The organism is Motilimonas sp. 1_MG-2023 (assembly GCF_030547455.1).
Taxonomy (GTDB): domain Bacteria; phylum Pseudomonadota; class Gammaproteobacteria; order Enterobacterales; family CBDFNC01; genus Motilimonas.
On sequence record NZ_JAUOPX010000034.1, the window covers coordinates 1 to 48,740 of the forward strand.

36 protein-coding genes and 2 pseudogenes are annotated in these 48,740 nt (G+C 42.5%); 18 read left to right on the forward strand and 20 right to left on the reverse strand.

The window, feature by feature from the left end; all coding sequences use genetic code 11:
- Positions 1–188: 188 nt before the first annotated feature.
- From Q4519_RS15940 to Q4519_RS15970, 7 genes are all read right to left on the reverse strand, one after another.
- Positions 189–2,177: a hypothetical protein gene (locus tag Q4519_RS15940; RefSeq protein ID WP_303513944.1), complete on the reverse strand. Its 1,989-nt coding sequence runs from the start codon at positions 2,175–2,177 to the stop codon at positions 189–191.
- A complete protein-coding gene (locus Q4519_RS15945) occupies positions 2,177–2,686 on the reverse strand; it encodes an ABC-three component system middle component 4 (RefSeq protein WP_303513946.1) in 510 nt (169 codons plus the stop codon). Before Q4519_RS15945 ends, Q4519_RS15940 begins: the two co-directional genes overlap by 1 nt.
- Positions 2,679–3,911, reverse strand: coding sequence for an ABC-three component system protein (locus Q4519_RS15950; protein WP_303513948.1), 1,233 nt, complete (start codon positions 3,909–3,911; stop codon positions 2,679–2,681). Before Q4519_RS15950 ends, Q4519_RS15945 begins: the two co-directional genes overlap by 8 nt.
- Positions 3,912–4,487: 576 nt before the next feature.
- Positions 4,488–4,943 (reverse strand): EVE domain-containing protein, encoded by a 456-nt coding sequence (locus Q4519_RS15955; RefSeq protein ID WP_303513949.1) that lies wholly within the window; start codon positions 4,941–4,943, stop codon positions 4,488–4,490.
- Positions 4,944–5,005: 62 nt separating this feature from the next.
- Positions 5,006–5,815, reverse strand: coding sequence for an exodeoxyribonuclease III (gene xthA, locus Q4519_RS15960; RefSeq protein ID WP_232801989.1), 810 nt, complete (start codon positions 5,813–5,815; stop codon positions 5,006–5,008).
- 157 nt (positions 5,816–5,972) lie between these two features.
- Complete coding sequence (locus tag Q4519_RS15965; protein WP_232801990.1) at positions 5,973–6,866, reverse strand: DMT family transporter; 894 nt, start codon at positions 6,864–6,866, stop codon at positions 5,973–5,975.
- A 91-nt stretch (positions 6,867–6,957) separates the two neighbouring features.
- Positions 6,958–7,965 carry an ion channel gene (locus Q4519_RS15970; RefSeq protein WP_232801991.1) on the reverse strand — a complete coding sequence of 336 codons (1,008 nt, stop codon included), beginning with the start codon at positions 7,963–7,965 and terminating at the stop codon, positions 6,958–6,960.
- A 187-nt stretch (positions 7,966–8,152) separates the two neighbouring features.
- Here Q4519_RS15970 and Q4519_RS15975 point away from each other — a divergent pair, with 187 nt between their 5' ends.
- The gene (locus Q4519_RS15975) at positions 8,153–9,115 is read left to right on the forward strand and encodes a glutathione S-transferase family protein (protein WP_303513953.1); all 963 of its coding nucleotides are present in this window, start codon (positions 8,153–8,155) and stop codon (positions 9,113–9,115) included.
- 66 nt (positions 9,116–9,181) lie between these two features.
- Here the strand turns inward: Q4519_RS15975 and Q4519_RS15980 are convergent, their stop codons facing one another.
- Positions 9,182–10,837, reverse strand: a complete 1,656-nt coding sequence (locus Q4519_RS15980; protein WP_232801992.1) for a response regulator — start codon at positions 10,835–10,837, stop codon at positions 9,182–9,184.
- Between the two features lie 165 nt (positions 10,838–11,002).
- Here Q4519_RS15980 and Q4519_RS15985 point away from each other — a divergent pair, with 165 nt between their 5' ends.
- Positions 11,003–11,542: a VC2046/SO_2500 family protein gene (locus tag Q4519_RS15985; RefSeq protein ID WP_303513957.1), complete on the forward strand. Its 540-nt coding sequence runs from the start codon at positions 11,003–11,005 to the stop codon at positions 11,540–11,542.
- 39 nt (positions 11,543–11,581) lie between these two features.
- Here Q4519_RS15985 and purU read toward each other — a convergent pair whose 3' ends face one another.
- The 5 genes from purU to Q4519_RS16010 form a co-directional block, all read right to left on the reverse strand.
- Positions 11,582–12,418 carry a formyltetrahydrofolate deformylase gene (purU, locus tag Q4519_RS15990; RefSeq protein WP_232801994.1) on the reverse strand — a complete coding sequence of 279 codons (837 nt, stop codon included), beginning with the start codon at positions 12,416–12,418 and terminating at the stop codon, positions 11,582–11,584.
- A 32-nt stretch (positions 12,419–12,450) separates the two neighbouring features.
- Positions 12,451–12,924 carry a YchJ family protein gene (locus Q4519_RS15995; RefSeq protein ID WP_303513960.1) on the reverse strand — a complete coding sequence of 158 codons (474 nt, stop codon included), beginning with the start codon at positions 12,922–12,924 and terminating at the stop codon, positions 12,451–12,453.
- Between the two features lie 181 nt (positions 12,925–13,105).
- Positions 13,106–14,548, reverse strand: coding sequence for a leucyl aminopeptidase (locus Q4519_RS16000; RefSeq protein WP_303513963.1), 1,443 nt, complete (start codon positions 14,546–14,548; stop codon positions 13,106–13,108).
- 78 nt (positions 14,549–14,626) lie between these two features.
- Positions 14,627–16,624 carry a prolyl oligopeptidase family protein gene (locus tag Q4519_RS16005; RefSeq protein WP_303513966.1) on the reverse strand — a complete coding sequence of 666 codons (1,998 nt, stop codon included), beginning with the start codon at positions 16,622–16,624 and terminating at the stop codon, positions 14,627–14,629.
- 333 nt (positions 16,625–16,957) lie between these two features.
- The gene (locus Q4519_RS16010) at positions 16,958–17,149 is read right to left on the reverse strand and encodes a hypothetical protein (RefSeq protein WP_303513968.1); all 192 of its coding nucleotides are present in this window, start codon (positions 17,147–17,149) and stop codon (positions 16,958–16,960) included.
- A 33-nt stretch (positions 17,150–17,182) separates the two neighbouring features.
- Between Q4519_RS16010 and Q4519_RS16015 the strand changes: the two genes are divergently transcribed.
- The 7 genes from Q4519_RS16015 to Q4519_RS16045 all read left to right on the forward strand — a co-directional run bounded on the left by Q4519_RS16015 (position 17,183) and on the right by Q4519_RS16045 (position 24,247).
- The gene (locus tag Q4519_RS16015; protein ID WP_303513970.1) at positions 17,183–18,199 is read left to right on the forward strand and encodes an ABC transporter permease subunit; all 1,017 of its coding nucleotides are present in this window, start codon (positions 17,183–17,185) and stop codon (positions 18,197–18,199) included.
- A gap of 5 nt (positions 18,200–18,204) precedes the next feature.
- On the forward strand, positions 18,205–19,248 hold the full coding sequence (locus tag Q4519_RS16020; protein ID WP_303513973.1) for an ABC transporter permease: 1,044 nt from the start codon (positions 18,205–18,207) through the stop codon (positions 19,246–19,248).
- A 106-nt stretch (positions 19,249–19,354) separates the two neighbouring features.
- Positions 19,355–21,163, forward strand: a complete 1,809-nt coding sequence (locus tag Q4519_RS16025; RefSeq protein WP_303513975.1) for an extracellular solute-binding protein — start codon at positions 19,355–19,357, stop codon at positions 21,161–21,163.
- A complete protein-coding gene (locus Q4519_RS16030) occupies positions 21,144–22,187 on the forward strand; it encodes an ABC transporter ATP-binding protein (RefSeq protein WP_232802001.1) in 1,044 nt (347 codons plus the stop codon). Before Q4519_RS16025 ends, Q4519_RS16030 begins: the two co-directional genes overlap by 20 nt.
- Positions 22,187–23,161 carry an ABC transporter ATP-binding protein gene (locus Q4519_RS16035; RefSeq protein ID WP_303513978.1) on the forward strand — a complete coding sequence of 325 codons (975 nt, stop codon included), beginning with the start codon at positions 22,187–22,189 and terminating at the stop codon, positions 23,159–23,161. Before Q4519_RS16030 ends, Q4519_RS16035 begins: the two co-directional genes overlap by 1 nt.
- Positions 23,162–23,244: 83 nt before the next feature.
- Complete coding sequence (gene pcp / locus Q4519_RS16040; RefSeq protein ID WP_303513980.1) at positions 23,245–23,886, forward strand: pyroglutamyl-peptidase I; 642 nt, start codon at positions 23,245–23,247, stop codon at positions 23,884–23,886.
- Positions 23,887–23,956: 70 nt separating this feature from the next.
- On the forward strand, positions 23,957–24,247 hold the full coding sequence (locus Q4519_RS16045; protein ID WP_232802004.1) for a YkgJ family cysteine cluster protein: 291 nt from the start codon (positions 23,957–23,959) through the stop codon (positions 24,245–24,247).
- 86 nt (positions 24,248–24,333) lie between these two features.
- On the opposite strand, the gene Q4519_RS16050 is transcribed toward Q4519_RS16045, so the two are convergent.
- The 3 genes from Q4519_RS16050 to Q4519_RS16060 form a co-directional block, all read right to left on the reverse strand.
- Positions 24,334–25,938 carry an ABC-F family ATPase gene (locus Q4519_RS16050; protein ID WP_232802005.1) on the reverse strand — a complete coding sequence of 535 codons (1,605 nt, stop codon included), beginning with the start codon at positions 25,936–25,938 and terminating at the stop codon, positions 24,334–24,336.
- A gap of 562 nt (positions 25,939–26,500) precedes the next feature.
- Positions 26,501–30,262 carry a zinc-dependent metalloprotease gene (locus Q4519_RS16055; RefSeq protein WP_303513984.1) on the reverse strand — a complete coding sequence of 1,254 codons (3,762 nt, stop codon included), beginning with the start codon at positions 30,260–30,262 and terminating at the stop codon, positions 26,501–26,503.
- A gap of 45 nt (positions 30,263–30,307) precedes the next feature.
- Complete coding sequence (locus tag Q4519_RS16060) at positions 30,308–31,138, reverse strand: hypothetical protein (protein ID WP_303513986.1); 831 nt, start codon at positions 31,136–31,138, stop codon at positions 30,308–30,310.
- Between the two features lie 672 nt (positions 31,139–31,810).
- On the opposite strand from Q4519_RS16060, the gene Q4519_RS16065 reads away from it, so the two are divergent.
- The gene (locus Q4519_RS16065; RefSeq protein WP_232802008.1) at positions 31,811–32,626 is read left to right on the forward strand and encodes a helix-turn-helix transcriptional regulator; all 816 of its coding nucleotides are present in this window, start codon (positions 31,811–31,813) and stop codon (positions 32,624–32,626) included.
- Between the two features lie 10 nt (positions 32,627–32,636).
- Here the strand turns inward: Q4519_RS16065 and Q4519_RS16070 are convergent, their stop codons facing one another.
- Positions 32,637–33,908, reverse strand: a complete 1,272-nt coding sequence (locus Q4519_RS16070) for a DUF3391 domain-containing protein (protein ID WP_303513991.1) — start codon at positions 33,906–33,908, stop codon at positions 32,637–32,639.
- A 112-nt stretch (positions 33,909–34,020) separates the two neighbouring features.
- Entirely contained in the window at positions 34,021–36,690 is a 2,670-nt protein-coding gene (adhE, locus tag Q4519_RS16075) for a bifunctional acetaldehyde-CoA/alcohol dehydrogenase (RefSeq protein WP_232802010.1), read from the reverse strand.
- A gap of 539 nt (positions 36,691–37,229) precedes the next feature.
- Between adhE and Q4519_RS16080 the strand changes: the two genes are divergently transcribed.
- Entirely contained in the window at positions 37,230–37,850 is a 621-nt protein-coding gene (locus tag Q4519_RS16080) for a TetR/AcrR family transcriptional regulator (protein ID WP_303513994.1), read from the forward strand.
- Here the strand turns inward: Q4519_RS16080 and Q4519_RS16085 are convergent.
- On the reverse strand, positions 37,840–38,613 hold the full coding sequence (locus tag Q4519_RS16085; protein WP_303513997.1) for an alpha/beta fold hydrolase: 774 nt from the start codon (positions 38,611–38,613) through the stop codon (positions 37,840–37,842). The genes Q4519_RS16080 and Q4519_RS16085 overlap by 11 nt on opposite strands.
- A gap of 96 nt (positions 38,614–38,709) precedes the next feature.
- The gene (locus Q4519_RS16090; RefSeq protein WP_232802013.1) at positions 38,710–39,720 is read right to left on the reverse strand and encodes a M14 family zinc carboxypeptidase; all 1,011 of its coding nucleotides are present in this window, start codon (positions 39,718–39,720) and stop codon (positions 38,710–38,712) included.
- Positions 39,721–40,049: 329 nt separating this feature from the next.
- Here Q4519_RS16090 and Q4519_RS16095 point away from each other — a divergent pair, with 329 nt between their 5' ends.
- From Q4519_RS16095 to Q4519_RS16125, 7 genes and pseudogenes are all read left to right on the forward strand, one after another.
- On the forward strand, positions 40,050–40,337 hold the full coding sequence (locus tag Q4519_RS16095) for a DUF406 family protein (protein ID WP_232802014.1): 288 nt from the start codon (positions 40,050–40,052) through the stop codon (positions 40,335–40,337).
- Between the two features lie 60 nt (positions 40,338–40,397).
- Positions 40,398–40,871, forward strand: a complete 474-nt coding sequence (locus tag Q4519_RS16100) for an NlpC/P60 family protein (protein ID WP_303514001.1) — start codon at positions 40,398–40,400, stop codon at positions 40,869–40,871.
- A gap of 428 nt (positions 40,872–41,299) precedes the next feature.
- Entirely contained in the window at positions 41,300–43,162 is a 1,863-nt protein-coding gene (locus Q4519_RS16105; protein WP_303514004.1) for a formylglycine-generating enzyme family protein, read from the forward strand.
- Between the two features lie 254 nt (positions 43,163–43,416).
- Complete coding sequence (gene nhaD, locus Q4519_RS16110; RefSeq protein WP_232802017.1) at positions 43,417–44,859, forward strand: sodium:proton antiporter NhaD; 1,443 nt, start codon at positions 43,417–43,419, stop codon at positions 44,857–44,859.
- Between the two features lie 578 nt (positions 44,860–45,437).
- A pseudogene (locus Q4519_RS16115) lies at positions 45,438–46,096 on the forward strand (transposase); the annotation flags it as partial.
- 667 nt (positions 46,097–46,763) lie between these two features.
- On the forward strand, positions 46,764–47,834 hold the full coding sequence (locus Q4519_RS16120) for a glycosyltransferase family 4 protein (RefSeq protein ID WP_232800327.1): 1,071 nt from the start codon (positions 46,764–46,766) through the stop codon (positions 47,832–47,834).
- 447 nt (positions 47,835–48,281) lie between these two features.
- Positions 48,282–48,633: pseudogene (locus Q4519_RS16125) on the forward strand (DUF4277 domain-containing protein); the annotation flags it as partial.
- Between the last annotated feature and the right edge of the window lie 107 nt (positions 48,634–48,740).

A 48,740-nucleotide genomic window follows, 5' to 3' on the forward strand; every position in this document is an offset into this window, starting at 1 on the left:
AGGCTCATATCATTTCCTTAATCTATTGACGTTATTGTCTCAAAATTAAGTGTCCGATGGGATTAGACCAGAACACCTCTATGACTTTCCACTTTTTCGCTAATCGATGCTCAAACATAATTTACGTATAACGCCTCAAACACCGGCGCAGCTTTGCTGTGTCCGAGTGCTTTGGCTTGTTACATTTCTCATTTCTTAGGGGCCGAATCCCAGTCATCGATTAGACCTATTGGAAGCCCATTGATACCGTTAGATCTGTAGTGGGCTATTTCAAAACCTTTGTTTTCGTACGCAACATCCCGAGGCATGTCATTATCTACCAATATAATCTGACAGAGCTTGCCTTTGTTATCGAACTCTTCAGCAATCGCTACCAATGCATTGAATAGATTTCTGTATTTCTCTGGATCTGCCACACCGTCAACATCATTTTCGCTGTCAATTTGACTGTCATCAGAATCTTCGGGAGTTTTCCCCAGAAATTTTCCTACTGTGTCGATCATTAATAATCCTGGAATATTTGTCTCTTTACGTAACTTCTGCAGTAAAATTGACGCCAAGTATCCGATAGAGACAATTGTTCTAAGACCACCTGAATTAATTTTTCTGTATTCAATATTTCTGACTTTTGGAAAAAATGTCTTTTCGTCTATTCCTACCCCGTGGTGGTTTTTAATCTTTACCTGCTGAATAAATTTGTTGATATCTGTTCCTAGATCCTTCAAAACATTATCAAGTGACGGGGCGTCGTTTTTGAGCTCATCTAACTTAATCTTTAGCTTCTCGATCGTCCCTTCTAGGCGGCCTATTTGGTCAGCGAGTGCAGCTTGCTTGTTTCTTACTCTCAGAGAGTGAACTGCTTTTTCTCGACGTTCGTCAAGCTGCGCTAATTCTTTGACTATTGCGTCTCGCTCGGCTAGATACGGGGAAATAGAGTTTGAAAGCTCTTCATCCATTATTTCTCTGGCTTTACTTTTCTCCAGATATAATTCTGCAAGGAGGGAGTTGGCGGTTTCTAAATCTGATCTATTATCAGATATCAACTGTTTAAGATCTTTTAACCTCCTCTTGATCGATGTCAGCTCACTTTTTAAACGAGTTTCGCTTGGGATATCAAATTTGTCGGAAATATCACCAACATCGATTATAGTTTCGCAAATAGGGCAGCTTGTTTTCTCTTGGACATCTCTACCTATAATCTCTTTGGCTGATAGGCTGGATTCAATTCTATCAATGTCATTTTGGTAATCGTTGAGGAGCCGGCTAAATCTTTCAATGCTTCGAATAGCGTTACTCTTTGCTTCTTCTTGCTGCTCAATATTCAAATTGATTGTGTTTAGGGCATCCTTGAGACCTTCATATAGTTCATTGTCGCTCGTCATTCGTTTATTTAAATCTGAAAGCTGATCTTTCACTTCAACTTTCATGTTGTCTATGTTGCTTATTTCATCATCTAAATCTTCAGCGCTTTTAAATTCAGTTTGAGACAAAAAGTGACTTATAGCGGAGTACTGGTTTGCAATCTGCGTCTTCTCTTGTGTTTTGCTTGCAATATCTACTTCTATCTCGGATATTCCAGAATCGAGAACATTAAATATGTACTTAAAGACTTCCCTATTTTTTGTTTCAAGTACATGATTCCCAATGTTTAGCATGTGAGCGCTGCCCACATCGTCTTGATCCAAGTAAATAAACTTGAACAAGTCTAGGAAACTAAGCCTGGCTGTTTCTGATGAATCCTTGGTTGGGGCCTGCTTTAATCGAACAGCGGGAAGTTCTAGCGCCTCAAGAATGAATTCGGAAAGACTTTTATTTTGATCGTCTCCCTTGGTAATACTGGATTTGTACTTTTCGGGAAAAGAGTTTGATATTTCAGAGTACTTACAAGAATATACGTCAATATCTCTGGCGGGATTGAAAATATCCCTGCTGATGCAGTAGGGTGTTCCATTTACGCTTATTTCAAGTACTGCATACTTTACTGATGAAGAAATTTCTTCGTCTATCTTGATTTGCTTTCCACCAAGAAGATAGTAAACAAGCCTGAGTATGCTTGACTTTCCTGTGTCAGCATCACCATAAATTATGTTAATTCCTGGGTGAAATTTAACTCGATAATCTTTTCGATGCCCGTGCAGTATTAAATTTTTTAAAAGTAATCCTTGAGAGAGATCCATTATATACCCTGTTTTAACACTGTGTTTATATACCCATTGAGTTTGCTAGGGCTCTGCGATTGAAGCGATGAAAGTTGTTCAGTAAACAATTTTATCTTTCGGAAGTACCCACTCTCTAGGTTGCTTAAGATAGACTTTCCGGTATCCGTCAGGTCAAATAAAAATCCTTCTGAGCTAGAATATTCAGACGACAAATATTTTTTAGATGAAAGTATTTTTATCATGATCAATAGCCGCTCTCGATCAAAGAGCTCGTCAACATTTACAGAAAGTGTGTCCACGGTGTAATAGTCGACATCATCGATGGCGATTTGGCGCTTGTTAGCCAACATTAGCACTTTGTTCAAGAAAGCTGGCTTAGTGACTAGGAAGTAGAACGATTGAATTTTGTCAATAGTTAGTACTTTCTTGTTTCTGGACGTTTGCGCAAGGCTCCCGAGTATCAAGAGAAGTATGCCTAAGTTATAGTGCAGCTCCCGTTCTGGCTGGATAAATGGAAGTTTATTCACCTGCACCCTCCGCCAAGAGGTCTCTAAGTGATTCTGCTGCCCCGTCTTTTACCCACCAAATATTTTCATCTTTTGAGTTCGCTAGTTGGTGGAGCATTCCTTGTTTGTGGATGGCGTTAATAAACAGAATAAACGTGTCTAAAAAATTCTTATCTTCTTTAATGATTGTTTCGTGTACATCCGCTAACAATAATCCAGAATTTGGGATGCCGTCATGAATATATTTTGTGTAGCTATTCTGATAAACCTTGCGTATTTTTGCATATAATTCAGCTAGTCGCTTTTGATCCGAAGCGCTACTAAATATTTTCCTTATATACTCTGCATTCAGGAAGGCTTCCTTGGCTTCTCTTATTGTGGTGTTATGTATATCAGCAGAGATTAATTTTAAGACAAATAGTTCATCGTCAAAGTGTGTTTCATCTTCAAGCTGTTTTAGTTCGAGCGTTGATATCCCAGGATCATTCTTTTCAAAATCTAATATTATTTGTTTGACGGCCATGACGATCGTGCTGGCGGGATTCTCGGGTTTCGTAATGCTGGTGTGATCTTCATCTACAGATATTGCATCCGATTTTTCTTTATCTATCGGAACAGCGCTTGTCTTTTTGACAACCGAATCATGCAAACCGTAGAAATACTTTGTGGCTGGCCTTAAGCTAGTTTTTAGCCATTCATCATTTATCTTATGAATAAAATCATTGAGTGGTGAAAGTCCTTCTATCTGAAGGTTTTCACTTATTAATTTTCCAAAAGTTGCTGCCTCTGCTCCTTGGTGGGGTACAGCCAATGAGATAAATAGCTTGATTTTTGATGGTGTCTTTTCTTCAATATCTTTTGTGATAGCACTTTTAGTTACCAATCCGCCCATGCTATGAGCAACAACGATAATATTGTCATATGCTTGTAGCTTGAATCGGATTTCAGTTCTAAGTAAGTTTCCGATTTCCTCAATGCTTATGTTGTTAGCCAGTTTTCCATGTGAAGTTCCAAACATACGCTTCACAAGCGTATAAACTTTACCCGCCTTGGCAAAAAGGTTTAGTAACTTGGTGAAGTATGAAAAGTGGGCTATGTCATAATTTTCTGAAATTTCTAAATCATCAGAGAATAATTCGGGGAAGGAGCGTGCCTCGCCATTCCTCCAAGTCGCTTCTCCTCCGCAAAATCCATGAACAAATAGGATTAGGTTCTTTTTATTTTGCTGAGAAATGAATTCAATCATTTGACTTTTCCTTTTTATGAACCACTAACATCTTTTTCCTACTCCCTTTGACGACTCTGCCTAAACCTGGCGTAAAATGTAACAGTGTTTTATACGGAATTCCGTATAGATCCCGCACGCTACCGCACGAAAATCGTCATTCCGTAAAAAATAAATTAATAATATTCAGCAAGTTAAATGCTCTTTTGTTAACCGTAACAAGCAACACAGGGGAAAACAAAGCGAGCCTAGTATTTACCGAGACCAAATTTGGCCCCCATAAAGGATTTAGCTGATTCATTTTGTGATTATATATCAAAGCATTAGAAATGAGGTGTGAACAAAGCGAGACTTTTACAATTTATTTACCGCGCTAAAACTTGGTAAAACTAGCCAAACGCCATTATACCTGTACAAATAAATAGTATGTAAAGCAGGCGATAGGCCATGGCTAAATCACCATTCATCGAATCGATTAGAGCAGATTTGCGGGCTCGCCGTTATAGCTTACAAACCGAAAAAACGTATCCATTTTGGCTTCCCAATGGAGAGAGTGACAGCGCTTGTAACGCGTTACCTTAAGAGCTGCCGCAAAAGTTAAACCATAGCCTCAATTTGTTGCCATTCTTGCTCGGTAACGGGCTGCACAGAGAGTCGCCCTTGTTTAACCAATATCATATTAGCCAATTCTGGCTGCGCTTTAATTCGTCCTAGGCTGATCACGCGTGGGTAGGTCAATTTGTGCTTAATATCCACACAAAACCAGCGGGGGGTATCAAAGGTGGATTTAGCATCAAAATATTTGCTGTTTTCATCGTATTGTGCGGGATCAGGGTAGGCGGCGCGAACAATTTCGGCCACGCCAACTATACCAATTTGCTTACATTGGCTGTGGTACATAAATACTAAGTCGCCCTCGGCCACTTTATCTCTTAAAAAGTTACGCGCTTGATAGTTTCGAATGCCATCCCATTTTGCGGTTTGGTTTGGCGCGAGTTGTAGATCGCGGATACTGTATTCGTCGGGTTCGGTTTTAAACAGCCAATAATTCATTATTTTGTTTCACTGGTAAGGCAGATGAGCGAACGGATACTCGCTCATCCGTTTGAGATAAATTAGTTACTAAAACTGGTCCAAATGGGGGCATGATCAGAGGGCTTTTCAATGCCGCGGAGTTCATAATCAATACCAGATTCGGTGGCTTTCTCAGCTAAGGATGCCGTAGCAAGGATCACATCAATACGTAGGCCGCGATTATCATCAAAACCTTTTGAGCGGTAATCAAACCAGCTGTATTGATCACTAACCGTTGGATTTAATTGACGGAAGGTATCAACTAAACCCCAGTTGGTTAAGCGCGCGAGCCATTCTCGCTCTTCAGGCTGAAAGCTACATTTACCGGTTTTTAGCCAGCGCTTCGCATTGATGTCGCCGATCCCGATATCAAGATCAGTTGGCGAAATATTGATATCTCCCATCACAATCAGCTGTTCGCCAGCCTGGTGCTGGGTTTCTAAATACTGCTGTAAGTCGAGGTAGAATTGGCGTTTGTAAGGATACTTGGTTTCATGGTTAATATTGTCACCTTGTGGGAAGTAGCCATTCAAAATACGCACCGGTTCGCCGTTTGCGTCTGCGACCGTGACCATGATCATGCGACGTTGGGCATCTTCAGAATCGGTCGCAAAGCCTTTTTGTACCGCAAGGGGCTTTTGCTTACACAGCATAGCTACGCCGTAATGGGCTTTTTGACCATGAAAATAAACGTGGTAACCCATGGCTTCAACGTCTGCGAGTGGAAAAGCATCATCGTGAACTTTAATTTCTTGCAGGCCAATGACGTCAGGCTGGTGCTTTTCTATTAACGCTTGCAGCTGATGTAGGCGTGCGCGCAGGCCATTGATGTTAAAAGAGACAATTTTCATGATAAAAATCCAATTCAGAATGTGGCCACATACTAGTGCAGCTATAAATAAGATTCAATCTGGATCCTATACCCAATCAACCTGGAGAAGCTTGAAACATGCATCTTCAAGTTGATTGGGTATATACCCAAGTATCTCTGGGCTGATTGGGCATATGTTAGCTTTGGCCAATTGGTTTCTCTGCCGTAGGGGCCGTTTTTTTATGCTGCTGACTAATGTAAACGCCGATAAAGATACAGGCAATGGCCAGCCCTTGTAATAGTGAAATAGTTTCACCCAGTAATAAAACGGCGAGTAGTAACGCAAAAACAGGGATCAGGTTTGAAAATGCCGCCACTTTTAAAACGCTCACTTTGGCGATGGCGTAATTATAGAGTCCGTAAGCACCAATCGTAACAAAAGCCCCAAGATAAACAATGCAGAACAAACTCATTAAGTCTTGCTCTGCAGGGAACGGGATAACAAACGCTTGGGGAGCAAAAAATAAGCTGCCACTGATCCCTTGTAAGGCAATCAAGCTAAGCGGCGAGTAACGCGTGGATAGTTTTTTCACACACAGGGTATAAACCGCGGCAAAAAACATGGCACCCATTTCCAGCGCGTTACCCAAAAGTGGGTTTGGTGCGTGCTCGGAGGTATTTGATACCACAGACAGTAAAATACTGCCGCCAATGCAAAATAAAAAGCCCACCGCAATGGCACTTGAGCATCGCTCTTTTAGGAAAAACCATGCCAAAACTGCGACAAAAATGGGTAGGCAAGACACTAATACGCCCGCTTGCGCGGCAGAAGTATAAAGTAACGCTTGGCCTTCAAACCAAAAAAATAAGCAAGGCTCAGCTGCGCTCATTAACAGTAGTAGTTTCCAGTCGCCTGACTGATAGTTAAATTGACGTACCCAGCGCCATAAGCAAGCGCAGCAAATCAAAGTAATAGACATGCGTAAAAACATGACCCATTCAGGGGGATAAAACTGAATGGCATGTTTGAGTGCGATGTATGAGCTGCCCCAAATGATCATGGCAATGGTTAGGCTGAGGTTAGCAGGCATGGCAATTAGTCCGTTAATATACTGCAGGTGATTAAATTAGCAGCTAATTTACCTGTAATAGTCGGGCTTATCCAGCATAAATGAAAAGACTTTAACGAGTCATTTTTTTTACAAATACCACCACGAATAAGGCAATAGTAAAGCTACCAGTGAAGGCTTCTATTGCCGCCATGCCGCGTGATAGGCCTATCGGGGTAAAGTCACCATAGCCTAGGGTGGTAAAGGTGACTACGCTGTAATAGAGACATTCGAGCAACGAGATAAAATTTTCCATTATGCTGTGATTAACATTGAAGGAAACAATTTCACCAGCAAAGCTAATACCAAAAATAAAGTAAAAAATAGCACTGACAATAATCAGTAAAATCGAAAACAACACCACGCGCAGTGGGTCTTCACCATAACCGCAGAATAAATCGACTGTTTTAGAAAATAACCGTGCAAATGACCATTTTGGCATTTGATAACGCCGCATTTTTAGCTCTTGCTGTAAGAAGGGGCCTGCGAGTGTAAATAATCCTTGTTGTTCACTGGCTTTACGTAAATCACGATAAATTTCTTCTGCCTGCTCGTAGTTATCCCAAGCGGAGTTCAGATCATTTTCTTTTAAGGCTTGTTCGGCGCGTTGTTCTTGCAGTAGTTTTTTACCAATTTTTACATTATCTATTTTCGCTTTAATCAGCTTAACGCCAAGTAAATTGCATTCCTCTAAGTGTACGCAATGAATATTCGCTCCTGTTAAATCGGCCTTCATTAGGCTGCCTTTGCAAATCGAGGCGTTAAATAAGTGGGCGCCGCGCAGGTTGGCACGGTAGAAGTCACAGGCGGTTAAATCATAACCGGTTTTAGAATGACGCTTTACTAGATTGACGCCCTCTAAATTAGCGTGTTGTAGCGCTAAGCCGTGAAGCATTCCGCCTTGAGCGGCATATTGTTCTAAGCGGCTGGCTATATCCTCACCTGACTTATCGGTATTGGGATCGTGCCAAAAACACAGTCCTGACGAGCCTGCTGCTGCTTCACATTGCGCACCTAAGTGATCAACATACTGGCAATGATGTTGGCATTCACTTAATGGTTCTTTAATGCGTTCAGACATAACCCTTTCCCTACTAATGCCTTAGCTGAGTATAGGCGAAAGAATCTGGCTTGCTACAGGAGATAGGGAGAGGGCAAAGTGATAATGTTGGTAAAAAGTTCTAATTAATTGAATGGTTTTGGCGAATTATCTAGCTTGTTATCGAATTTTTATTAATTACACTTAATAAATTAACAAGGGAGGAATGATGGGATTATTAGTAAAGGGTCAGTGGCAAGACCAGTGGTATGATACCGAAAAAAGCCAAGGTGAATTCAAGCGAGAGCAAAGTCAGTTTCGCTTTCAAATCACACCCGATAGTGAAGCCGGCTTTTTCGCGGAGTCTGGGCGCTATCATCTATATGTTTCCTTAGCTTGTCCTTGGGCGCACCGCGCCTTGATCTTTCGTCAGCTAAAAGGTTTAACCGAACATATTAGTGTTTCTGTGGTCAGTCCTGATATGCTTGAAAACGGCTGGGAGTTTGATCAACAAGCTGGGCTGGTGGATGATCTTTATCAAAATGACTATCTCTATCAGGTTTATCAAAAAGCCGATCCGCAATACACTGGGCGCGTGACTGTGCCTATTTTATGGGACAAGCACACCCAGTCTATCGTTAATAATGAATCGGCCGAGATCATTCGTATCCTCAACTCTGCATTTAACGAGCTAACAGGTAATGACCAAGATTACTACCCGTTAGCGTTACGACCAGAAATAGAAGCCATTAATCAAAGAGTATATGAACGAGTAAACAATGGTGTGTATCGATGTGGTTTTGCTACCACTCAACAAGCGTATGAACAAGCCTTTACGGAATTGTTTAATGAGCTTGACCATCTAAATGGCTTACTTGGCAAGCAACGCTATTTGGTTGGTGATACGTTGACTGAAGCAGATTGGCGTTTATTCACGACATTAGTACGGTTTGATGCAGTATATGTGGGTCATTTTAAGTGTAATCATAAGCGCATTGCTGATTACCCTCACTTGCAGGGCTATTTAAAAGAGTTATATCAAATGCAAGGTATCGCTGGCACGGTTAATATGGAACACATCAAGCGCCATTATTATTTTAGTCATACTATGATTAATCCGACTCAGGTTATTCCTGTCGGCCCTCAACTTGACTTTGATTCCCCTCATCTGCGTGACGAGCAAAGTAGTTAGCATTGAGAAGTCGTTAGCCAAAACCATGCAGCAGGCAATCAAAAATATTGCCTGCTGCATGTCGCGCTATTTTTTCCCAGGCATTCGAGCTGCTTGATGAAAATCTGCTTTTAAGGCTAGGAATCGTTCTCTGTGCGCGCCGGATAAAGGCACGCCTTCTAAGGTGCTAATACAGCTTTCACATTCTTCAATGAATTTACGTGCCTGCTTTTTATCCGCTAATAGCAATTTAATACTGGCCTGAAGTTTATTAATTGCAGCACCTGAGTTCATTGGCGCTTTTTTCAAGGCGCGATCAAAATAGCCTCGAGCGGCTTCAAAATCACCATGCTCGTATGCTTGCTTACCCATTTTATTAAGATCTTTGAATGCGGCGAGGGTTTCTTTCATTTCACCTTGAGCCACTTTTTCCAATGTTTTACTGGTGACATCATCAAGCACATCACGTGTGGCTAAGGTATCGGCCATTGCCTCGGCATATTCATATTCACCAATGCCGGCTAAGGCTAGCATAGACTCCGCTAATATAGCGGTCGACGCATCATCATGCTGCTCTAAAATCGGTTCAATGGCGTGTAATAAGGTGCGCTTTGCTTTTAGCATTTCCCCTTTGGCTTCATGCACGCGGGCATGACAAATATGCTCGTACATATCAAAATCAAAGTCTTCTTGGCGGCCTTCTTCATGACGACCTTTGAACAGAGCTGAATGTACATCTTGCAGGATCCGGTTTCTACGGTGAGGATCTTCGGTGTGTTTTGCTGCGTCTAAAATACTGCGTACGTAGTTGGCTAAATGCTCCACAGCGGGGTAAAACGAATTACGCGATAGTTGTAAAATGGCGCCAAAGCTGTCTTTGGCCATGTCAAACTCTTGGGCGTCGGTAGCAAGACGCGCCAGCAGTTTATGCCTATCAATGCTGTGGTAGGCTAACTCTGCCGCCCGAGTGACAATACTCAGAGCCTTCTCTGGATGGCCTTTTGCTTCATAAGCCCGGCCAAGCCATTCATAGGCATCAATGAGTAAGGCATTTGATTTGATGACTTTCTCGAGAGTGGTGATTGACTTGTCGTATTTTCCTTGCAGAAAATATACTTTACCTAAGGTAATACAGGCCCAAGTAAACTCACGCTGTTCAACAATTTTTTCTAGTAAGACTTGCGCCGAGTCGTAGCGCTCGGTGCGGATCAGCATCTCTGCCATTAAGTTACGGCAGTAATTTTTGTACCGGGTATCTTCTTTGAGTTTACGTCGGCAGTAAGCGGCTGTTTTATCGTATTCTTTTTCGCGTAGCGCGGTATAAATATCCACTAAATCGGATTTTTTTCGGTAACAGCGTTGCACCCGAGTATCTAATTGATGGCCCGAAAAAGGCTTCATTAAATAATCATCAGGCTCAAGTTCAAGGGCAGTAAGCACCATTGAACGAGAATTATCGCCCGTCACTATAAATAACATAGCGTCAACACTGACTAGGTTGTGGTTACGTAAGTATTCAAGTAACTGGCGGCCATTTTTACCTGAACCTAGGTTGTAGTCCACTAACAATAAGTCAAAGGAGGTTTCACGGCAGAGTTTTACCGCCGCTTCAGCAGTGTCGGCAAAAGAAACAGAGCCACAGCCTAAGTTAGTGAGCATGGCTTTTAACATGACTTGGAAAGCACGTTGATCGTCAACGATCAGCACTTTCTTGTTGTGGTAACTATAAGCTTTTGGTTCCAATGAGGTTTCCTAGTGTTTATTCAGTACTTTAAGCAATTTAAGCCAGCCACAAAAGTGTAGTCAAAAATGTATCGGGCTTGCATTATAAAGTGAAGATAAATATTTATTCATGTTTTCTTCTATTGTGCCGATATCAATCTTAACCTTGCTAACTTGTGTGATGAGATGATATCAGGACAAATTCGCCAACATTTGCTTACCGATGAACTGCAGTTAGGGCAAAGCCTTAATCAGGCTATTCATCAAGGACAGCGAGCGCAGTTCTCGTTGTTGTTAAGCATGCTTTGTGCTGATGTTCCTGAACTACCTCAATTTGGTTTAGCCGATAAGCCTATGATGAAAAAGCCAGAGGCTGATTTACGGGCTGAATTTGGTTTAGGTCAACCTCTGCCTATTCGTGGGCCTGGTATTTCGGCAGACAGAGCAAAATCGTTCAGTGAGTTAACGGCCCAAGGCCTTAATGCAAGTGTTCGCTTACAACAGTTATTGCAACCTACGCCTTTATGTCAAAATGATCCCACTGGCGGTTTAGGCCAAGAAGTTTTGGATAATGTCAGTCTAAAAACGCGCTTGCAGTGGATGGAAAAAATGAACAAAACGGTTCCCGAGCCCGTTAAATACGACGAGATTAGCATGAATCAGATCATTGAAGGCTTTGACTACGATAAAGAGCTAAAACTACATAAGCTTGATATGGTGGCGTAAATTAAGGCCTGCTTAACAGGCCTTATTGTGTCGAAGCGACTATCTGAATACGACGGTTTTGTTACCGTAAACAAACACTTTTTCATCTAACACCAGCGACAATGCACGCGTTAATACTAATTTTTCAACGTCTTTACCCGCTTTCGCCATGTCTTGTGCACTAAAGCTGTGATCAACGTGGATAACATCTTGGGTAATGATAGGCCCTTCATCTAAATCATTATTAACAAAGTGCGAGGTTGCGCCAATGATTTTAACGCCGCGATCGAACGCTTGCTTATATGGGCTGGCACCGATAAAAGCAGGTAAGAAACTGTGGTGGATGTTAATGATTTTATTCGGGTAATTAGCTACAAATTCCGGCGTTAATATACGCATGTATTTTGCTAGTACCACATAGTTTGGATCATATTGATTAATCAATTCAACAATTTTGGCTTCGTGCTCAGGACGAGACAAACCCTCGTGGCTCACAGTGTGGTAAGGAATATCAAATTTAGTTACTAAGTCTTCCAATGCATCGTAGTTACCAATCACCGCAGCAATTTCAACATCCATGCCACCGTAAGCTTGCTTCATTAAGATATCACCAAGGGCATGTGCTTCTTTGGTTACCATAATAACAATACGTTTACGCCCAGCTTGTACTAAATTGCGATTAGCACCTTTGGGCAGTGCTGAATCAATATCGGCTAAGAACGTCGCATCATTAAAGTGGCCTTCTAATTCGGTACGCATAAAGAAGCGGCCAAAGTCATTATCAACAAACTCATTATTCTTAATGATATTTAGCTGGTGCTTGTAACAAATGTTGGTAATTTGCGCGATTAGGCCTTTTTGATCTTGGCAATCGGTTAACAGTATTTTACGTTCCATCTTAGTGCTCAACTCAAATTATTTTTAATTAATTATTTGCCACAACAGGCTTTAAATTTCTTTTGACTCATACAGGGGCAAGGATCATTGCGCCCCGGTAGTCGTGATTTTTTATTCGGATTAAATGCCCCGTCGGTGTAAACCCATGCGCCTTCAACACGGCTAAACTGCGATATTTCGTGATGATAATGCAGTTCGTTATTGACCATAAACCAAGCGCAAAATTCAACCGAGCCTTGGCTATCATTCGGCCCACCTTGGCTGGCTAAAATTTGCAAGCTGCGCCAATCGGTTTCTTTGCCTGATTGGGCTAAGGTTTCAGGTGTTAGGTCGGCACGATAATCGGGGTGCCAAGTGTTAAATAAATATTCCCCTAATTGCTCAATATAAGCACTAAAACGTGAGCGCATGAGAGCTTCACAAGTGGGGGCCGCGAATTCACCTAAATGTAAAGGTTGGCAGCATTTTTCATAGGGTAAATCATTACCACAGTGGCAGCGCGTCATTTTATTCTCCTTAACGGCGCTATTATGCACAGGTTGGGCAGGATAATGAAGTAACGAGAGGGAAGAAAAAAGGACTAGGTTAGCGCAATAGACCAAGAAGCAGTTAACCGAGCGGCTAACTGCTTTGTTATTTCAGCTAGTTAAGCTATCTTTGCCATATTTTAAGCAATACAGATAGCGCTTACTTTGCTTGCTTTGCAAGTAGGTATTGCGTCAGCATTGGCACCGGGCGGCCCGTTGCACCTTTACTGCCTTGCCATGCTGTACCTGCAATGTCTAAATGTGCCCAAGTGTATTTTTCAGCAAAGGCTTTCAGGAACATGGCGGCAGTAATTGAGCCTCCCGCGCGTGCAATTGAGCCGGTATTACGCAAATCAGCAAATGGAGAGGTAATTTCAGCTGCGTAATCGTCCCATAAAGGCATTGGCCAGCCGCGATCCCATGACTCATTCCCTGCTGCTAATAGTTCGCTGCTTAAGTTATCATCATTGGCATAAACCGCAGTAGGGTGCACCCCTAAGCCAACGATCACTGCGCCAGTTAATGTCGCAATATCTACCACGCTGGCTGGGTTAAAACGCTCTGCATAGGTCAGAGCATCAGCTAATACTAGTCGGCCTTCGGCGTCAGTATTGATAATTTCAATGGTCTTACCACTCATGCTAGTGACCACGTCACCCGGCTTAGAAGCGCGTGCCGAAGGCATGTTCTCAGCTGCAGCAATGATAGCAATGACGTTTAACGCAGGCTTCAGTTCAGATAAGACATGCATGGTACCTAACACGGCAGCGGCCCCGCCCATGTCGTACTTCATTTCTTCCATGCCAGCACCTGGCTTTAGGCTGATACCGCCACTGTCAAAAGTTAACCCTTTACCCACGAGTACGTGTGGGGCTTGATTGGCTTCGCCGCCTTGGTATTGCAGCACAATCAGCTTAGCCGCTTCATCGCTGCCTTTTGATACTGACAAAAATGAGCCCATGCCCAAGGCTTCCATATCTGTTTCTTCAAGTACTTCTATTTCAAACTCGCTGTGTTGCTCAGCCAGCTTAGCGGCAAATTTGGCGAGGTAGGTTGGTGTACAAATATTTGACGGCAAATCGCCCAGCTGTTTGGTGACATTCATACCATTGGCGATGGCTTGACCTAACGTCACCGCGGCATCATTGGTATTTTCAGTAATAAAAACCAGTAGCTCGGTTTTAGTGACTGGTGCTTTTTCTGACTTAGTGATGTCGTAGCTGTACAGGCTGCTGAGCCACTGCTGAGTGATTTGCGTTAGGGTCCAGCTAATGTCACGCTTTTCAGGAACGAGTACGTCAACTAAGAGGCTAAGTTGAGCTTGGCTTTCTTTTAGGGTGACAGCTAAGTTTTGTACTAATTTGAGTAGTTCATTTTCACTGAATTTTTCACGTTTGCCGGCGCCAACAAGTATCAGTGGTTGCTCTGCGTTGAAGAACGGGGTGACAACACCCGCTTTAGTGCTGATCTGCTCTTGTTCGATCAAGGTTTTAATTTGCGCTTCAGCTGATAAACCCGAAAGGGCGCAGAGGTCATCTTTGAATACAGGAACCACAAGGGTGCCCGTTATTGCTTGTTCTGGTGTTGCAAAAATAAAGTTCATATTACCACTCAGTTTATTTCGTTGTATTACATGGTGAAGTTAAATGAGCTTCACCTTCGTGATTCAAATTCGCGCGCTTTATTTATGGCCTAGGCGATGCCAGAAGTAGGCAAAATCCATGGCTTTGGTATAAGCGCTTTGTTTTAAATCAGCCGCGCCAGCATGACCTCCTTCGATGTTTTCATAGTAGAAAAATGGGTGGCCAAATTCTGCCATTTTAGCGGCTAGTTTGCGGGCGTGGGCAGGATGAACACGATCATCCTTGGTTGATGTTCTCAGCAACACTTTAGGGTAGTTGCGATTTTCGACTAAATTTTGATAAGGCGAGTAAGTTTTGATAACGGCCCAGTCTTCTGCAATATCGGGATTTCCATACTCTGCCATCCAACTGGCACCGGCTAAAAGTAGATGAAAGCGTTTCATGTCCAGTAAGGGTACCAGAATATTAATTGCATTAAACAGTTCAGGGCGTTGAGTTAAGCATACGCCCATCAACAAGCCGCCATTTGAGCCGCCCATTGCGCCAAGGTGTTTTGGTTGGGTCACCTTACGATTGATTAAATCTTCTGCAACAGCAAAAAAGTCATCATAGGCGCGTTGGCGATGATGAGTGAGAGCTGCCTGATGCCAAGCTGGGCCAAACTCGCCACCCCCACGGATGTTGGCGATGGCATATGCGCCCCCTTGTGCGAGCCAAGTTTTACCCGCATGCGCCAGATAGCTTGGCTTTAATGCAATTTCGAAGCCGCCATAACCATACAAAATAGTGGGGGTGTTGCTATCGAGTAACAGGTCTTTTTGTGCGATCAGAAAATAGGGAACTTGCGTACCGTCTTTTGAGTTAACCCAATGCTGCTGCACCTGAAGATTGCTTTGATCAAATTGAGGCGCTAATTGGTATAAAATTTTCGGCTGCTGATTAGGAGCAAGTAAAAATAATGATTCTGGCAGCAGGAAGCCTTCAGCTTTAACGAGTACGCTGTCGTCCTCTTCGCTGGCATCAATAACCGATAAACTTAAGTTTGCCTGTGGCGTGAGATCAGTGGCATGCCAGCTTTTGTCGAGGCCAAGTAAGCGCGAACTAACGTTTTCAAGTAGCTCAAGGTAAAGTACGTTTTTGGCTGGCGTAATGCGCTGGATTGCCGCTTTGCCACTAGGGCGGTACACCAGTGTTGGCTCAGGCTGTTTAGATAATAAGCTTGCCATTGGCAAAGCGACTAAATCGGCTTGTTTAAACTCAAGCCAATCTGTTTTTAAGCTGACCAGTAAATGGTCGTTAAACAGCCCTTGAATATCGTGTTGTTCAGGTAAGGGCAGTTCGATCAATTGCTGGCCAATTAGGATATAAGTGCGGTGATGGAAAAAATCAACACAGCGAGTGACGCCAGTGTATGATTGTTCGCCTTGCTCTAATCGAAAAGTAAAAAGGCCCATTTCTGAAGTCGGAATAGTCAGTAGCGACTGACTATTATTAAGATCTTTTTGACGGCTCCATAGTTTAACTTGTGCCGGATAGCCAGAATCAGTCAAGCTGCTTGGGCCAAAATCCGTTGCCACTATTATTTGCTGTTCATTTACCCAAGCGACCATGTTCTTGGCTTCAGGTAAGTTAAATCCGTCTTTTTCAAACCTGTTTGTTTCAAGGTTAAATTCGCGAATAATGCCTGCATCACTGCCGCCTGGGCTGAGTTTAACCAAGGCTTTGTTGTGCTCTGGTGCCAGTACATCAATGCCGCCAAGAACCCAGTTGGCTTGCTCATGTTTATTTAAAGCATCAAGGTCAAGTAAGGTTTCCCACTTGGGCTTGCCAGCCACAAAATCGGAAAAGGCTGCTTTACGCCATACGCCTTTGATATGGTCTTTGTCTTGCCAAAAATTAAAGTAATTGCCGTCGCGTCGAGTCCCATAGGGGATTTTTTGGTTGTTCTCTAGGCTGCTTAAAATCGCATTTTGAAATGGCTTAAATACAGGGATTTGCTCTAACTCGGCTTGGCTGCGTTGGTTCTGCTCCTTTACCCAATCAAGGGCAAGTTGGCTTTCCACTTCTTCTAACCATAAATAGTTGTCTTGTTCCATGTGTACTCCAAATTTTAAGGTGAAATGGTTTTCCGAGCCACCAAAGTGAGAAATAGGTGTCAGCCAAATTAGTGGAATAATGCCAAATTGGATCTATCAAGGCATAACACAAGGCGCATTGAGTTAACAAAGTGTCTATTAATAAGCTCTAAAGGCGCACTCAGTGAGGCTTGAGATGAGCAACAGGTATATATCAATTGAGAATTATTTTCACTTATAAAAAATCGATTATGTGTTACAAACACGATTTTGTTCCTTGCTTTTCGCGCTATTAACTGGGTAAGCCATGGGCAGGATCATTTACTGATACTCAGCGTATCGTGCAGTGAGGTTTTAGGGGTGAGCGCAGTAAGACAAAGGAAATGCCGTGCTAGAATGCGCCAATTCTAAAATGGTGCGACAACTATCAACAGCCAGCCAACATTGTTTAATCGGCACTGTTAACACGAAGGTGGTTAGGGTGGTGCTCAGTTTAGTCTCATCGGGCAACATGATTGCTTGGCCGAGTCGGCAGTACTGATTCATAACGAATCATTAGCTCAAAAAGGAGAGAGGGTTGTGCTAGCCTATTTTATCCGGCGTTTATTGCTGGTTATCCCTACATTTATTGGTATCACCGTATTGGTATTTACCATCACTCGTTTTGTGCCCGGTGGGCCAATGGAACGAGCCATTGCTGAAATGCAGCAAATGAGCTTGTCTCAAGGCAGCAGCATGAGCAGCAACTCGCTGTCAGAAGAGCAATTAGCTGATTTAAGCGCTTTTTATGGCATGGATAAACCCGTTTGGCAGGCCTATCTCGATTGGATGGGTAAGTTGTTACAAGGTGACTTAGGTGAGTCGACTTTTTATCAAGATCCGGTATTAGACTTGATTCTTGATCGGCTTCCTGTTTCAACCTTTTATGGCGTTTGTTTATTCCTTATCAGTTATGGCGTCTCTATTCCCTTAGGGATTGCCAAAGCGCGTCACCATGGCAGCTGGTTTGATAATTTATCTTCTATTGCGATATTTGTTGGCTTTGCGCTGCCCGGGTTCGTGGTCGGTATATTGCTGTTAACAGTATTTTCATTTCAACTGGAATGGTTCCCATTTGGCGGTTTTGTCAGTGATGAATTTGAAGACTTAGAAACCCTTGGCGAACAAGTATATGAGATCCTCTGGCATGCCGTGCTGCCTTTGCTGGCCTATGCAATTGGCGATTTCGCCATCCTCACCATGACCATGAAAAACTCGCTAATGGAAAATTTGTCAGCAGATTATGTTCGTACTGCAATTGCTAAAGGATTGCCTTTTGACAAAGCATTAAAACAACATGCATTGCGCAACAGTTTGATCCCTATTGCCAGTCATTTTGGCGCGGTAGTGAGTGTGTTCTTTGCTGGTTCGTTTTTGATTGAAGCCGTGTTTAATATCGACGGTATTGGTTTACTGGGTTACGACGCGATATTACAGCGCGATTACCCTGTCGTGATGGGGATTTTGGTGATGACCTCCATTGCCATGATGATCGGAAATATCTTATCGGATATCTGTGTTGCTATAGTCGATCCACGCGTTAAGTTTGGGAAGTAGATGATATGAAATTAAATCCATTAACCCTAAAAAAACTTAATCGTTTTCGTTCTATTAAGCGTGGTTATTATTCAGCTGTTATTTTATTCATTTTAATGATGCTGTCGGCTTTTGCCGAGCTGTGGGTGAACAATCGAGCCATCGTGGTGAGCTATGAAGGTAATTGGTATTTTCCAACTTACAGTGATGTATACCCAGGCAAAACCTTCGGTCTTGATTACGCTTATGAAACCAAGTATCGCGAATTACAATTGCAATTTGAGCAAGATGGCAGTGATAACTGGGTAGTGATGCCGATCATTCCCTATAACCCATTTGAAAACAATTATTCAGAGGGGGAATACCCACCAACGGCACCTTCATTTGAAGATAAGCATTACCTTGGCACAGACACTTACGGCCGTGATGTAGCTGCGCGCCTGATTTACGGTTTTCGTTTAGCCATGGGCTTTGCCTTTTTGGTTATGGCTATTTGTTACGCCATTGGTGTTACTGTGGGCTGTTTTATGGGGTATTGGGGCGGCAAGGTTGACTTGTTTGGCCAGCGTATTATTGAGATATGGAGTCAACTACCGGGTATCTATGTGATCATGATTATCGTGTCGATATTTGGCTCTAACTTCTGGCTCTTTGTCATGATCATCGTGATGTTTAACTGGACCGCGATGACTTGGTATATGCGCACGTTGACCTATAAGGAAAAGGCTCGTGAATACGTGATGGCAGCCAAAGCACAAGGGGCTTCAACTGCTCGTATTATTTTTAAACACATCATGCCTAATACCTTGATGATGATAGTGACCATGGCGCCATTTACCATAGTCGGTAACTTAACCTTACTGACCTCACTCGATTACTTAGGTTTGGGGCTTGCGCCGCCAACGCCGAGTTGGGGGGAGATGTTGTCACAAGGCAAAGATAATTTAGACGCAGTGTGGATTGTGGCCTCGGTAGTGACGGCGATTGTGTTGGTGCTAACCATGGTGACCTTTGTCGGTGAAGCCATTCGAGAAGCGTTTGATCCGAAAAAGCACACTAAATATATCTAACTAGGTGAGCTGGCGCTAAGTGAATGAGTTGCGCCAGATTAACCGCCGCTGTCGCCATGATAGTTCGTGGCTGACAGCGCGATGGACAAAAGTAAAAGGACAGATTATGAAGTTAAGTCTTAAATTGCATCAGGCCATTTTTGTTATTGCCAGCTTAGTTTCTGCGGCGGCTTATAGCGCCGAGTTGCCAGAAAACTTGCAGTGGGAAAACAACAATGATGAGCCTGTTTTTGCCTCTGACCAAGCAAAGAAAGGTGGTACGCTGCGTCTGTTTGCTGATAGTTATCCGCCGACATTTCGCGTGGTTGGACCAAACTCCAATGGTGAATTTAGAGAGTATATTCTAGCCAATCAAATGGCGTTGACTATGCTGCATCCCAACACGAAAAAATATATTCCGCAAATTGCTACCGATTGGGCGATCACTGAAGACTTTAAAACCGTTTATTTCAAGCTTGATCCAAGAGCGCGTTGGTCTGACGGTGAAAAAGTAACTGCTGACGATTTTGTTTATGCCCGTGAGTTTCACTTAAATCCGAATATTAAAGCGCCTTGGTACCATGAGTATTACACCAACCAGCTGGTGAATGTGACCAAATATGATGATTACACAATATCGGTAACGTTAGGTGAAGCGAAAGCGAAAGAAGAGCTGATTGGTTCAACAAGCATTATCCCCGTGCCTGAGCACTTCTATAAGGGGCGAATTGGTAAAAACTGGGTTAAAGATGCCAACTGGGAAGTGGCACCTAATACAGGCCCTTACATTATGTCTAAATTTAAAAAAGGTAAAACGGTTACCTTAACGCGCAATAAAGACTGGTGGGCGAAGGATCTTAAATTTCAAAAAAATCGCTTTAATGTGGATAAAATTCGCATCAAGGTAATTCGCGATAAAGCCATTGCTTATAAGCACTTTTTAAAGGGCAAGCTAGATACTTTTGAAATGCCTGAGCCGATTTATTGGCATGAAAAAACCAAAAAGCGAGAGTTTGCTCACGGTTATATTAAGCGCACACTGGCGTATAACGACAAGCCACGCATACCTTGGGGCATTTACCTCAACACTCAGTCGTCGATTTTGTCTGACATTAATGTGCGCCTTGGCTTGCAACACGCAATCAACATGCAAAAAGGGATAGATAAAGCATTACGTGGCGATGTACAGCGTTTACCGCAGTTCACATCGGGTAATGGAGACTATCAAGCTGATATTCAGCCGCGCGAGTTTGACCTGAAAAAAGCCGCAGAATACTTTGAAAAAGCGGGTTGGGGAGCACGTGACGACATGGGCATTCGCGTTAAAGATGGGCAAACCCTATCCGTAGAGCTGATGTATAGCGGAGATGAGCGCAACGACATGATGGTTATTTTACGTGAGGAAGCGAAAAAGGCCGGTGTTGATTTAGTACTTAATAAAGTGGACTTTACGACCCGAATTCGCACCGTTGGAGAGAATAAGCATCAAGCCTACTGGGGAGGTTGGGGAGTGGGTGTTTTAGCTCCCGCTTACTGGCAGTTCTTCCATTCTGTACATGTGGGTCAAAACAATACTAATAACACCACTAACACCGCGGATCCTGAGCTTGATAAATTGATTGAAGCTTATCGTAGCGAATTCGATGTCGCAGTACGCATTAAACAAGCTAAGCAAATTCAGCACATGCTACACGAGCAAGCAATGTTCATTCCGGGCTATCAAGAGTCAACCTCTCGAGCGGCACATTGGCGCTGGGTGCACTTACCTGAAGTACCTATTACGCGCTCGTCTCGTGAAATGTTCAGGCTAGGCGGAGCAACGCGCTTTGGCTTGTTCTGGATTGATGAAGAAGAGAAAAAAGCGGTGTTAAGAGCCAAGAAAAAGCGTGAACCTTTTGAGCCGGAGTTGAAGATAGATGAAACCTTTAAAATCTAACCTTAGCTCAAGTCATGAGCAGCAAGAGGCAATAAGTAATTTAGGCGAGGTGGTTTTAGATGTACGTCAGCTAGAAACCACCTTTACGACTGAGCAAGGCCCCATAAAGGTTCTTGATGGCGTAAGCTTTCAAGCCAAGCGCGGTCAAACTATTGGTATTGTCGGTGAGTCTGGCTGCGGTAAAAGTGTTACCTCACTTTCTATCATGGGTTTATTACCTCGTCCTCATGGCCAAGTCACTGGCGGTGAAGTGATTTATAAGGGGCAGGACGTAACGAAATTGCCACCAGAAAAGCTCTATGAAATGCGTGGTGATCGTATTGCGATGATTTTCCAAGAGCCAATGACAGCATTGAACCCAGTGCATACTATTGGTGAGCAGCTCTGTGAGGTGTTTCGTTTACATCGCCCTGAATTTAATAAACAGCAGCGCAAAATTGAAGCGATTAAAATGCTGAAAAAAGTGGATATTCCAGCACCTGAAAAGCGCTTTGATGTTTACCCTCATGAGCTATCGGGCGGCATGCGTCAGCGAGTAATGATTGCCATTGCCCTTGCGTGTAAGCCGGATATTTTGATTGCGGATGAGCCCACCACTGCGTTAGATGTGACGATTCAAGCGCAAATTTTAAGCTTGATGAAAGACTTGCAAAAAGAAACAGGCATGGCAATTATTTTTATCACTCACGACTTAGGTGTGGTTGCTGAAATTTGTGATGAAGTGGTGGTGATGTATGCGGGAAGAGCAGTAGAAAAAACCAATGTGTTTGAACTGTTTGAAAATCCACGTCATCCATACAGCCGTGGTTTACTTAATTCAATTCCTCGCCTTGATGACAAACCGAAAACACGGTTAAACACCATTGAAGGCTCAGTGCCATCCCTTGCCGATATGCCAAAGGGTTGTCGTTTTTACAATCGCTGTCCAGATCGTCAAAATAAGTGTGAGAGCCAAACGCCAGTACCTGAAATGATCGCTGATGATCATATGGTGAGCTGCTTAAGGTTGAAGGAGTTAAGCTAATGAGTGATGTTGTATTATCGATTCGCGATCTTAAGCAGCACTTTGCTATTGGCGGAGGCTTGTTTTCAAAGAAAAAATTTGTTTATGCCGTTGATGGTATCAGTTTAGATGTTAAGGCCGGCGAAACGTTAGGGTTGGTGGGCGAATCGGGATGTGGAAAAAGTACCGTAGGGCAGACTTTACTTAAGTTATACGAGCCAACCTCAGGTAAGATTTTCTTTGAAGGGCGTGATATCACTGACTTACCGGTCAGAGAAATGGCTGAGCTGCGCAAAGAAATGCAGATTATTTTCCAAGACCCTATGGAAAGTTTAAATGCGCGCCATACAGTGGGTGGCATCATGGCTGAACCGTTTGAAATTCATGGTATTGGGACTCCGGAAGAGCGTCGCGTATGGGTAGAAGAACTATTAGTAAAAGTCGGGTTACCAAAGACAGCGGCAGATCGCTATCCTCATGAATTCTCAGGGGGGCAGCGTCAACGTATTGGTATTGCAAGGGCTATCGCCTTAAAGCCAAAAATTATTGTATGTGATGAAGCGGTATCAGCGCTGGACGTCTCGGTGCAATCGCAGATTGTGAATCTGTTACTTGACCTGCAACAAGAAATGAACCTAGCACTGATATTTATTGCCCATGATTTGTCAGTGGTAAAGCATATCTCTGATCGCATAGCTGTGATGTATTTAGGCAAAATTGTAGAAATTGGCGCTGCTGAAACGTTGTATAAAGAGCCAAAGCATCCTTATACTCAAGCGTTAATATCGGCGATCCCTATTCCCAATCCACGCTTACGCAACAAACGGATTATTCTCAAAGGTGACGTGCCATCGCCGATGGATCCGCCTGCGGGATGTCATTTCAATGCTCGTTGTATCCATGCCACGGATTTATGTCGCGAGCAGCGACCCGATCTGGTTAGTGTTGGTGAAAACGGTCATCAAGCTGCGTGTCATTTAGTGCAGTCAAATTAGTAAAGCCAGTTATCCTTGACGCCGCCGAGCACTTTTTGTCAGGCGGCGTTTTTTTTATGCTTAGTGTTAGTTGAATAACAGTAATGAAAACTATTTTAGTGGCGGGTTTTGAACCGTTTAATGGCCAAGCCATTAACCCTGCCAGTCAGATCTTGCCCATGTTGGCCAATTTTCGCTTCGCGGAAGGGCAAATATATTGTCATCAAATACCTGTTGTAGGGCAAAAAGCACATAAGAAATTATTGCAGTTAATTGAATGTTATCAAGCTGATATAGTGATTGTGCTCGGCCAAGCTGCAGGGCGGTCTGATGTTACAATTGAACGCGTGGCGATTAATGTAGATGATTTTCCGATTGCTGATAATGACGGACAACAGCCGTTAGACCAAGTGATTATCGAGGGTGGCCCCGCAGCGTATTTTAGTACATTGCCGATCAAGTCGATGTGCCAAGCCATATTGCAGCAAGGGATTAACGCTAGCATTTCAAATACGGCCGGCACCTTTGTTTGTAATCATGTGTTATATGCATTGTTGCATTCACTGCGAGATAGTGCGGTGCGGGCAGGCTTTATGCATTTACCGCTATTGCCTGAGCAAACTCAGGGTACTAATAAGCCGAGTATGGCGCTGGCTAAGCAAACTATGGCACTGCAAAGTGCTATTTCGGCTTTGTTATCTACACCTGAAATAGAAGGGCAAGTGATTACAGGCTCTCAGTGTTAGTTGAGATAACGATTCATATTCCGGCACTATCGGCGTAGTATGAGTGAGTTTAAGTTACTGGCCACTGTTAATGTCTATTGATGTAATAAACCTATCAGCCCCCGAAATTACATGCGCTAATTGCCAAGCTTGTTGCTGTCGGCTCGAAGTGATGATTATTTCAGATACAGGTGTACCTGAAGAGCACATAGCGGTGGACTCTTGGGGTGGTGAAACCATGCTTAGACTTGAGGATGGCTGGTGCTCGGCGCTTGATCGCGATACCATGATGTGCAGCATTTATGAGCTGAGGCCGTGGATTTGTCGTGAGTTTGAAATGGGGTCATACGAATGTGTTGAAGAGCGGACTGCGCATTTGTAAGGTATTTTATGTGGTCAGTAAAAGGCATCGCACCCACGCAATGCCTTTTTATTAACTCATACTAGATTTATTTATCCAAACTAGAGCTAAGCGACTTTTTTCGCCTCTTTCTGGCTTGATAGGTACTCATCAAAGGTACCTTGAAAATTAACCACTTGTTTATCTTTAATGTCGATAATACGCGTGGCCAATGAGGATACAAACTCACGGTCATGACTGACAAATATCAAGGTACCTTCAAAAGCCTTAAGGGCGCTGTTGAGGGCTTCGATGGCTTCCATATCCATGTGGTTAGTTGGCTCATCCATGATCAACACGTTAATGTCTTGCATCATTAGCTTGCCAAATAGTAAGCGGTTCTTTTCACCACCGGAACAATTGCGGGCTTTTTTATTGGCGTCATCATCGGTAAAGAGTAAGCGACCTAACATGCCTCGCACCATTAAGTCGTTATGTATCGGCCTGCGCCACTGCGACATCCAGTCCATTAGCGTTAAGTCATTATCAAATTCGTTACCGCTGTCTTGAGGGCAATAGCCGATGGAAGCGTTTTCCGACCATTTAACAACACCTTCTTTTTGGCTTAATTCATTGACTAAGCAGCGTAAAAACGTAGTTTTACCAACGCCGTTTTCACCGATAATGGCAAGTTTGGCACCGGCTTCTAAAATTAAATCGCCGCCTTGGAACAGAAGTTCATCATCAAAACCGTGGGCAAGGTTTTCTAATATAAGTGCTTGGCGATGCATTTTTTTGCCCGCTGCAAAGCTAATCGAAGGCATTATACGGCTTGATGACTTCACTTCGTCGAGCTTAATTTTATCGAGTTTTTTCGCGCGTGAGCTGGCTTGCTTCGCCTTTGATGCATTAGCGCCAAAGCGGTTGACAAAGTCTTGTAGTTCATCAATTTCGGCGCTCTTTTTCGCGTTTCCTGCTAATAATTGCTCACGTAGTAAGCTTGATTGCTCAAGGAAGTACTCATAGTTACCCGGATAAATTCGCAGCTCACCATAGTCGATATCGGCCATGTGGGTGCATACCGCATTCAAGAAATGCCGGTCGTGCGAAATAATGATCATGGTGGATTTACGTTTGTTGAGTTCGTCTTCTAACCACGAAATAGTATGAATGTCCAAGTTGTTGGTTGGCTCATCGAGTAGCAAGATATCTGGATTAGCAAACAGCGCTTGGGCGAGTAGCACACGCAGTTTCCAGCCTGGCGCCACTTGTTGCATCAAACCGTAGTGGAATGATTCTTCAATACCCGCTTCAAGTAAGATCTCTCCAGCGCGACTTTCGGCGCTGTAACCGTCCATTTCAGCAAATTCACTTTCTAAATCGCCGACTCGCATGCCATCGGCTTCGGTCATATCGGGTTTAGCGTAAATGCGATCACGCTCTTGTTTGACTTTCCACAGTGCTACGTCACCCATGATCACTGTGTCGATAACACTGTATTGCTCAAACGCAAACTGGTCTTGGCTCAGGGTGCCCACTTTTAAGCCCGGAGTGATAGACACATTACCTGAAGAGGGCGTGAGCTCACCGCTTAGGATCTTCATAAAAGTCGACTTACCACAGCCATTAGCGCCAATTAAGCCGTAACGATTGTTGTGTCCGAACTTAGCGGAGATATTTTCAAATAACGGCTCGGGGCCAAATTGCATGGTGATGTTTGCGGTGGAGATCAAAAACAAGTTCCTCAAGGTACTAAATGGGTAATGGCGATCTAACGGACTTATTTAACGTTGTGACAGCCCGAATATTACGGTGGCAAAGTATACAGTAATAAACTATCAAACATTGATTTAAATCACACTTACTTCTGCAGGTAAAACCGCAAAGCCTTGTTTACCGAATAGTTACTGTTGATATTTCACAACTTGCATGTCTGAAGATAACGGTGAGGTTGTTTATTAAACAAGTAGATATCACGAAATGTGTCATGTTATAGCGTTAAAGGAGGTAGGCATACTGACTATTTTTCCCCTGCAAAAACGCGGTAAATATGTCCCTATACGATTTGCGTTTTCATCCCTGAAAATGAAATTTTGCAGTAAAAATATACTTTATCCATTCGTAATAGGCTTAAGCAAAACTGAGGTTATTTTAGTCATTGACAACGTCGTGGATAATTTATCAAAAAGAAAAGCCAGCAAATTAGCTGGCTTTTACATTCCGCATTACTTAAACACTAAACAGTTAGCAGTAATGTTATGAATTTTAGTAGGTAGTGCGCCTTATGTTTGTCTATTACCAAGTCACAGGCAACATCGGTAACGCCGCTTTGTAGCCTTCAATTTTTGCTATTAGCTCAGCTTTTTCTTCTTCTGTACCGAAGTAGAAAGGTCTGTAGTCAACATATTTAAATGCACGAAGTTTATCCGCATCAGCTTGTGTTACATCAGCAACGTTTGGCACACTCTGCATGAAGGCTAACTCTTCTAAGCTAACAATAATCTCATATGCTAAGCCATTTTCTGGCGTGGCAGCATAACGTTTGCCTTTGTAGTCCCAGTATACTGCATCGGTATATGTGCTGTTGTCGTTGACACGAATGGACACATATCGAGCTAACGCTTCTGCTTGGTCTCGACCCGCTAAGCTGCTGTCTCGGCTTTCAATCATTACTTGCTGCAGTAATGCTTCAATCAAGTTGTTTTCACCTTTTGGTGCTAACCCGTAACACCAAGATAGGCAACCAGAGTAAAGTGGTAGCTCTTCAATATTGCTATCCCAGCTCCACTGGCCTGGGTAGTCACCTTGTGGTGCAACCTCTTCACCTTGCGCATTTCTAAACTTAGCGGCATAGAACGGCTTGCCTTGAAGCACCATATCTTTCAATAACATATTGAAAGCTGGGTATTGCACGATACCCGTTGGGCTATCTTGAAAATCAAACAAGTCAGCCAGTGCCATTGATTGACGAGCAGATATCGGCATGCTGGTGTTACGCTCAACCAATTGACCCATTGCAACCAATTTATCAACCCAAGTACCTAAGTAGTCACGATCACTTGAGTATTTATGATTTGGATTGCGAACTGGTGCACGACCACTATTAAGGAAGCGGCCAGCTTCTGACAATACTTCATAGTTATCAATAGCAAGTGCAGCTGTTAATGTATCATTGAAACAGCTTGTTGGTACTTCTCCCATTGCAAATTCAGGGGCAGCAGACATAGAGCTAGTGTCAGTGCGCTCTCCATCATACTTACCATTCATTAAATCAGTTAGCAATGAATAGCGAACTTCACCCGAACTGTTTTTAATTTCACACGTATGATCGGGTTGTGCAATAGTTTCAATAAAGAACTCTTGAGTACGAGCCACTGCTGATGGTACGCCACAGTAGATATCCCATAAGAAAGCATCTTTTTCTGGTGTTTCGCCGTTCCAGAAAGATGACACTTCTGGTGTTACACAGCGTGTAGTCCAGTTATCGGCAGGCCAATTCAACTCGGCTGCAAGGTTGTGGTTAGCAAACAAAAGTTGGTTATTAACTTGCGCAAGATCGCCACCCCAAGCACGACTCAAAAACTCGAGGTTATCGCGCATTGCAGAGAATTCTCTTTCACGTGCAACAGCGTAGCCACGTAAGTTATATTCCGTATACTCTTCTCGGTTGTTACGTGTGTTACGAATTTCATAGAAATCTCTGTAACGCTGGATAGCGAACTTATTGATTTCATTGTGGTTACGGCCTTCGTCGTGACGGTTACAATCAGAATTCCCGCTAACGTTACCATCAGTACAGAACTTATACGGTTTAACTTCTGATGTTGAATCTGCTGTTGCCTCCGCTTCTAAATCAGCTGCGAGAGCAGCAACAACGCCATCATTAAGCTCTTGAGATACGCTAGCGTTAATATCTAGGTATTCTTTTAGCAGTTTCTCGTCATAAGCTTTCACACTGCGAACGCCAGTAATTGCTTTGGTTTTCGCATCGAGTACTGCTACTTCACGCTTATAGCCAAACTGCAACGCTGCTAGGTCATAAGGACCAAACACTGGTAGCGCATCTAGGATGGAAGGATTGTAATCCATGATAGAGCTGTAAGCAGGCACGTGGATTAGACCGTTTTCTTTAGCTTGCTGTTGGCTAAAGAAGTTAGATGCATCGATACTACCTTTAAAGTTATGACGCAAGCCTAAGTTATGGCCTAGTTCATGAACTAAGGTTTTCGCGTAAGAGATACCTGCTAATATACGGCCGATTTTAACTTGGTTAGCATTACTTAAATCAGCCCACTTTTTAAGTTGAGCAGGCTTGTCTGTCGCTACACCAGAGAATTCTTCGGCAACGACGCCATTTACCCAAAGAGAAGCATCTGTATAGTCGATGTTATGACCAGCAATACCAGTTGGTAAGGCTTTTGCTGTTGTGCTGGTCCAAAGTGACGCAGCTGGGAACATGTTATTTTCTGCCCAAACGCGTTTTTCAAGATCGTCACGTTTAATGCGTTGCTCATTGGTTAGATCATCCTCATTTAAGTTGTCTAAACGAGCAATTTCCTCTAATACTAGTTCTAAGCTTTCCGTGTGGACTTCATCTTGAAGTTTCAGTAACTCTTTATCTAGGTATTGTGTATTTGGAATAGACTGTTCAGTAACCACTTCTCCTACAGATTTAGCGATATTAATGTCATCACTAGCTAAAGCCAAGTTATTAGAATTGTAGCTAGGCTTATTGTTTGATGCTTGTGAGTCAATTGTGTCCGTATTTACCGTTGGCTTTTGGGTTGTACCACCGCGGTTGTAAGTACTAGAGATAGTATCCCAGTAAAAATTTGCACCTGCTTCAAGTACACCAGAGTACTGATTGATGTGCGCGTGTACAATTTCCCCTGTCACAGGGTTAGCTGCAGAAGGTCCGTAACCTGCAAGGCCGTTTGCTAATGGCTCATCAATCAGGTTGATAACGTTATAACGCAAGTCGCCTGAATGTTTACCTGATGGCTCGACAAGATTAACTTGCGGTACGCCTGCTGCTTTAAGCTGTGGGTTGATGCGATTCATTACATCAAAGGTGATTTGCTTAAAGAATCTGGTTGATTCGTTATTGTTAAAACTATCGCTTAAATGGTAGTCAACGAATGCTAAATTTGGGTTGAATCGGTTTAGGTACTGATGCTTGTTACCAACTGCTCCATCGATATTCGCTGCCGTTGGTCGCTCCACTTCACTCGTAAAGAAGCCAAAAGTATCTTCATCATTAACAGAGTAAAGAATGGGTTCATAATCTTTACTGGTTAAGTTTTCAATAGGGACAATTGAATAGGTATGAGCAACGGTAAATGATAGTTCGGTAAAGTTAAAATCAGCAGCAATTAGGCCGTTAATCAAACAGCCCCAAGATTTTTTAACCGTATATTCTTGTTCAACCTCAATGAAAATTGAACCGTCTGCAGAAACCTCATAGCCTTTCCAACCCTTCGTTGGGTCTTCAGTTAAGCGAGCACTGCCGACAGGGCTATAACACTGACTACTACGAGAAAGATCATTCCAAGAAGCACTTATGTTTTCTAAACTGGCAAAGTCAGGGGTAAAAAATTGCTTGTCATGCCACTCAACATCAGCGTCTTTATTTTCTTCTTCTTTATTTGTACATTCATCATAGTCATCAAGTCGACAACGGTAGTCTGCGTAATCACCGGGGATGGTTAAAACTGGCGCGTTATCGTTTACGCTGTCGTTCCAGCGGCCAAAGTCGCCATTATTAAGTTGCGCTTGACTCACAACATCAGAATTAATAGCACGAACTTGCAGACCATCTTCACTAAAGTTTAAGCGAACTAACTGTTCATCGCCTTGCATGAAAGGAGCCATAGCAACAGCATAGCGCGGTGCTTTACTCATTGAAGGCATATACATGTATACCTTGTTGGTATCAAATACGTCTTTTTTAACTTGCTCTTTTGGCTTGACTACTTCGTCGTAAGGCGCGTCTCCAGCGCCACATCCAACTAGCGATAAACCAACAGCAACGCTGAAGGCTAGTTTAGTTAGTTTCATAGGTAACTCCATTTCGTGTGTTTACGATGTTCTATTTTTATTGTTTTAAAATGAATAAACAGCGAGTGCATAAAAGATTGAATTCTTGTAATCGAGTAATTGCGATACCGGAGCCGGTCCACGCGAAGGGTCGAAGAAACTGACGCTGTTTGTGTGTCCTAGCCCTAAGCTTACTTTCTCGGTTAGGCGGTAACCGATGTATTCTTGATGGGTTAGAGAAGGGTGGTTGTAATTACCTTTGTAGGTCCATGTGTGGTTATTGATAGCACCAACAATGAAGCTCCAATCTTGGTAGCTGTAAGCGAGCTCGTAATATGCGCCAGCATCGTATTCCACTAAATTTCTGCCGCCAGCGGTTTTGTACTCATGAAAATTTTTCAGTAAGCGAGGCTGGAAGGTAAATGTGAAGCCTTCAAGCCAAGCTGATAAATCAAATGCAAAAGTGACAGCGCCACGTACGGCTGTGTTCAGCTTGGTTTTATCTGAGTACTCTGATACTGGAATCGCTGCGCGGATGTCGCCGCCAATGGTAAGCCAATCGGTGGGCTGGTAGAGGTTTCCTTTGCTCATAGAAACCCAATAGTCTTGTGGGAACCAACCTATTTCTTGATCATAACTGTATTGTGTTCTGCCGTTCACACCCAATTTGATGTCATTTTCAGTGGTGTAGTTAAGTCCATAACTAATACCGGTTGAGCGACGGGCTTTGTAGCTGTCACTGTCATAAGCATTTCGTGAATAGTCCACAGCAATAGCACCGGAAATTCGATCGAATACTGCCGTTTCAGTCGCTTCACTATCTTGAGCGAATGCATTATTTGAAAGTACGCAGCAAATTGCGGCGGACAAAATGCCTTGAGAAAATTTCCATATCATGTTCTTGGCCTACTCTGTGATTTTTTTATGTATGTGTGCTTGCTATTTCTACTTGATAGATCTACGCCCATACAAACAGAAGGGAGATTTTTAAACTGTAATGAATGAAAAATGAACATTTTTTTATCTTGGCAAGGTAAGGGTTCACTTGGCGAACCTTTGGGGATCTTCTGGTGATTCGAGTATGAAAATTGAAAAAGAGCACACTTTTGGAGTGATATAAGGATATTTTGCTCTTAACTAGGTTGATATATTGAAGCGTCTATTTTGGTTGTTATTTATTCTGGGTTTTAGTTATATAAATAGTGTTTTATTCTTGGTTTGGTTTGTTTGGTAGCTTCTGTGTATGGTTATCTTTAATACAACAGTGTATTTGTTTTTATTTGATATGAATTTTCAATGATAAACAAGTCCTCTAAAACGTTCTACTACTAATAATGAATTTCATTACTAATTAATACTTTACTAAGAGTGATTTTAATTACTCTCTGAGTCACTATTTTTCGATTTAAACGATTAGTGATAAAAAGTGTATTGCTAAAAGTTAATTTTCATCTCGTTATAATAGCACGAGCTAATCTATAATATAGCAATACGACAAAATACCGCTGAGCATGAATTAATTGATATTTTCTTTTCCAAATAAGGTGTTTAGTGAAGTAGGAACAGCAAATGCATAATATTAAACCAGACTATTTATTGAGAGCCCTTCGAGAACGAATTAAAGAAAGTCACCTTACCTATGCGCAGTTGGCTCAACAATTGGACGTTCCTCTGTCGACCCTAAAACGTCATTTGCATAGTACCGCTATTTCCCTAGACAAGTTAATTGAATATTGTCGTGTGGTTGAGCTCAGTTTAGATGAGTTGATCAAACAAGCTAAGCTGCTTCAGTCGCAAAGTGATGATTTATTTACTGAGATACAGGATGAAGTCTTTTTTCAATTTCCTGAGCTTTATGATTTTTTCCAAGAATTACGGTTAGCTCCTGAATCATTAGACAAAATGGTGGCAGCCTATGAGCTTACGCCTACAAGTACCTATGCTTACTTAAGAGCCCTTGAGATGATTGGTTTAATTGAGCTGATGCCAAATAATAAATTCTTTCTTAAAGGCCCTTGTCATTATCGTTTTTCAGAGCAGTCAAAACTGAGCTATCTATTTAATCAAAAACTCAAACAGCTCGTATTTGAGAATGATAGCGAAAAAGCCAATATTGCTTGCTCTCGGATGTTTTTAACCAAGAAATGTATTCAAGAAATTGAAGACATGGTGATACGTAAGATTTTAGAATCCAACACAGAACATTGGTTGCAGGCACATGAAACGGAGCAACTACAACATGATGTGTTGCTGATGATTAGACCCCACAAGAAAATACTGTTTTCGGCTGGTATTGCTAATTTACCCAATGAGTTTCTTGCTCATGTATCCAGCAGTATTGAAGCATTTGGCGTCCCTGAAAGTCCTGATTCATCGCACACTTGAGGTATAGGTTTTAATGGCTGGGGGGGAGTGGTGAAAAGTATAAGCAATAACGGACGTGACTATTGAAGTAGCGTGCAGGTGCTTCTTCCAAGTCATCAAAGCTTATTCCCTTCGTAATTTCTAACGACTCTTTAGCCAGGTTTAAGATAAGCCCAGTGTTTTCATTTTTACCAGACTCAAACATCAACACATTTGGACACAAGGCATTGCTGTTATTGGTTGAGACAACTAGAGCGGGAATGCCATTACTCAGCATAACTAAGGAGCCTGGAGGGTAAATGCCCAGTAATTTCACCATCACTTCCAGCATGGAGCGATTGAATTTCTTCTGACTTTGTTTAAATAACAATGCAATGGCATTACGCGGTGTTAAGGCTTTATTGGATGGATGTGGGAAGCAATAACTGTCGTATGCATCGACTAGGCTAAGTAGCTGTGTCATTTCATCTAAGGCATTTTCTGTGGCTTGTTTTGGATAGCCAGAGCCATCTAATCGTTCGTGGTGAGCGGCGATAATCGGTAAAATAGCATCGGGGAAGCAACCCGCTTTTTTTATTAACTCAATGCTATAGGTCGTGTGCATTTTATAGTAGTTTTCTTCTGATTTGCTGAGCTCGGTTATCTTCCTTTTTATTGTCGCTGGCACTTTAATGAGCCCAACATCATGAGTAAATGCCGCCAAACATAACAATTGTGCTTCTTGTTCACTCCAGCCCAATTCTTTCGCAACCACTAAACATAAAATAGTCACATTCAAGCTATGGTAGAAAAGGTCATCAGTGCTTGGTTGTGCTTGAATAACATGCATTACCTTAGGTTCACGACAAGTAAAAACATCGTTACAAAGGGCGTTAATGAGACCTTTAATATCGACATAGGCCTCTTCGGGAGAGAGGCCAAATTTGCTCATGGCGCTGTGGAATTGAGACAAACTATGTCGATATGCTGCTTCCGCGCGCTTATTGTCAAGCCTAAGTTGTTTTGACAGAGCTTGTTGTAATTGTTCAGGTGTTAGCTCGGTTGATTTTTTAACTGGGGATTGTTCTGTCGCTTCAGCATCCAAAGGTACAGGTGGCTTCAGGTGTTTATCACTCTTTTTCCAGTTAATTTCAACCTCAGTGAGTCCCAACGAGTGTAAGATGTCGAGCTGTTCTTGACTCTTTATCTTGAAGTTACTAAACATGAAGGGGTGATCTTTCCAGCCAAGGGTAAGCTCCACAAAATGCCCTATAGCAAGCTGTTTAACAGGGATTTTAGATTTGGAATGCTCTGGATTCGTCATTATTTCTTATATTATTGACTGTTATGTATATTTTAGTTGTCTTTATATTAAATACAAAAAAGCCCGCTAAATAGCGGGCTAGCTTCACAACTTTTGTGTCAGTTTAAATAACTTACGCTTTAGTTGTTTTTTTTCCTTTAGCGGCTTTTGCTTCTGGTTGCTCTTCTTTCGCTAGTACTTTTTGACCTTCAACGTAAGGCACACCGTAGTAAGAAGCGATGAGTACTTCTTTAAGCTCGCTGATTAATGGGTAACGTGGGTTTGCACCTGTACATTGGTCATCAAACGCATCTACCGCTAACTCGTCAACCTTAGCTAGGAATTCAGCTTCGTTAACACCTGCTTCTTGAATAGACATTGGAATGTTAACTGCTTTCTTCAGCTCGTCTAACCATGTTAGTAGGTTGTTTAGCTTCTCTTCAGTGTTCTTACCGCCAAGACCTAAGTGGTCAGCTACTTCTGCGTAACGAGCACGTGCTTTTGGACGGTCGTATTGTGAGAAAGCAGTTTGTTTAGTTGGCGTGTTAGTTGCGTTGTAACGAATAACGTTAGTTAGCAACAATGCGTTAGCTAAACCGTGCGGTACGTGGAACTCAGCACCTAGTTTGTGTGCCATTGAGTGACAAACACCTAGGAAAGCGTTGGCAAATGCGATACCTGCGATAGTTGCTGCGTTGTGTACCTTCTCACGAGCGACTGGATCTTTTTTACCGTTAGCGTAAGAGCTTGGTAGGTACTCTTTAAGCATCTTAAGTGCTTGCAGCGCTTGACCGTCAGAGTATTCGTTCGCTAGTACAGAAACATAAGCTTCCATTGCGTGTGTTACCGCATCGTAACCACCAAAGGCACATAGTGACTTAGGCATATCCATTACGAGGTTAGCGTCGATAACCGCCATGTTTGGCGTTAACTCGTAATCAGCTAGTGGGTATTTTTGACCTGTTGCATCGTCAGTTACAACCGCAAATGGTGTTACTTCAGAGCCAGTACCAGAAGTAGTCGTGATACATACTAGTTCAGCTTTGCTACCCATTTTAGGGAATTTGTAAATACGTTTACGGATATCCATAAAGCGCATAGACAGGTCTTCGAAATCAGTTTCTGGGTGCTCGTACATTACCCACATGATTTTCGCTGCATCCATTGGTGAACCACCGCCCACGGCCAGGATAACGTCTGGCTGGTAGCTATGACATGCTGCTGCACCTGCTTTTACCACTGTTAGTGTTGGATCAGCTTCCACTTCATGGAACACTTCCACTTCCATGCCTTTATCTTTTAAGATAGCGCGTAGGTCGTCTATGTAGCCGTTGTTAAATAGGAAACGGTCAGTTACGATCATGGCGCGTTTCTTACCATCTAGGTCGTCCATTGCTACTGGCAGTGAACCACGACGGAAGTAGATAGATTTTGGTAGTTTGTGCCACAACATATTTTCTGCTCGCTTCGCTACAATTTTCTTGTTGATTAGGTGTTTTGGACCTACGTTTTCAGAAATCGCGTTGCCGCCCCAAGAACCACAACCTAGTGTGAGAGAAGGTGCAAGTTCAAAGTTGTAAAGGTCACCGATACCACCGTGAGAAGAAGGCGTATTGATAAGAATACGTGCAGTCTTCATCTTGTCGCCAAAGTATGCAATGCGGTCTGCGTTAGCATCTTGGTCTGTGTAAAGTACAGATGTGTGACCGACACCGCCGATATCTAGCACGATACCTGCTTGACGTACTGCATCTTCAAAGTCTTTCGCCTTATACACACCTAGCGTAGGAGAAAGTTTCTCGTGAGAGAATTCATCATCGTAAGACGCTTCTAAGCCTTCACCGATAAGAATTTTAGTTGATTCTGGTACTTTAACGCCTGCTAACTCAGCAATTTTGTATGCTGGTTGACCAACGATTTTTGCGTTTAGTGCACCGTCGATTAGCAGTACTTTACGTACTTTGTCTGCATCTGCTTTGCTTAATACCGCTGCGCCGTATTTAGCGAAACGTGCAAGTGTTGCGTCGTAGACAGATTCAACAATGATAGCGGCTTGCTCAGAGGCACAAATTACGCCGTTATCGAATGTTTTAGACATTAAGATAGAAGAAACAGCGCGCTTGATATCTGCAGTCTCATCGATAACAACAGGCGTGTTACCCGCACCCACACCGATTGCTGGCTTACCAGAAGAGTAAGCAGCTTTAACCATGCCTGGACCACCGGTTGCTAGGATAAGCGCGATGTCGTCATGCTTCATTAGGGCATTTGAAAGCTCTACTGAAGGTTGGTCAATCCAGCCGATGATGTCTTTTGGTGCACCCGCTTTTACCGCTGCGTCTAACACAAGTTTAGCCGCGAAGTTAGTTGCGTTTTTAGCGCGAGGGTGAGGAGAGAAAATACAACCGTTACGGGTTTTTAGTGAGATTAACGCTTTAAAGATAGCGGTAGATGTGGGGTTGGTTGTTGGTACGATTGCACAAACAATGCCCACTGGCTCAGCGATAGTAATAGTACCGCCTTCGTCATTGCGGTCAATCACGCCACATGTTTTTTCATCTTTATACTTGTTGTAGATGAATTCAGAAGCGAAGTGGTTTTTAATCACTTTGTCTTCCATGATGCCCATACCTGATTCTGTTGCAGCCATGCGAGCTAATTCAATACGAGCCGTTGATGCTGCTAAAGACGCGGCACGAAAGATTTTATCAACTTGTTCTTGGCTATAGTTTGCGAATTCTTTTTGCGCCGCTTTAACGCGTGCGACCATTGCATCTAATTCAGCAAGATTGCTAACTGTCATCTTGTTACTCCTAGTAAATAAAAATTTTTTATTAAGGGTGAAACTTGCTATCAAACCATATGAAGTTATTGGAGTTGACTGCGTTGTTGCCTTTAGTAAATAACTTTCATAAAGGATTATAGGTCTGATCGCTGGTAAAAAATTGATTTGGATCAGTTGTTGCTAAATTACAAAAGAAAATCTATTACCGACTGAAAAAATTGCTGCTTTTTACGCCGTTATTCCTTTGTTTAACAGGCCCTCAGTTAAGTTACTTAGACATAAAAACTTGTTCAACGCTTGAACATCTTGCCTTAAATGGTAGGAAAGTTTCATCTTTTTTGCTGATACATTGGCGTGAGATCACATTTATTTAGCGATTGATACCAAGCTTATATAACAATCCGTTAGGGTTGGTATGACTTGGGCCTTGCCGATTTAACATAGCGGCTTTTTATGTTTTTTTTGTGTTGTGTTTATTAATTTTTAAAGGTGATTTATCTTCATACTCGAATATTTTGGTGGTACTTTATTGCTTTTGGTAATGGCAGTGGTTTTTTATGGCAACCCAAGCGCAGCGAAATGCGGCAACTCGTGAAAAATTAAAGTGTTCTGCTTTGAAGCAACTCGTGCTATTTGGCTATGCAGGTACTAATGCCAGTGCAATTTGCGCTGCGGCGGGGGTGACTCGCGGGGCGCTGAATCATCAATACCCTGATGGCAAATATGGGTTGATTGCGGATATGGTCGAAACCTTATTTACTGATAAAGTTGATTTTTATTATTGTAAAGGTGGGTGTCAGCCACTTGAGCTAGTGTTGGCGATGATAGACTCTCTATATCGTGACCCAGAAAATGACATGCAATTGGTGATGATGGACTTATGGTTGTCGATGCGTGGTGACCAAAAGTTATCAGAAATTGTTGGCCCGGTATTTTATCAAGGTAGTGCCAAGTTATGGTCTTGTTTCAATAAAGAAGAAAAAGATACGTTTGATACCTTGGCTAGTCTGGTTCGAACTTTTATTACTGGATTAAGTGTTAATCGCCTCGACCCATCAATGACCCCAGCAATGGCGCGTGCGCAAATTAAATTAATGCGTCAATTAATTGAGTCTGAAATTAGCCAGACTAACTACAATGCTCAGATAGATGTGGCTGAAGAAGTCATCATGGCCTAGTGGTGGCCGGATTATTTAATGCTTGAATAATCGTTTGAATTAAACGTTGGGGTTGATCTAACGCCAAGTCATGTCCGGCGTTTTCAATCCGAAACAAAGGCGCTGCTAAATGTTGCGCTAATTGCCGGCTACATGCTGGATTGACCAACCTATCTTGCATAGCAGAAACAATACTTACCTTTCCTACGCTTTTAAGTCTCTCGTCCACCGTAAAAGTCGCAGCGGCTATAATTTGGCGTAAACTGTTACTTAACTTAGTGTTCGCTTCTTTGCGATATTCGCTCCACTGCTGCAGTAAGGCGATGTTTTGATTTTGTTGCACACTAGTAAACTGCAAAATGCCATATTCTAAGCGGCTACAATGAGGTTTTCTTTTCGCAAATAGTAGGTGGCCCAATGCCCAAGGAAGAGAAAAGCGCTGCCACCACGGAGACAAATTTGAGCTGCTATTGATTGTTATAACGTGATGGATCTGCTCAGGTTTTTGTGCCAGTGCACTGAGCGCAACCATGCCTCCTAGAGAAAGACCAACAAGGATCGGTTGTTTAATCTCATGTTCAGCCAGTTGCGCCAATAAATACTGGCCATATTCATCCATCTTCAACGGGCTTTTATGATCTAATAGCGTGCCATTGCCTAGCGTATCAAGACAAGTAACCTGATAATGAGGCAAGCTTTGTTGCAGTAATACTTTAAAGCTTCCCCAATGGCGTTGATCGCGGGAAAGGCCACGTAATAACACTAGCGTGGGTTTACTGGTCATCGCTTCCTCCTAACATTTTCAATTCGTACAGCACAATCTTTAAACGGTGCCTATATACCGCGAAGTACAACAGACGTTGGTTGATTCCTTTCATGTTTAGCGTTTTAAGTCCGTGTACCATAATCGCTTCGCGGCGTCGTTCAACAGTGTGAGCTCTTTACCTTCAGGCCACCACGAGGTCGATGAATAAGCGGCTTGGATTAAAAAATCCATCAACACCGTATGTCGCCTTAATATTCGTTCCTGTCGGTGTTGCTTTTGCGGGTTAAAAAAGCCAGCAAAATTAAAAAGTTGTCTTGGGTTTTTTTTTACCCAAAGCCAAGAGCCCATTTCTAAGGTTAGGGGAATAAACCGCGCTTTCTTGTGCTGCTTACTTAAATAATCCCACAGATCGCCGTGAGTGGTGTAAAAGTGGCTTTGTGGAGACACCTTATAGTGCGCATGGTAAGGATAGGTATTGTCAAATAGGTTCATCAAACCATAGGTTTGCGCCAACATCGGGTAGGGCGCGATATTTCCAGCAAAGGGAAACCAAAGGTAATCACGTAGGCCAAAGCCTGAGTGGGCATCTAAGCTCAAGGTTATACTCGATCGTTTGATTAAATCGCTGACAAAATCAACTAAAATTTGGCTTTCAGGCGCTAAGCCTTCTTTACCGCGAAACCACGGGAGGCGGTGACTAATGCGATGGCCACCCACCAGAGGAGTTGTGCGGCAAATGGCATCTACAGGCGCGTTACGCATTAAATCAATGCCTTGGCCATTAGATCGGGTGTTGTTAAAAAAGCCGACTGGATTAAGCAGAGGCAAAAAGGCCACACGAACTTGGGTAAACAATTGCTGGAAATGTAGGTCCCATTCTAGACGCTCTAATAAACTGCTTAAAAAGGCGATCACAACTTGGCTGCCAATACGCTCCACACCATGTACGCCACCCACAAAAATAACTGTTGGCGCTGTATTTGACTGGCTTCCAAGTTCAATGCCATGAATCGGAAATGATTGCTCTTTATCGTAAGCGAAACCTAATGTAGCCGCCTTAAGCTTATGCTTGTGTAATTCGATCAATTGTTCTAATTTTGCCAGTTCGGGAATGTTTGAATACATGCAAATGGGTTGTTGAGTGGTTTTTGCAAAGTTTAGTTTGCAGGTAAGACAATTTGATGAATTTTTTTACAAGTATATTTGTCTTGTTATAGCGTGATCTTGGCGTATTAATTGTTCCCAGTGATTTTATTGATAGCAAGCCTACTCAAACACTCTCTCGCTGAATAAGCACCTTGAAGTTGCTTTGGTATATGTTAGATCATTGTTCTAAATTAAGGTTTAGATGAATTTTTGTTTGAACAGGCAAAGCAATCCTTGTAATTGTTTTTAGCCATAGGGTTTAATGCGGTTAAGAATATTGCAGTTAAATAGATTGAGAGGAAACAGCTATGTCAATTGAGAAAAATGATGATGTTTGTGAAGCCTGTGGTGTACTTGTTGAGCTTGGTAGTGTGATCCACGAAGATGATAATGTTTTAAGTTTACCGATTGCTGCCAGTGATCAAGCGCAAGCACGAGTGTTGGCTGACAAACTAATTAGCCAAGCCAAAGATAAATACGCAGATTGTGAAATTGAAGAAATCACACAAGGGTTAGAAGCTGGAGTAGTATTACAACTTAATATACGCTTCTCATGCACCGCTGAACGGTTGATTTTTGAAATGGCTTTACGCTAATCACGGGGAGTATTTGTTATTTCCACTTTACGCTCACTTTCCATCACTTTGCTGGCGCTTTTGGCCCTAGGGTTAGCGGGGTGTAGTTCTCAACCTGAGTCAAAGCAACCCCATCCGACTGTCACGCGGCCACCGATTGCTGATAAACACCAAGTTGACAAGCAGAAGGATGATATTAGTCTACTGCTTGCTCATTACGAACGTTGGCAAGGTGTTCCGTATCGATATGGCGGTACCACTAAGCAAGGCGTCGACTGCTCTGCTTATATTCAGCATGTGTTTCGCGACAGTTTTGCTGAAATTTTACCGCGTACAACCTTGCAGCAAGCGAAGCAAGGTGTTGCTGTTAAGCGCAGTGAGCTGCAAACGGGGGATCTGGTTTTTTTCAATGTTTCTCGGCGCACGAAACATGTTGGTGTTTACCTTGAAGATGGGCGATTTTTACATGCGAGCACCAGTAAAGGTGTGATTATTTCGCAGTTAAACAACCCTTATTGGAAAAAGCGCTACTGGATGTCGAGACGAGTCCAATAAATAGGGTCGTAGCCATAGATATTTAGTGAAGTTTTATTTAAATGGAGCTCTCATTTAAAAAATCGTGACTAAGCCCAATAATTTGATATTTTTCCGAATTAGTTTATGCCCCATTACTGAATTGTAAAATTAGCTTAGTCATACTTCCTTAAGCTCTAGGTAAGCATTGATATAACAAGGCATTAGCCATTAGCATGAAGACACGGCATGACATGGTTAATATCAAAAAATGTCGATTTTTCCTGTCCTTAGCGTGTTTTTAAGGTAAGGCTACACTTGTCATTTAGTGCGTTAGGCAATAGGATTGACAAGAAAATTTGTTGTGGCTCTTAAGTCACAGCGAGAAAACAAATATAAAGATCATAATAATCAAACATTTTACTCATTATTTTTGGTGATGAGACTGTTTTTGGCATGGAATAGAAAAAATGCGGATAGCTCCACTGGTATTATCGGCTGGTATCTTCTCTCTAGGCATGGCTGCCTTCCCGTTGTATGCAAGCCAAGTCTCTGAGTTAGATAATAAAATTCAGACAAAGCAGGCTGAGTTTGACGCTTATGTTAACGGTCTTGAACAGATTAGAAGCTCAATCAAACAAGATAAAGATGAGTTAGAGCGTTTAATCAAACTCAATGACACACTTGAAGATAAGCGAAAATCAGCGCTACTGGATATGGACAAACAGTATGAACGGCTGGTTGCTGATCCATCGCTGGATATTTCTGCGTCTATTGAAGCTTATCAATACGCACTTCAAGCGCAAAATCTGAATAAAACTAAAGTTAAAGCACAAAAAACATTATTGGCGACAAATCAAGATAAACTCGCTAACTCTAAAATGACTCAATTTAGTATGTTAAACGAAATTGAGAATTTAAAAGAACGTTACAATTTTGCCCGTGTTGAGCGTATTAAACGCGAATTTAGTCAAGGCGGCAAAATGGAGGTAAGCCAAAGTATTGCTTGTGGTGAAGACGTAACCTTTAAACAATGTGCTGAACAGGGTAATGATTTAGCTAAAAAAACAGCCAGTCAGATGCTCACAAATAAGCTGTTTCAAAACGTAACAGAACAAGCTCTAGTTGCTAAACATCGTGATACTGCAGCTGCAGGAATTAAGATTGTGAGCGAAAAAGTGCTAGACAGTGGCTTCAGTGGCCAAGGCGATTACTCAGTTAAAATGTTAGTTGAGATGCAAGGGCGCTTACCTCAGGCTCAAGCGTGTCGTTTACTCAGCCTTGATTATCGCTATTGTGGTGTGAACGGTGAAACTGCCGATATGGGCGATTTTGAAGAAGTTGAGTTTTCATCTCTAAAGAACGAGCCTGGCATGTACACCTTGACCGTACGTTCAGATCAATATAATGATGAAGTCTACATCAACGGTAAAAGTTATGGTGCCAGCCGTGTTGATGCCATGTTACCGCCGGGTGAGTACAAAATAACCGTGAAAAAGCCTGGTTTTCATCCGTACAACACTTCCATTAAGTTATCTGGTGCAAGAACAGTTCGAGCCGAACTCAGTCGTTTAGTGGTTAATTTAAAGCCTGGTCAACGATTTGCTGATCGCCATAGCGACGGCACAGCCTCACCAGCTATGGTGGCGATTGCTGGTGGTCGCTATAAAGTAGGCGATTTACAAGGTCGCGGCTTAGGTAATGAGCAAGCGCCAAATGATGTAAATATTCCAACCACGTTTGCAATTGGTCAAAAAGAAGTAACGGTTGCCGAATTTGAAAAATTTGTAAAAGAAACAGGTTATCAAACTAGCGCAGAAAAGGGACGAGGTTGCGCGGTGTATGATAGTGGTGCGCCGGAATACAACGCTGATTTATCTTGGCGTAAACCGGGGTTCGAGCAGTCGAAAAAATCACCAGTTGTTTGTGTGACGAAAGATGATGCTGTGGCTTACAGCAAATGGTTAAGTCGTAATACTGGCTACCAATATCGTCTGCCAACGGAGTCTGAATGGGAAGTCTCAGCTCGGGCAGGATCGCGTACTGATTACTGGTGGGGTAACAATATTGGTGCAGGAAACGCAAATTGTGGTTGGTGTGGCAGTCGCTGGTCTAATAACAGCACATCACCAACAGGCTCATTTAAAGCGAATAAGTTTGGTCTCCATGACACCGTAGGTAATGTTTGGGAAATAACTGAAGGCTCACCGGCTGTTGTAAGAGGTGGCTCTTGGAACTTTGCGCCAAGTTTAGCTCGTGCCTCGTCACGGTTAGAGATTAGCTCAAGCTTTGCGTCAAACTACATCGGTTTCCGAGTCGTTAGAGAGCAATAATCGGCAAGCGTTCGTTGCTAAGTAAGACCCATTAAAAAACCGCAGTTTATGCGGTTTTTTTATGGGTAATTTTTACCATTACATTTTCTCTTGTTCATCAATATAAATTGCATTGCTGTTCGGTTTTTTCGATATTATATATCGGTAAATTTATCTTGTTATCTGAAAATTTGACCCTGCTAAAAAAATTACAATTTAGCTTATGTTATTGTCGCGCCAGATTTTTACGCTTTAAAGTAGATAGGTTTGAATAAATGAGACGACAACACATTGTTAATTTGATCACGCTGATATCGGCATTACTTTTTTCACCACTTACTTTGGCGAGTACAAGTGGCGATCAGCTTGATCTTACCACTCATGCTGTTGGCTATATCGCCATTATCGTATTTGTGTTTGCATATATTCTAGTGATGAGTGAAGAGGTTATTCATTTACGCAAGTCCAAGCCCGTGTTGGTCGCCGCTGGTGTTATTTGGGGGATGATAGGTTGGGTTTACATGCAGCATGGTATGAGCCATGAAGCTGAACAAGCCTTTAGACATAATCTGCTTGAATATGCCGAGTTACTGCTCTTTTTACTGGTTGCAATGACTTATATTAATGCAATGGAAGAGCGGATGCTGTTTGATGGGCTACGCTCTTGGATGGTTAACAAAGGTTTTAGTTTACGTAGCCTATTTTGGTTAACGGGTATCTTAGCTTTCTTTATTTCACCGGTTGCGGATAACTTAACCACAGCACTATTGATGTGCGCGGTGATCATGAAAGTGGGTGGAGAGAATAAGAAATTCATTGCTATGGCATGTATTAATGTGGTGGTGGCAGCCAATGCTGGCGGCGCATTCAGCCCATTTGGTGATATCACTACCTTGATGGTATGGCAAAAAGGTATTTTGGGCTTTACCGAGTTTTTTGCGTTATTGGTTCCTTCTGCCATTAATTTTCTGGTGCCAGCCATTATTATGAGCCTATTCATTGCCAATGAAAAACCTCAAGCGAATGATGAAGAAGTGGAGCTGAAGCGCGGTGCATTTGTCGTTGTAGCGCTGTTTTTAGTGACGATTCTAATGGCTGTGAGTGCTCACTCGCTACTTGGCATGCCGCCAGTACTTGGCATGATGACGGGCTTAGGTTTGTTGCAGTTCTTTGGTTATTATTTGCGTATCACACTACACAAATCTCTGGAGCGTAAGCGAGCGCTGGCACAAGAAGCCAATGATCAAAAACGTTTGTCTTACTTAGGCTCAGTGGTGCCATTTGACGTCTTTAACCGGGTTGCTAAGGCTGAATGGGATACTTTGCTATTCTTCTATGGTGTAGTGGTATGTGTCGGCGGCTTAGGCTTTATTGGCTATCTTTCTTTGGTTTCACACGCCATGTACACCCAGTGGGATGTCACATACGCGAATGTGGCGGTCGGTATTTTATCGGCAATTGTAGATAACATCCCCGTCATGTTTGCAGTGCTGACCATGAATCCAGAAATGTCCCATGGCCAATGGTTACTGGTAACATTAACAGCGGGTGTTGGCGGCAGCTTGTTGTCGATTGGCTCAGCTGCCGGTGTGGCACTAATGGGGCAAGCTCGCGGCATTTATACCTTTGGCGCCCATCTTAAGTGGGCACCTGCTATTGCCCTTGGCTACATTGCCAGTATTTTGGTGCATCTTTGGTTGAACAGCCATTTATTTTAATTTTGCTGATTTGACGGAGAAAAAAAGCGCTGCAGGTCAGCGCTTTTTGTTTGTGTGCGCCGAACATGGCGTTGATCTAGTGGGGAAAGCCCTCAAGCTCAATCGAGAGAGAGCCGTTAGCCTATGTAAGGGGGTTCACCGCGAGGTGAAATCTGAAGGAAGCAAATGGCAAAATATGGCTGTGACGAACAGAAATCTGATAGTAGGTGGTGACAACTTGAGTAACTTCAAAGGTCATTCTATGTTCAGGCTTGTTATAAATGTGGCCAGAGCTCATCATCACTTGCCGCTCAAAAATCCATCACAAAAGATCAACAGACCCTAGCTACCAAAACGAGATCCCGCCGCAGATATGACAGAGCTCATGCCATGGAATGTTGAAATCACTGGGGCAGATTAGCGCTTAACCAGCTAATTGAGCGCTTACATTTATTCAATTGCTTAAGCTCTTTGGTTAGGCCCTTCTCTAGATTTTTGTAGAAGGTGATTTCTTCTCGTTTCGTGGCTTGTTTGTTCTGGTCTAATCCCATCGGACACTTAATTTTGAGACAATAACGTCAATAGATTAAGGAAGTGATATGAGCCTGAAAAAATCACATAAAAGCTATCCTCAAGATTTTAAGGATGAAGCCGTTCTGATGGTGACAGAGCAAGGTTACAGTGTTGCGGAAGCGGCTAACTCACTTGGGGTTGGCACCAGTCTACTTTACAAGTGGAAAGAAAAGTTTGAAGCACAGCGCCAAGGCATTACTTTAGAAGAATCGGAGCGGGATGAATTGAAGCGATTGCGTAAAGAAAACAAAGGATTACGCATGGAAAAAGAAATATTAAAAAAGGCCAGCGCCTTCTTTGCAAAAGAAATGAAGTAAAATTTAGTTTCATTAAAATGTATTAGTTCAATTAAAAAACAGTCTGGCCAGTTCCCTATCGCCTTAATCTGCCTTGTGATGGGGGTGAGTAAGTCCGGTTATTATGACTGGCTTAAACGCCCTGCAACAATCATCAGCTTGGATACGTTGAAGTTATATCGTCGTATCCGACGCCTTTTTGAAAAGAGCTGTGGCAGCAGGGGAACCGTGAAATGGTAAAGAGACTGCGCAAAGAAGGCTGTCAAGTTGGTCGCTATCTTGTTCGTAAAATTATGCTTCGCTTACGCCTTAAAGTCATACAGCGACTGGCTTACAAGGTCACAACAAAGCGTAAGCACTCCGATTCAGTGGCTGACAATCTACTGAATCCTATTCTATATGTTTGCATCGTTGATTTCCAAGGTGAAACTGTCCCCCAGCAAAAAATACCTGCCAATAAAGGATGCTTTACTTACCTTACTTAAACCTTATCATTGGCAATATTGTTGTTGGTATTGAAAGCATGCGCTGTTAGTATTGGATCTTCGATTAATGAAATGAGAATTAATTTCATCTTAGGCCGCGCCACGCACTCTGTATGAAAGCAACTCATGTCGGTAAAACCAAGGTGCAACTGACGCTAGATATATGTCAAGACCGCGAACCTTTCACAGCTAACCCCTTGCTGTGAAAGGTAATAAATCTTCAAGCATATTTAGTTAGAACAAAAATGTGAATTATTCATAAAAAGCTCTTATAATGCTGCGATAATATAAGGCGGCTAGTAGTGGGACAGCAAGTGCCCCATTATCCATACTGCAGAGTTTGCAATTGACCATAAGAGAGTGCCTTTGTTTAGCGACAATTTTAATGGGCTGGCTATAAACTTGGTGATAACTGAACTTTGATAAGGGAATGACCGTTCCCTTACAAAGGAAAGCGCACCTTAATTAGCTTCGCTCTCTATTGAGGTATCTATTGTAGACTCTGTGCCGCGAAAATATTAAGCATTCGATATGCTCTGTAGAAGAATTCTTATTCAGTTTAGAGGTTTATGTGGAAAAAATAAATTTGGTTGTAGGAACAGGGATTAACGAATCAGGAGGTATTGCAACAGTACTGAATGTCTTTAATGATGCAGGCTTCTTTAAGAAAGAAAACGTAAGGCTAATTCAAACCCATACAAATTCTAAGCGTTTTTTTGGAATTAATAAATGTGCTTTATTCCTGCCGGCGCTACTGAAAATTATATATTACTCTATTTTTTTTAACGTTGGCCTAGTTCATGTTCACATGTCATCTAGAGGGAGTTTTACACGTAAGTCAATTGTTATTTCACTTGCAAAAGCTTTGAATAATAAAGTTGTTTTGCATTTACATGGCTCTGAATTTCAAATGTTTTTTGAAAATGAGTGCTCAGAACCTAAGAAACAAAAAATTCGAGATACTTTTTCTTCTTGTGATCGAGTTGTTGTTTTATCAAAGAGCTGGAAAAAATGGGTTGATACTATTGTAAAGGATAAAAGTAAAGTTGTTACAATTTATAACTCAGTACCTTCATTGGAGCTTTCTCGAGATAAAGTAATCCCTGGAACGGTATTGTTTCTAGGGAGGTTAGGTAAAAGAAAAGGAGTTTATGAGTTAATTAAAGCAAGTGTAGGCTTAAGAAAAAGGTTTCCTCATTACAAGTTAATCTTAGGAGGGGATGGCGATGTTGAGCTGTTTAAAAAATATGCAGAAGAGCTTGGTGTTACAGATTGTATCCAATTTGTAGGTTGGGTTGCCGGGCGTAAGAAGTTGGAATTAATTGAAACTTCTCAGATATTTACCTTACCTAGTTTTAATGAAGGCTTTCCTATGGGGGTTATTGAGGCGATGTCCGCAGGCTTAGCGATTGTAGCATCAACCGCAGGAGGGATACCTGATGCGATTACGAATGAAGAAGATGGGCTCTTAATTGAAGCAGGTGATGCGGCGGCACTTGAAGATTCTATCGCTAAATTACTAGCTGATGAAGATTTATCTCAGAAGCTAGGAAATAGAGCTAAGTGTAAGTTTAATAATCACTTCTCTTTAGATGTTATTCTTCCGCAGTTTTCTGAAATTTATTCAGAACTAAGCGGATGAAGTTTTCCTTGGTCTTCCTGTGGTGTTGACTCATCTGTACTAGCTCGGACAAGAGCTGATGCATTGGCTTGGAAAGTGAGAGTTACCCGTTTTGATAAAAGTGTCAAATCTTTGAATCAAAACCCCAAAAAGAGGTAACTCACATTCCTCATATGTAGTGGTCAAGTATTTTTGGCCACAAGTTAGAATCAAGCCCGTATCTTTGCTCTGATTCATTTGGCGTTAAACCGCCATTGAAATGGTATGGTCTAACGTTGTTATAATGTAAGCGCTCAATACTCCGCATTATTCCAAATTTAATCTGAGCCTTTATAATCCGTCATTCCACAGCTAGTTCCAGATTTAATATAGTGTGAACGCACGAACATTTCTGCGCAATTTTGCCATGCTCCTATTGACCGCGAACCCCTATTTTGATCTATTACTACTATTTAACGGTCGCTCACTATATCTGCCCCTCAGCCTGTCATTAAACGCCTCGATCACCTCGGCTTAATTGCTGCTTTTTGTTACGAAATCGGGTTACCTCGCTTTATTGGCTGAGCCATTCTCAAACTCTCGGGCCATCATGTCTCTCATGGTGATGCTGGGCTGGCAATGGTGCTTAAAAAGCCTTTGCCGAGGTCACCAAGCACCATATTCAATGCCTGAAGGCCGCACAAAACAGCCGTTACTTTATTGCTGATGCCGCGCTTTACACGCAAGGCAGTATCAGTCTCTTGATGAACAAAAGCAAAAATTCATTACGCGCGTCCCGATGACCATTAAGTCTGCCAAAGAGGCGCTATTAGCACTCGACTCAACGCAATTAGAGCCGATTGGCTAGGGGTGCATATTCCCATGAATGCCGATCACCCAATAACATTGATGCCGATCACCTGATAACACCCAAGTCGATCACCCAAT

Excerpts from the sequence above, each read along its gene's own strand:
- Q4519_RS16085 (WP_303513997.1), bottom strand. The coding sequence starts at position 38,613 with ATGACCAGTAAACCCACGCTAGTGTTATTACGTGGCCTTTCCCGCGAT.
- Q4519_RS16020 (WP_303513973.1), top strand. The coding sequence starts at position 18,205 with ATGAAATTAAATCCATTAACCCTAAAAAAACTTAATCGTTTTCGTTCT.
- Q4519_RS16030 (WP_232802001.1), top strand. The coding sequence starts at position 21,144 with ATGAAACCTTTAAAATCTAACCTTAGCTCAAGTCATGAGCAGCAAGAG.
- Q4519_RS16045 (WP_232802004.1), top strand. The coding sequence starts at position 23,957 with ATGTCTATTGATGTAATAAACCTATCAGCCCCCGAAATTACATGCGCT.
- xthA (WP_232801989.1), bottom strand. The coding sequence starts at position 5,815 with ATGAAAATTGTCTCTTTTAACATCAATGGCCTGCGCGCACGCCTACAT.
- Q4519_RS16105 (WP_303514004.1), top strand. The coding sequence starts at position 41,300 with ATGCGGATAGCTCCACTGGTATTATCGGCTGGTATCTTCTCTCTAGGC.
- Q4519_RS15985 (WP_303513957.1), top strand. The coding sequence starts at position 11,003 with ATGATATCAGGACAAATTCGCCAACATTTGCTTACCGATGAACTGCAG.
- Q4519_RS15965 (WP_232801990.1), bottom strand. The coding sequence starts at position 6,866 with ATGCCTGCTAACCTCAGCCTAACCATTGCCATGATCATTTGGGGCAGC.
- Q4519_RS16055 (WP_303513984.1), bottom strand. The coding sequence starts at position 30,262 with ATGAAACTAACTAAACTAGCCTTCAGCGTTGCTGTTGGTTTATCGCTA.
- pcp (WP_303513980.1), top strand. The coding sequence starts at position 23,245 with ATGAAAACTATTTTAGTGGCGGGTTTTGAACCGTTTAATGGCCAAGCC.
- Q4519_RS16005 (WP_303513966.1), bottom strand. The coding sequence starts at position 16,624 with ATGGAACAAGACAACTATTTATGGTTAGAAGAAGTGGAAAGCCAACTT.
- Q4519_RS16035 (WP_303513978.1), top strand. The coding sequence starts at position 22,187 with ATGAGTGATGTTGTATTATCGATTCGCGATCTTAAGCAGCACTTTGCT.
- Q4519_RS16090 (WP_232802013.1), bottom strand. The coding sequence starts at position 39,720 with ATGTATTCAAACATTCCCGAACTGGCAAAATTAGAACAATTGATCGAA.
- Q4519_RS16080 (WP_303513994.1), top strand. The coding sequence starts at position 37,230 with ATGGCAACCCAAGCGCAGCGAAATGCGGCAACTCGTGAAAAATTAAAG.
- Q4519_RS16065 (WP_232802008.1), top strand. The coding sequence starts at position 31,811 with ATGCATAATATTAAACCAGACTATTTATTGAGAGCCCTTCGAGAACGA.
- Q4519_RS16025 (WP_303513975.1), top strand. The coding sequence starts at position 19,355 with ATGAAGTTAAGTCTTAAATTGCATCAGGCCATTTTTGTTATTGCCAGC.
- purU (WP_232801994.1), bottom strand. The coding sequence starts at position 12,418 with ATGGAACGTAAAATACTGTTAACCGATTGCCAAGATCAAAAAGGCCTA.
- Q4519_RS16000 (WP_303513963.1), bottom strand. The coding sequence starts at position 14,548 with ATGAACTTTATTTTTGCAACACCAGAACAAGCAATAACGGGCACCCTT.
- nhaD (WP_232802017.1), top strand. The coding sequence starts at position 43,417 with ATGAGACGACAACACATTGTTAATTTGATCACGCTGATATCGGCATTA.
- Q4519_RS15955 (WP_303513949.1), bottom strand. The coding sequence starts at position 4,943 with ATGAATTATTGGCTGTTTAAAACCGAACCCGACGAATACAGTATCCGC.
- Q4519_RS16060 (WP_303513986.1), bottom strand. The coding sequence starts at position 31,138 with ATGATATGGAAATTTTCTCAAGGCATTTTGTCCGCCGCAATTTGCTGC.
- Q4519_RS16095 (WP_232802014.1), top strand. The coding sequence starts at position 40,050 with ATGTCAATTGAGAAAAATGATGATGTTTGTGAAGCCTGTGGTGTACTT.
- Q4519_RS15995 (WP_303513960.1), bottom strand. The coding sequence starts at position 12,924 with ATGACGCGCTGCCACTGTGGTAATGATTTACCCTATGAAAAATGCTGC.
- Q4519_RS15970 (WP_232801991.1), bottom strand. The coding sequence starts at position 7,965 with ATGTCTGAACGCATTAAAGAACCATTAAGTGAATGCCAACATCATTGC.
- Q4519_RS15940 (WP_303513944.1), bottom strand. The coding sequence starts at position 2,177 with ATGGATCTCTCTCAAGGATTACTTTTAAAAAATTTAATACTGCACGGG.
- Q4519_RS15975 (WP_303513953.1), top strand. The coding sequence starts at position 8,153 with ATGGGATTATTAGTAAAGGGTCAGTGGCAAGACCAGTGGTATGATACC.
- Q4519_RS16010 (WP_303513968.1), bottom strand. The coding sequence starts at position 17,149 with ATGAATCAGTACTGCCGACTCGGCCAAGCAATCATGTTGCCCGATGAG.
- Q4519_RS15950 (WP_303513948.1), bottom strand. The coding sequence starts at position 3,911 with ATGATTGAATTCATTTCTCAGCAAAATAAAAAGAACCTAATCCTATTT.
- adhE (WP_232802010.1), bottom strand. The coding sequence starts at position 36,690 with ATGACAGTTAGCAATCTTGCTGAATTAGATGCAATGGTCGCACGCGTT.
- Q4519_RS16070 (WP_303513991.1), bottom strand. The coding sequence starts at position 33,908 with ATGACGAATCCAGAGCATTCCAAATCTAAAATCCCTGTTAAACAGCTT.